The sequence below is a fragment of the Tsukamurella sp. II2bb genome (genome assembly GCF_057815145.1).
This window is the reverse complement of the sequence record NZ_JBYPZI010000001.1, coordinates 235,017-290,552: the sequence shown is the minus strand read 5'-3', so window position 1 is coordinate 290,552 and position 55,536 is coordinate 235,017. Positions and strand designations below refer to the sequence as shown.

At 64.2% G+C, this 55,536-nt stretch carries 58 protein-coding genes and 7 pseudogenes (2 of these 65 running past the window's edge); 32 read left to right on the top strand and 33 right to left on the bottom strand.

From position 1 onward, the window contains the following. Together AC21LY_RS01490 and AC21LY_RS01485 are read left to right on the top strand one after the other, a co-directional pair. Positions 1-754 carry the 3' portion of an MFS transporter gene (locus tag AC21LY_RS01490; protein WP_489044369.1) on the top strand. The gene continues 725 nt to the left of window position 1, outside the view, so 754 of the gene's 1,479 nt are visible here — the last part of the coding sequence; the start codon falls outside the window, past its left edge; the stop codon is at positions 752-754. Between the two features lie 16 nt (positions 755-770). Further along, positions 771-1,742: a hypothetical protein gene (locus tag AC21LY_RS01485; protein WP_489044368.1), complete on the top strand. Its 972-nt coding sequence runs from the start codon at positions 771-773 to the stop codon at positions 1,740-1,742. 361 nt (positions 1,743-2,103) lie between these two features. On the opposite strand, the gene AC21LY_RS01480 is transcribed toward AC21LY_RS01485, so the two are convergent. The 8 genes from AC21LY_RS01480 to AC21LY_RS01445 all read right to left on the bottom strand — a co-directional run bounded on the left by AC21LY_RS01480 (position 2,104) and on the right by AC21LY_RS01445 (position 10,786). Continuing rightward, the gene (locus AC21LY_RS01480; protein ID WP_489045401.1) at positions 2,104-2,946 is read right to left on the bottom strand and encodes an alpha/beta fold hydrolase; all 843 of its coding nucleotides are present in this window, start codon (positions 2,944-2,946) and stop codon (positions 2,104-2,106) included. A 97-nt stretch (positions 2,947-3,043) separates the two neighbouring features. Continuing rightward, a complete protein-coding gene (locus tag AC21LY_RS01475; protein ID WP_489044367.1) occupies positions 3,044-3,667 on the bottom strand; it encodes a histidine phosphatase family protein in 624 nt (207 codons plus the stop codon). 102 nt (positions 3,668-3,769) lie between these two features. Continuing rightward, a complete protein-coding gene (locus AC21LY_RS01470) occupies positions 3,770-5,230 on the bottom strand; it encodes a flavin-containing monooxygenase (protein WP_489044366.1) in 1,461 nt (486 codons plus the stop codon). Positions 5,231-5,340: 110 nt separating this feature from the next. Further along, positions 5,341-6,246, bottom strand: coding sequence for a phytanoyl-CoA dioxygenase family protein (locus AC21LY_RS01465; protein WP_489044365.1), 906 nt, complete (start codon positions 6,244-6,246; stop codon positions 5,341-5,343). A 97-nt stretch (positions 6,247-6,343) separates the two neighbouring features. Continuing rightward, positions 6,344-7,729 carry an MFS transporter gene (locus tag AC21LY_RS01460; protein WP_489044364.1) on the bottom strand — a complete coding sequence of 462 codons (1,386 nt, stop codon included), beginning with the start codon at positions 7,727-7,729 and terminating at the stop codon, positions 6,344-6,346. A gap of 201 nt (positions 7,730-7,930) precedes the next feature. After that, the gene (locus AC21LY_RS01455; protein ID WP_489044363.1) at positions 7,931-8,626 is read right to left on the bottom strand and encodes an MspA family porin; all 696 of its coding nucleotides are present in this window, start codon (positions 8,624-8,626) and stop codon (positions 7,931-7,933) included. 137 nt (positions 8,627-8,763) lie between these two features. Then, the gene (locus AC21LY_RS01450; protein ID WP_489044362.1) at positions 8,764-10,134 is read right to left on the bottom strand and encodes a glutamine synthetase family protein; all 1,371 of its coding nucleotides are present in this window, start codon (positions 10,132-10,134) and stop codon (positions 8,764-8,766) included. Next, positions 10,127-10,786, bottom strand: coding sequence for a hypothetical protein (locus AC21LY_RS01445; RefSeq protein WP_489044361.1), 660 nt, complete (start codon positions 10,784-10,786; stop codon positions 10,127-10,129). Before AC21LY_RS01445 ends, AC21LY_RS01450 begins: the two co-directional genes overlap by 8 nt. Before the next feature lie 672 nt (positions 10,787-11,458). On the opposite strand from AC21LY_RS01445, the gene AC21LY_RS01440 reads away from it, so the two are divergent. From AC21LY_RS01440 to AC21LY_RS01415, 6 genes and pseudogenes are all read left to right on the top strand, one after another. Further along, positions 11,459-12,145, top strand: a complete 687-nt coding sequence (locus AC21LY_RS01440; protein WP_489044360.1) for a transporter — start codon at positions 11,459-11,461, stop codon at positions 12,143-12,145. A 114-nt stretch (positions 12,146-12,259) separates the two neighbouring features. Then, positions 12,260-13,003 (top strand): gamma-glutamyl-gamma-aminobutyrate hydrolase family protein, encoded by a 744-nt coding sequence (locus tag AC21LY_RS01435; RefSeq protein WP_489044359.1) that lies wholly within the window; start codon positions 12,260-12,262, stop codon positions 13,001-13,003. A gap of 54 nt (positions 13,004-13,057) precedes the next feature. Continuing rightward, on the top strand, positions 13,058-13,663 hold the full coding sequence (locus AC21LY_RS01430; RefSeq protein ID WP_489044358.1) for an AMP-binding enzyme: 606 nt from the start codon (positions 13,058-13,060) through the stop codon (positions 13,661-13,663). After that, positions 13,660-14,451 carry an enoyl-CoA hydratase/isomerase family protein gene (locus AC21LY_RS01425; RefSeq protein ID WP_489044357.1) on the top strand — a complete coding sequence of 264 codons (792 nt, stop codon included), beginning with the start codon at positions 13,660-13,662 and terminating at the stop codon, positions 14,449-14,451. The genes AC21LY_RS01430 and AC21LY_RS01425 overlap by 4 nt, the downstream gene beginning before the upstream one ends. Further along, a pseudogene (locus tag AC21LY_RS01420) lies at positions 14,448-15,568 on the top strand (Zn-dependent alcohol dehydrogenase). The gene AC21LY_RS01425 and the pseudogene AC21LY_RS01420 overlap by 4 nt, the downstream one beginning before the upstream one ends. Before the next feature lie 159 nt (positions 15,569-15,727). Beyond that, a pseudogene (locus tag AC21LY_RS01415) lies at positions 15,728-16,905 on the top strand (aldehyde dehydrogenase family protein). Positions 16,906-17,056: 151 nt separating this feature from the next. On the opposite strand, the gene AC21LY_RS01410 reads toward AC21LY_RS01415, so the two are convergent. From AC21LY_RS01410 to AC21LY_RS01400, 3 genes and pseudogenes are all read right to left on the bottom strand, one after another. Beyond that, positions 17,057-18,415, bottom strand: a complete 1,359-nt coding sequence (locus tag AC21LY_RS01410; RefSeq protein WP_489044356.1) for a flavin monoamine oxidase family protein — start codon at positions 18,413-18,415, stop codon at positions 17,057-17,059. 1,364 nt (positions 18,416-19,779) lie between these two features. Beyond that, a pseudogene (locus tag AC21LY_RS01405) lies at positions 19,780-20,290 on the bottom strand (DDE-type integrase/transposase/recombinase); the annotation flags it as partial. A gap of 394 nt (positions 20,291-20,684) precedes the next feature. Next, positions 20,685-21,336, bottom strand: a pseudogene (locus AC21LY_RS01400) (IS3 family transposase); the annotation flags it as partial. Positions 21,337-21,494: 158 nt separating this feature from the next. On the opposite strand from AC21LY_RS01400, the gene AC21LY_RS01395 reads away from it, so the two are divergent. From AC21LY_RS01395 to AC21LY_RS01380, 4 genes are all read left to right on the top strand, one after another. Further along, on the top strand, positions 21,495-22,625 hold the full coding sequence (locus AC21LY_RS01395) for a PucR family transcriptional regulator (RefSeq protein ID WP_489044355.1): 1,131 nt from the start codon (positions 21,495-21,497) through the stop codon (positions 22,623-22,625). A gap of 79 nt (positions 22,626-22,704) precedes the next feature. After that, complete coding sequence (locus AC21LY_RS01390) at positions 22,705-24,087, top strand: MFS transporter (RefSeq protein WP_489044354.1); 1,383 nt, start codon at positions 22,705-22,707, stop codon at positions 24,085-24,087. Between the two features lie 50 nt (positions 24,088-24,137). Further along, positions 24,138-25,370, top strand: coding sequence for a thiolase family protein (locus tag AC21LY_RS01385; RefSeq protein ID WP_489044353.1), 1,233 nt, complete (start codon positions 24,138-24,140; stop codon positions 25,368-25,370). Between the two features lie 5 nt (positions 25,371-25,375). Further along, on the top strand, positions 25,376-26,932 hold the full coding sequence (locus AC21LY_RS01380; RefSeq protein WP_489044352.1) for a class I adenylate-forming enzyme family protein: 1,557 nt from the start codon (positions 25,376-25,378) through the stop codon (positions 26,930-26,932). A gap of 244 nt (positions 26,933-27,176) precedes the next feature. Here AC21LY_RS01380 and AC21LY_RS01375 read toward each other — a convergent pair. The 4 genes and pseudogenes from AC21LY_RS01375 to AC21LY_RS01360 form a co-directional block, all read right to left on the bottom strand. Beyond that, a pseudogene (locus tag AC21LY_RS01375) lies at positions 27,177-27,856 on the bottom strand (IS30 family transposase); the annotation flags it as partial. A gap of 408 nt (positions 27,857-28,264) precedes the next feature. Then, on the bottom strand, positions 28,265-28,543 hold the full coding sequence (locus AC21LY_RS01370) for a transposase (RefSeq protein ID WP_489044351.1): 279 nt from the start codon (positions 28,541-28,543) through the stop codon (positions 28,265-28,267). 471 nt (positions 28,544-29,014) lie between these two features. Beyond that, positions 29,015-29,665: a TetR/AcrR family transcriptional regulator gene (locus tag AC21LY_RS01365; RefSeq protein WP_489044350.1), complete on the bottom strand. Its 651-nt coding sequence runs from the start codon at positions 29,663-29,665 to the stop codon at positions 29,015-29,017. A gap of 616 nt (positions 29,666-30,281) precedes the next feature. Beyond that, a pseudogene (locus tag AC21LY_RS01360) lies at positions 30,282-30,562 on the bottom strand (hypothetical protein); the annotation flags it as partial. A 100-nt stretch (positions 30,563-30,662) separates the two neighbouring features. On the opposite strand from AC21LY_RS01360, the pseudogene AC21LY_RS01355 reads away from it, so the two are divergent. Then, positions 30,663-30,833, top strand: a pseudogene (locus AC21LY_RS01355) (transposase); the annotation flags it as partial. Positions 30,834-31,107: 274 nt separating this feature from the next. Here the strand turns inward: AC21LY_RS01355 and AC21LY_RS01350 are convergent. Next, positions 31,108-31,524: a hypothetical protein gene (locus AC21LY_RS01350; protein ID WP_489044349.1), complete on the bottom strand. Its 417-nt coding sequence runs from the start codon at positions 31,522-31,524 to the stop codon at positions 31,108-31,110. A 143-nt stretch (positions 31,525-31,667) separates the two neighbouring features. After that, positions 31,668-31,943 (bottom strand): hypothetical protein, encoded by a 276-nt coding sequence (locus AC21LY_RS01345; protein WP_489044348.1) that lies wholly within the window; start codon positions 31,941-31,943, stop codon positions 31,668-31,670. A gap of 464 nt (positions 31,944-32,407) precedes the next feature. On the opposite strand from AC21LY_RS01345, the gene AC21LY_RS01340 reads away from it, so the two are divergent. Beyond that, the gene (locus AC21LY_RS01340) at positions 32,408-32,611 is read left to right on the top strand and encodes a helix-turn-helix domain-containing protein (protein WP_489044347.1); all 204 of its coding nucleotides are present in this window, start codon (positions 32,408-32,410) and stop codon (positions 32,609-32,611) included. A 70-nt stretch (positions 32,612-32,681) separates the two neighbouring features. On the opposite strand, the gene AC21LY_RS01335 is transcribed toward AC21LY_RS01340, so the two are convergent. Genes AC21LY_RS01335 through AC21LY_RS01325 form a run of 3 tightly spaced genes read right to left on the bottom strand, consistent with a single transcriptional unit; the run spans position 32,682 to position 33,585 of the window. Beyond that, the gene (locus tag AC21LY_RS01335; RefSeq protein WP_489044346.1) at positions 32,682-32,993 is read right to left on the bottom strand and encodes a hypothetical protein; all 312 of its coding nucleotides are present in this window, start codon (positions 32,991-32,993) and stop codon (positions 32,682-32,684) included. Next, positions 32,990-33,328: a hypothetical protein gene (locus tag AC21LY_RS01330; protein WP_489044345.1), complete on the bottom strand. Its 339-nt coding sequence runs from the start codon at positions 33,326-33,328 to the stop codon at positions 32,990-32,992. Before AC21LY_RS01330 ends, AC21LY_RS01335 begins: the two co-directional genes overlap by 4 nt. Further along, positions 33,325-33,585 (bottom strand): hypothetical protein, encoded by a 261-nt coding sequence (locus AC21LY_RS01325; RefSeq protein ID WP_489044343.1) that lies wholly within the window; start codon positions 33,583-33,585, stop codon positions 33,325-33,327. Before AC21LY_RS01325 ends, AC21LY_RS01330 begins: the two co-directional genes overlap by 4 nt. A gap of 114 nt (positions 33,586-33,699) precedes the next feature. Between AC21LY_RS01325 and AC21LY_RS01320 the strand changes: the two genes are divergently transcribed. From AC21LY_RS01320 to AC21LY_RS01305, 4 genes are all read left to right on the top strand, one after another. Then, positions 33,700-33,996, top strand: a complete 297-nt coding sequence (locus AC21LY_RS01320; RefSeq protein ID WP_489044341.1) for a helix-turn-helix domain-containing protein — start codon at positions 33,700-33,702, stop codon at positions 33,994-33,996. A 111-nt stretch (positions 33,997-34,107) separates the two neighbouring features. Continuing rightward, a complete protein-coding gene (locus AC21LY_RS01315) occupies positions 34,108-34,296 on the top strand; it encodes a helix-turn-helix domain-containing protein (protein WP_489044339.1) in 189 nt (62 codons plus the stop codon). Positions 34,297-34,491: 195 nt separating this feature from the next. Continuing rightward, positions 34,492-34,725 carry a hypothetical protein gene (locus AC21LY_RS01310; protein WP_489044337.1) on the top strand — a complete coding sequence of 78 codons (234 nt, stop codon included), beginning with the start codon at positions 34,492-34,494 and terminating at the stop codon, positions 34,723-34,725. Beyond that, the gene (locus tag AC21LY_RS01305) at positions 34,722-37,886 is read left to right on the top strand and encodes a phage/plasmid primase, P4 family (RefSeq protein WP_489044335.1); all 3,165 of its coding nucleotides are present in this window, start codon (positions 34,722-34,724) and stop codon (positions 37,884-37,886) included. Before AC21LY_RS01310 ends, AC21LY_RS01305 begins: the two co-directional genes overlap by 4 nt. 812 nt (positions 37,887-38,698) lie before the next feature. Here the strand turns inward: AC21LY_RS01305 and AC21LY_RS01300 are convergent. From AC21LY_RS01300 to AC21LY_RS01290, 3 genes are all read right to left on the bottom strand, one after another. Beyond that, positions 38,699-39,103: a hypothetical protein gene (locus AC21LY_RS01300; protein WP_489044333.1), complete on the bottom strand. Its 405-nt coding sequence runs from the start codon at positions 39,101-39,103 to the stop codon at positions 38,699-38,701. Then, positions 39,093-39,359 carry a hypothetical protein gene (locus AC21LY_RS01295; protein WP_489044331.1) on the bottom strand — a complete coding sequence of 89 codons (267 nt, stop codon included), beginning with the start codon at positions 39,357-39,359 and terminating at the stop codon, positions 39,093-39,095. The genes AC21LY_RS01300 and AC21LY_RS01295 overlap by 11 nt, the downstream gene beginning before the upstream one ends. Positions 39,360-39,492: 133 nt before the next feature. Next, positions 39,493-39,993: a hypothetical protein gene (locus AC21LY_RS01290; RefSeq protein WP_489044329.1), complete on the bottom strand. Its 501-nt coding sequence runs from the start codon at positions 39,991-39,993 to the stop codon at positions 39,493-39,495. Positions 39,994-40,407: 414 nt separating this feature from the next. On the opposite strand from AC21LY_RS01290, the gene AC21LY_RS01285 reads away from it, so the two are divergent. The 3 genes from AC21LY_RS01285 (at position 40,408) to AC21LY_RS01275 (ending at position 44,066) form a co-directional block, all read left to right on the top strand. Beyond that, positions 40,408-42,108, top strand: a complete 1,701-nt coding sequence (locus tag AC21LY_RS01285) for an AIPR family protein (RefSeq protein ID WP_489044327.1) — start codon at positions 40,408-40,410, stop codon at positions 42,106-42,108. Positions 42,109-42,174: 66 nt separating this feature from the next. After that, positions 42,175-43,230: a DNA adenine methylase gene (locus AC21LY_RS01280; protein ID WP_489045400.1), complete on the top strand. Its 1,056-nt coding sequence runs from the start codon at positions 42,175-42,177 to the stop codon at positions 43,228-43,230. Next, a complete protein-coding gene (locus tag AC21LY_RS01275; protein ID WP_489044323.1) occupies positions 43,227-44,066 on the top strand; it encodes a hypothetical protein in 840 nt (279 codons plus the stop codon). The genes AC21LY_RS01280 and AC21LY_RS01275 overlap by 4 nt, the downstream gene beginning before the upstream one ends. Before the next feature lie 121 nt (positions 44,067-44,187). Here AC21LY_RS01275 and AC21LY_RS01270 read toward each other — a convergent pair whose 3' ends face one another. Next, on the bottom strand, positions 44,188-44,688 hold the full coding sequence (locus AC21LY_RS01270; RefSeq protein ID WP_489044321.1) for a hypothetical protein: 501 nt from the start codon (positions 44,686-44,688) through the stop codon (positions 44,188-44,190). Between the two features lie 104 nt (positions 44,689-44,792). Between AC21LY_RS01270 and AC21LY_RS01265 the strand changes: the two genes are divergently transcribed. The 6 genes from AC21LY_RS01265 to AC21LY_RS01240 all read left to right on the top strand — a co-directional run bounded on the left by AC21LY_RS01265 (position 44,793) and on the right by AC21LY_RS01240 (position 46,584). After that, positions 44,793-45,134: a hypothetical protein gene (locus AC21LY_RS01265; RefSeq protein ID WP_489044319.1), complete on the top strand. Its 342-nt coding sequence runs from the start codon at positions 44,793-44,795 to the stop codon at positions 45,132-45,134. After that, positions 45,131-45,289: a hypothetical protein gene (locus AC21LY_RS01260; RefSeq protein WP_489044317.1), complete on the top strand. Its 159-nt coding sequence runs from the start codon at positions 45,131-45,133 to the stop codon at positions 45,287-45,289. Before AC21LY_RS01265 ends, AC21LY_RS01260 begins: the two co-directional genes overlap by 4 nt. Beyond that, complete coding sequence (locus AC21LY_RS01255; RefSeq protein ID WP_489044315.1) at positions 45,286-45,438, top strand: hypothetical protein; 153 nt, start codon at positions 45,286-45,288, stop codon at positions 45,436-45,438. Before AC21LY_RS01260 ends, AC21LY_RS01255 begins: the two co-directional genes overlap by 4 nt. Before the next feature lie 226 nt (positions 45,439-45,664). Beyond that, complete coding sequence (locus tag AC21LY_RS01250) at positions 45,665-45,841, top strand: hypothetical protein (protein WP_489044313.1); 177 nt, start codon at positions 45,665-45,667, stop codon at positions 45,839-45,841. Positions 45,842-45,881: 40 nt separating this feature from the next. Continuing rightward, positions 45,882-46,163, top strand: coding sequence for a type II toxin-antitoxin system prevent-host-death family antitoxin (locus tag AC21LY_RS01245; RefSeq protein WP_489044311.1), 282 nt, complete (start codon positions 45,882-45,884; stop codon positions 46,161-46,163). Positions 46,164-46,278: 115 nt separating this feature from the next. Further along, positions 46,279-46,584: a hypothetical protein gene (locus tag AC21LY_RS01240; protein ID WP_489044310.1), complete on the top strand. Its 306-nt coding sequence runs from the start codon at positions 46,279-46,281 to the stop codon at positions 46,582-46,584. Positions 46,585-46,604: 20 nt separating this feature from the next. Here AC21LY_RS01240 and AC21LY_RS01235 read toward each other — a convergent pair whose 3' ends face one another. Beyond that, positions 46,605-47,075 (bottom strand): 5' nucleotidase, NT5C type, encoded by a 471-nt coding sequence (locus tag AC21LY_RS01235; protein ID WP_489044308.1) that lies wholly within the window; start codon positions 47,073-47,075, stop codon positions 46,605-46,607. A gap of 130 nt (positions 47,076-47,205) precedes the next feature. Between AC21LY_RS01235 and AC21LY_RS01230 the strand changes: the two genes are divergently transcribed. Both AC21LY_RS01230 and AC21LY_RS01225 read left to right on the top strand, forming a co-directional pair. Continuing rightward, positions 47,206-48,693, top strand: a complete 1,488-nt coding sequence (locus tag AC21LY_RS01230; protein WP_489044306.1) for a serine/threonine-protein kinase — start codon at positions 47,206-47,208, stop codon at positions 48,691-48,693. A gap of 282 nt (positions 48,694-48,975) precedes the next feature. Continuing rightward, positions 48,976-49,497: a MerR family transcriptional regulator gene (locus AC21LY_RS01225; RefSeq protein WP_489044304.1), complete on the top strand. Its 522-nt coding sequence runs from the start codon at positions 48,976-48,978 to the stop codon at positions 49,495-49,497. A 30-nt stretch (positions 49,498-49,527) separates the two neighbouring features. Here AC21LY_RS01225 and AC21LY_RS01220 read toward each other — a convergent pair whose 3' ends face one another. Beyond that, the gene (locus tag AC21LY_RS01220; protein ID WP_489044302.1) at positions 49,528-49,746 is read right to left on the bottom strand and encodes a hypothetical protein; all 219 of its coding nucleotides are present in this window, start codon (positions 49,744-49,746) and stop codon (positions 49,528-49,530) included. Between the two features lie 23 nt (positions 49,747-49,769). Then, positions 49,770-50,387, bottom strand: coding sequence for a recombinase family protein (locus tag AC21LY_RS01215; protein ID WP_489044300.1), 618 nt, complete (start codon positions 50,385-50,387; stop codon positions 49,770-49,772). A 552-nt stretch (positions 50,388-50,939) separates the two neighbouring features. On the opposite strand from AC21LY_RS01215, the gene AC21LY_RS01210 reads away from it, so the two are divergent. Then, positions 50,940-51,182, top strand: a complete 243-nt coding sequence (locus tag AC21LY_RS01210) for a hypothetical protein (RefSeq protein ID WP_489044298.1) — start codon at positions 50,940-50,942, stop codon at positions 51,180-51,182. A gap of 44 nt (positions 51,183-51,226) precedes the next feature. Here AC21LY_RS01210 and AC21LY_RS01205 read toward each other — a convergent pair whose 3' ends face one another. The 5 genes from AC21LY_RS01205 to AC21LY_RS01185 form a co-directional block, all read right to left on the bottom strand. Continuing rightward, the gene (locus AC21LY_RS01205) at positions 51,227-51,757 is read right to left on the bottom strand and encodes a protein kinase family protein (RefSeq protein ID WP_489044297.1); all 531 of its coding nucleotides are present in this window, start codon (positions 51,755-51,757) and stop codon (positions 51,227-51,229) included. Between the two features lie 8 nt (positions 51,758-51,765). After that, positions 51,766-52,461 (bottom strand): chymotrypsin family serine protease, encoded by a 696-nt coding sequence (locus AC21LY_RS01200; protein ID WP_489044296.1) that lies wholly within the window; start codon positions 52,459-52,461, stop codon positions 51,766-51,768. Between the two features lie 194 nt (positions 52,462-52,655). Further along, positions 52,656-52,931, bottom strand: a complete 276-nt coding sequence (locus tag AC21LY_RS01195) for a hypothetical protein (RefSeq protein ID WP_489044294.1) — start codon at positions 52,929-52,931, stop codon at positions 52,656-52,658. Between the two features lie 2 nt (positions 52,932-52,933). Next, positions 52,934-53,134, bottom strand: coding sequence for a hypothetical protein (locus tag AC21LY_RS01190; protein ID WP_489044292.1), 201 nt, complete (start codon positions 53,132-53,134; stop codon positions 52,934-52,936). 30 nt (positions 53,135-53,164) lie between these two features. After that, complete coding sequence (locus AC21LY_RS01185) at positions 53,165-53,314, bottom strand: hypothetical protein (RefSeq protein WP_489044291.1); 150 nt, start codon at positions 53,312-53,314, stop codon at positions 53,165-53,167. A 159-nt stretch (positions 53,315-53,473) separates the two neighbouring features. Between AC21LY_RS01185 and AC21LY_RS01180 the strand changes: the two genes are divergently transcribed. Next, positions 53,474-53,776, top strand: coding sequence for a helix-turn-helix domain-containing protein (locus tag AC21LY_RS01180; protein ID WP_489044289.1), 303 nt, complete (start codon positions 53,474-53,476; stop codon positions 53,774-53,776). 2 nt (positions 53,777-53,778) lie between these two features. Here AC21LY_RS01180 and mihF read toward each other — a convergent pair whose 3' ends face one another. Beyond that, a complete protein-coding gene (gene mihF / locus AC21LY_RS01175; RefSeq protein ID WP_489044287.1) occupies positions 53,779-54,090 on the bottom strand; it encodes an integration host factor, actinobacterial type in 312 nt (103 codons plus the stop codon). A gap of 539 nt (positions 54,091-54,629) precedes the next feature. On the opposite strand from mihF, the gene AC21LY_RS01170 reads away from it, so the two are divergent. Beyond that, on the top strand, positions 54,630-55,536 hold the 5' portion of the coding sequence (locus AC21LY_RS01170; RefSeq protein WP_489044285.1) for an LCP family protein. Its footprint extends 143 nt past the window's final position; 907 of the gene's 1,050 nt are visible here — the first part of the coding sequence; the start codon lies at positions 54,630-54,632; its stop codon lies off the right edge, out of view.

The following is a 55,536-nucleotide window of genomic DNA, read 5'->3' as shown; positions in this document are numbered from 1 at the left end:
GGGCCACGAACTCGCTCCCGTCCAGCCTGTCGCCGAGAGCGACGGTGACCGGCCCGGGGTCCGCGCCCTGCTCACCAACCCCGCACTGATCAGGGTGGTCGCGGTCGTGGGGTTCGGCTGGTTCGGTGCCACACTGGGGCTGTACTTGTACCAGAATTTCATGGTCGACGTGCTCTACGCGATGCACCTGCACGCGGGGAGTGCCGAGGGCGCCGCACTGACCAGTTCCTATCGCGCGTATCTGATCTGGTCGTCGATCTACGTGATCACCCCCGTTCTCACGTTCGTCCTGATCAGCGTGCTCGAACGCAAGACTCTGATCCTCGTCGCCTCGATCGCCTCCGCCGCGGCGATCGCGGTCATGGGCTTCGGCGGCATCCCCGCCTACAACGTCGCGGCGGCGATCGCGACCGTCCTCACGGGCGTGGTGTTCTCGGCGTACTACGCCTACATACCCGAGGTCGTGCCCACGGAGGCCCGCGGCATCGCCTCGGGGGTCGTATTCGGCATCGGACGGGCAGGAGCCATGGTGACGGGCGTGCTATTCACCGCTCTGTACTACCCGGCCCCGAAGGGCACGTTCGGATTCGACCGCGCCGGGGTCATGCTCTTCGCCGCCGGGGCTTACCTGGTGGCCGCGATCGTCGTGGCCGCGCTAGGGCCGAAGACCGCGAGCCGGTCGCTCGAAGAGGTCGCGAGCCGGGAATTCCGCAACAAGGACAGTGAGGATCACAATGCCAAACCCGCGCACTGACAAGGAAACCCCATCGGTGAACTCAAGACGGATCGGGCTCTACGGCACGGGCCGTGCAGCCGCGCGAGTACTCGACGAGGTCCGCGCGAGCCGCCACCGGCTGACCGCCGCCGTCGTGTACCTCGACGCCGAGGCCGGACAGGACATCGGAACGCTCGTGGGCGGATCGCCAACCGGGGTGCGCACCACGAGCGACCTCGAGGCCGCGATCGGATCGGACACGTTCGACGTCCTGGTGTACTGCGGTCTTTCCGGTGACGTCCTCGACCGCGCGATCGACGCGTGCGCCACCCGCGGAGTCGATCTCGTCCACGCCAACTTCGTTCACCCGCGTGTGGTCATGCCTGCTCACCTGTTCGACGAGCTGGACGACCGGGCCCGCCGCACCGGAGCACGGATCGTCGGCACCGGGATGCTGCCCGGGTTCTGGCTCGACGTACTGCCGGCGCTGCTCACCAGCGCCCTGCCCGGTCCCGTCTCTGTCGAGGGGATCTCGCGCGCGGACATCACGTCCTGGGGATCGCAGGTCCTCACCGAAGAATTGGGCATCGGCCGTTCCCCGGATTCGCAGCCCGACGCGATCAGCGGCATGCTCCGCCAGTCTGCGACCATGATCGCGGAGGTCCTCGGACTCGAATCGACCGAAGCCACGGCATCGGGAGGGCCGATCACGGCGTCGGAGCCTTTCGAGGTCGCAGGCATCGACGTTCCCCGCGGTGCGTGCATCGGCTTCGATCGGAGCGCGACCGTGTCCGACTCGGGCGGCGAGCGCGTCCGAGTCTCCTGGACCGGGCTTCCCGCCGGCTACGGCCAGTTCACGACCAGCCTCACGGTCACCGCCACGGGCGCGGACGGCAGTGTGATCCGTCTCGACACCAAGCGCCCCGCCGACCCCTACCCGGGCACCGCCGCCCGCCTCGTCCACGCGGCGCGGGCCGTGGCGGACCTTCCCGGAGGGCTGCACACCACGATCGCGCTCCCGATCTGAACATGCGCCGGCAATGCCCAACTGCAACCCCCGCGATTGGAGAGCCACGGTCCTACCCGACCTCGCGCAGCCACGATAGATCGGGTGCATCCTGGGCCATCGAGAGGGTTCCCGTTCCGGTGTTCCGAACCAAGAAACCTCTCTGAACTGCGGAAACGGGGCGTGCGAATTCGCTGCAACGTTGACAGTCCTGACCGGCTGATCGACCGGTAAACGACGGCTGATGAGCCGCGACATCGTTGACACCGAAGGGCCGGCGCCATCAGCTAACGTTCACCACGACTCGTTGATCACTGCGCGACGCTGATCCGAACTCCACCACCAGGCGGTGCGCTGTCAGGCCTTCCCGCCACCTTCGAGTTCAGGCTAACGAAATATGTCCGACAACCAGATCCGCGATTCTCGGAGCGATCGACCTCGGAAGATGATGACCCATCCCCGGAATAACTACGTGCCGCGATCCCGGAATGGCTTCCGCTGTTGCGGCTCCGCCCGAGGGCGCGACGATCAGGTCCCGATCACCGTTTATCACCAGCGTCGGAACCGCGATACGGGAAACTTCGCTCGTACGATCGCCCGAGAGCTGAATCGCCTGAACCTGCCTAGCGACCCCAGCGGCCCGATCACCCTGCGAATGACGCCAAGACAACACCGCGTGCTCTGCCTCCTCAATCTCGTCGATGGGATAGCCGGTACCAGCTAAGTGCTCAACCATCCGTAGATGACCACGTACCGCTTCAGTTCGAGTCCGAGGCGGACGCGTGGACATCATCGCAATCGTTGAGAACGCCGCCTGGCCAACACGCCTATTGCCCGTCGTAGAGTAGACCGAGGTCAACGACGCTGTAAGCCTCGCGTAACGCGCAGCGACAGTCTGCGCGATCATCCCTCCCATCGAACGCCCAACAATGTGCACTGGACCGACACCGAGAACATCCAACACCCCGGCGGCGTCACGTGCCATGTCGACAAGTCCGTACGCGTCCCCCCGAGGGCGCGCAGCCAATCGTCGTAGCAGATTCGGTGCGGGCGTCGACATGAACGACGAGCGACCCGAGTCACGGTTATCTACACGAATAACCGAAAACCCCTTTGATGTCAGAGATGACACAAACGCAGGGGACCAGGTTGTCATGTCCTCACCCAGACCAGCTATCAGAAAAATGCGTGGATCGCTGGGGTTACCATCTACGCGATAGCACATTCTCTGACCAGAGTCTAGCGTTACGAAATCGCAAGCAAAGGTCTCCGCCACAACACGCTCCCACTTCGTCGCACAAGTATCTTCAGTCAAGCATTCCCTACAAGCGCGGCTTCCATTGCAAAACCTTCCAGCCGTCGCGGACGCTACCCTTCAACACGACATATCCGCCGTTACTTAGCCATTCGGTGTCAATATCCTTCTGAGTTACTCCCCGCGCGTTAATACCCACCCAGAACATGATCGTCATAGAATGCGCGAACACGATGGGCCGACTCTTGCCCTCTTCCTCAATCGAGCGAATGGCCGCGTCTACACGTTGATCAAATTCCCGGCCATTCTCCGAACCGGGTATCCGAGCATCAAGATCACCGGTGAGCCATTTGTAGTACGGGACATCTGCGAATTTTGTGTCGTGCTCCGGGGTCCCCTCGTATATCCCGCCCGGAATCTCCCTTACACCCGGGAGAATCCGGACGGCAAGCCCATGTCGAACACCTGTCGGCTCAGCGGTAAGACGCGCGCGAAGCATGTCCGAGGCGTAAATGCCATCAAAATCTTTGGACGCGAATCGATCCGCTACCTGTCTCGCCTGCGAGTAGCCCAGCGCAGTCAGCGTTGGACCAGGAACAGAGGTGTCGATCAGCCCAGATGCGTTCCCCGCCGACTCACCGTGCCGAACGAGTGTCAGAGTAATCTGGCCCGGAGAATCGGCTATGGCCATGCCCGCACCCATACCATGCATCCCGAGAATCAGCACCGCACTACACAACAGTGCACCCGCACGAGACCTAGAACCCAAACGCATAACAATCCTATCTTCAGCTCATGAGAAGTGTAAAAACTCGTCTACGAGAGGACCCTTCAGGGCCTTCATGTCTTCGGTGAAAGAGTTAGACATCTTCCACCGCCCCGTGCCCTGTTTAGGGTTCGATTCCGCCGCGCGCAATGCGTATCCCGATTTTAGATCCATTCCGGGACTCCTCGGCATCCTCGGATCGGCATCAACCCTGACCGACGTGAATCCACGCTCGTCCATGTAAGCCATGAGATCACATACATACCTGCAAAGAATACCAATCTTCAGTGTCCAGGATGATGTCGTGTAGCCTAGCGCGTTCGCCAGATTCGGCACGCCAGACAACAATGTTCCTCGATAGAACGTAAGATCTGCGATATCCAACCGCTCGCCGTCGACGATAATTTCGATACCACCCAATACGCGGACATTGAGTCCCGTTGCGGTGATGATGATATCAGCGTCAAGGTGTGGGCCCGTCTCCAGCTCGATCCCCATCTCGGTAATCCGAGAAATGCGGTCAGTGACTACAGATGCCGCTCCTGAACTGAGAACTTTAAAGAAGTCTCCGTCAGGACACACGCACAAGCGCTGGTCCCACGGATCGTACGGGGGGCTGAAGTGCGTATCGATATCAAAGCCCTCGGGAAGATTCTTCTTAGTGGCACGGCGAATAAGAGAGCGGCTCAACCCGGGGAATCGCCGGAAGGCCTTGACGGTCAACTGCGTTTCCCAGATGTTCTTCCACCTAGCCATCCGGTATCCGCGGTCAGGTCCAAACAGCTTCATCAGCAGCAGTGAGATCGGATCACTCTTCGGGGAACTCATGATGTAGGTCGGCGTACGCTGCAACATCGTCACGTGCTTAGCGGCGCCGGCCCCGACCGCCATCGAAGGAATCAGGGTGATCGCGGTAGCGCCACTTCCGATGACAACAACCTTCTTGCCGGAGTAATCGTAGTCACGTGGCCAATGCTGCGGATGAATAAGATCGCCTTTAAAATCCTCCTGCCCCGGAAGGTGGGGAGCGTAACCCTCGTCGTAACGATAGTACCCAGTACCAGCGAAGATCCAGTTCGCGGCTACTCGCTTCACGCCCTGAGGGGTATCGATCTCAAGGCGCCAAAGAGATTCATCGCTCGACCATGAAATTCGGCGAACAGAGTGGGACAGCCGCACAAGCTTCTCGAGGTCGTTCTCGACCAACGTGTCTCGAAGATAGTCGACAATCAGAGAGCCGTCCGCGATCGACGCGCTGTCGGTCCACGGCCTGAACTCGTATCCGAATGTATACAGCGTCGAGTCGGAGCGAATACCAGGGTACCTGAAGAGGTCCCAGGTGCCTCCAATATCGTCGCGGCCCTCAAAGATCAGTACCCGTTTGCCAGGAAACCTGCGCGCAAAATACCAGGCTGCGCCGACACCGGAGATACCGGCACCGATTATTGCAATATCGATCTGTTCGTCAGCCTCGGGAACTTGACTCATAACTCGCCCTTTCAACGTGCGCCAATTTACTCACGGAACTTCTCGACATCGAGTCGCATCACGACAGAGCGGACGCACCCTCTCGCCTCGGGACACGAAACCTCGGCTCCTCAGAGCTTTCTGCCGTCCAACCCCTGGTCGATTGTCTTGAAGCTCTCGTCAGCCAACAGTTTCATAGGGTCGGTCATTTGACCATCAATCATTACCCAACCTACAATAGTCGCCGACCAGCCCAGGTCACGCTGAATTTCAACGGGCAGTTGCCGAATCTCGTCTACGGAGTACGTAATGAACGGATTCTCCTCCTGGCGCAGGGAGTTTACGTCGTATCCCATGGTCAAGCCCACTCGGTACGAATCTTCAGTTACATTCTGACCGCCGCCGTGGTACGTTGAACCGATCCAGATCAACGCCGAACCCGCCTTCATTTCGGTCGGCACCGTTTCGTCGAGGGTTGGGGCCCGGTAATCATCCCACTTATGCGACCCAGGGATTACGAGCGTGCCGCCATTCTCAGCAGTGAAGTCCGTGATCGCGACCATGATCTGTACCCGCGCTTCACGACCGTACTCCGGATGACGCCACAACCAGGTGCTATCATCCCGGTGAAGCGCTTGCGCACCCTGCCCTGGACCGATCTTGATCCCCATCGTAGCCCCGATATGCTTATCGACGGGCACGTCGTAACTCTGCTCGCCAGCGAATACATGAGCAGGCTTGTTGAGAATCGTTTCCGCTACGCCGCGGTAGAGCGGGTTCATGGCCACGGTAACCATGTGACGCGTCTTGGCAAAGAGTCCGCCCACCCGCTTCGTCGCGTTACCCGAGAAGTCGTCACGACCGGTGCTCACCTCGTCGAAGTAAGGGGCTAGATCGGAGTCGATCTCGTCGACAACTGACTTATCGAATAGATCTTCGACGATTACTCCACCGTCGCGCATGATGATCGACACCGCGTCGTCAATCGGTGTATCAGCGCCGATGCGAGCGAGCTGTGGCTTCTCTGTCGTGGTCATGGGGATTTCCTTTCGGGATTGCTGAAGTGTCGCTCTACAGATAATGACGAGGTTGCGTCCGCCGCAGGCAGTCCGCTATGTCCGTCCCGTGTTGAGGTTAGAAATTCTGAGGCCCCTCTTCCTGGATCGTCCGTTGCGGTTGACGATTCGACATGAACGCGACTGCTGCGATAGCCGCGGATAGTCCAACAGCAATCCAGTATCCGAATCCGTACAACTCCTTGTCAGGCACTGTGATGTCAGTCTCGAGGATAGGCACGACGGAGGCACTCAGTATCATCGTGACCAGTGCGCTTCCGGCAGCAAACCCAACCGCCATGAACGTTCCCGCGATTCCTGACGCCATGCCTGCCTGACTACCCGGCGCGTGCACTTGGACGACGGTAAACGCTGCTGCGTAACCAAAACTGCACCCCAGACCGACGATGGCAGCGCCGACCAAGTAATGCCAACGCTCTGCGTGCAGAATGGCAAGCCATGCGAACCCCACTACGCATGCCGCAGAGCCCAGCAGGAATACGAGTAGGAATCGGCCCTTCTCCAATGGTCGTTTGACCACTTCCCCGCCGAGGAAGAACGTTACCGCGAACGGAAGCATCAGGATACCAGCATCCAGTGCCGACAGCCCAAATCCGTACGAATTCTCTGGAGCGAGCGCCTCAGCAGGCACCTGTGTGTAGTTGCTAAACAGCAGGAGGAAACAAGAGTTCACAGCGGAAAACGCGAGCATGCAGATGCACGCCCCGATAACTGGCGGCTTCTTCATTAGTTTAAGGTCGAATACAGCGTTGTTCGATTTCCGCTCGGCGAGCACCCAACCAATTCCCGCGACGATACCTATTGCCAGCGGAATCAGTGCGGCGATCCCCCATATCGATCCCTGGCTCAGAGCGAGGAGAATCGCTGCCACCCAACCTACCATCCATATCGCGCTGAGAGCGCCGATTCCACTACCCGCGCCATTTTCGATTTGTCCCGGAAGCACGAAGTAGGCAGCGATTGCGATCACGAATCCAATTCCGGCCAATAAGAAAAGGAACGAGCGAACGGATAGATATTCGACGACAAGTCCGCCACCGATCATACCGGCGACGATGCCGACGCCGGTCGTGATCACGAGCACCGCGACGCCTGTGTTTAGCCCACTCTCGCCAAGATTTCTCCGCAGGAAACCCAACGGCAGTAGCTGAGTTGCACCGCTGAGCCCCATGATTAAGCAGCCGACCAGCAGCGCGATGTAGGTCGGGACAAGCGCGGGAAGAAGCGCGCCGAACGCTCCGAGCAAAAGACAAGCGATCACCGCTACCCTATCCCCGTACACATCCGCCGCTCGGGGAAGCACGATAAAGCTGGCCCCACCCGTAAGAGTAAGGGCGGTGAAGAGCGAAGTGGCCTGCGCTACAGACGCCACATGGTACTCAACCTGGATCACCGGGAGTAGTGGCGCGAAGACGAAGACTATCGCATTTGACAAAGTGACCATTGCAACGCCGAGAGCGATGAGGCTCAGCGTTCGCGAGGGTCGGCTTACGACGGCTCCGTCGCTCGAATCTAGTCGGCCAGGCATATCTCGATCGTCCCTCTCCTTAGACTTGCTAATAAGTGTCTTGGTGCACAGTCCCTTACGTCCCGCACCTCCGGACGTGTGCAGTCCCTGGGATGGTCCGGGTGCATTCGCCTGTCATCAGCCCAGAGAGAATCTGTCACCCCAGACGACGATCGTCGCCTCGCTATTTCCGATCTGCGCAACAGCGTTAACATACAACTTCGCTTGCGCGTACCCACCGCATTGGTCCACGCCAATAGTCTGCTCGTCGAATGTCAAGGAACCGTGGTTACCCGCGAACTCATAGTAGGTCTTGGGTTCGGCCCAGCTAGGCTTGACTTCATCACCCGGCTTAGGAAATGTCGCCCGGTCGAACGTCAGAGGCTGATAGCCAATCATGCCGGCGCCGAGTACCAGTGATGAACCAGCCGTAGCGGTGGCGCTCGGCGCGAGCGTTTGGCCCGCATCCGTAGACAGCACCGGCCCATTCGCTCCTGCAGACACTGTCAATGGCTCGGCTCCGATATAGACCTGGCAACCTACAATAAAGCCGGCTTCGATTGCGCCACCTTCGGTCTCACCATTGATCTGAACGTCGATATGCCCGGAAACCCAGGCGTTCCGAGTCGTTGGCAACGCCACCATCCCCGGAGACAATTTCGCCGCCTGACGCGTCACCGAGACCACGATCGAACCTGGGCCGACTTTCTGCGTGACGTGCTTGTCCTTGAGCCGAAAGTAAGTATCCGACTGAGCCGGTCCCGCCTGTCCACAGACCAGAACAGCGGCGGTGACGGCTCCTGCCATTCCGACACGGATATAGTTGGTTTTCACAGAGACTGCTTCCTAGCTATGGTGCGATGAATTGTCGTCCATATAGTATGTCTGTCATTTAGTCCGTCATCGCGCACTAAGTGGTCCTTTCTACGATCGAGCACCGAGCGATTCCCGTCACTTCATCGTTCACCGCGTTACGGCAATTCGAAGTACCGCGAAAGTTCCCAGTCCGACAGCTCGACGTTCGGATCCCCCCCTGCGGTATGGAACTGCATCCACTCCCAGCGGCGGGTAGCAACCCAGAAATCAATGAACTGACTACCAAGTATTTCCCTCAGAATCGAGTCGTTCTCCAGATGATCTGCCGCCTTCGATATCGTACTGGGAATACGATCCACCCCAAGTCCTGGTGGCATGCACCAAGCCATTGTCGCGGTCTGATTCGGAGGTTCGATCTGCCGCTCGATTCCTCCGGCAATACCAGCTAGAACTGCCGCAACCGCCAGATAGAGATTGGCGTCAGCCCCGGGCGTCCGATACTCAAGCCGAGAGTACGCAGGGTGTCCACACACCGCGCGGACAGACGTCGACTTATTGGCGATACCCCACGAGATCGTTGTGGGTGGACCGCTGAGGTCCACGAGGCGACGATAGGACGTTATCTGCGGCAGCACGATCGAAGTAGCACCCGGCATGGTGGCCAGGAGCCCTCCGATCGCATTCCTCATAACCGGGGACGGCCCATCCTCGGCATAAAAGGCGTTCACGCCGTCACGTTGTAGAGAGACGTTGATATGTGACGCCTGACCGTATCCTGCAGTGGGCTTCGCCATGAAGGTGATACTGAGACCATGCGCATATGCAACCTCACGAGCGATCTGCCGGGCACGTGCCCAAGCATCGCAGACAGATACAGGCGTGCTCGGAACCAGGTTGAGTTCGGCCTGCCCAGCTGAGCCCTCATCGCTCCACGCATCCCACTCGAGCCCCACTTCGCTCAACCTGCGCGCCAGGTCGGTCATATAGTCGCGCCAGCGCTGGGACTTAGCCAGATTGTACGCCGTTCCAGCTGGACCGCCCAGCGGCATGAGGTCACGGTAGCCCTTCGCCCGGGCCTCGTCGAATGACTCTTCGAACAGCGTCATCTCGATCTCCACGGCGACAACTACCGAGTAACCGTGCTCTTGAAGCCGTGCGGTCATCGTCTTGACCAGATTCCTCGGGCAGACGGGCAGCGGCTCGCCGTTTAAGCGCCAGAAGTCTCCGATGACCGCATTGAGACCCGGTTCCCATTCGACGAGCGTATCCATGTCCGGGCGGAGATAGATGTCTGCGAGTTGGCCTCGCCACTCCGGATAGGCCCGGCCCATGTGTGACTGATTCCCCAGATCAAGGCCGAAGAGAAGGTCCGCGAAAGCGAACCCATTGCTTATTCCTGACTGAAATTTATTGCTCGACAGAAACTTCCCATGGAGCGCACCATCGTGGTTGGTCGCTTCGATCCGGTACGTCTTGCCCACAGACGACTGTGAATCCTGATTATGCGTCACTTGAACGTCAGACACCGTATCTAACCTTCCATAAAGCCCCGGTCAATGCTGAGAGTTGCGACATGCTGCCGTTGAGGCCAAGATTGCCGCTCGCAAGTGCCGCAAGAAAGTCATCCGCGCCACTAAATACACCTGCGAGAAGATCGGCTGGTCCCGCTACGAGGTACTCGTGCGAACCGCCCCCTACTTGGAGCAGCTCCTCTCCTCCGTCAGGTGCCACGGCGACGACCGTCAGTTTGTCGGCAAACTCGTGGTGCGATCCGACTGCGGACCAGAAGCTCTCTACCGAGTCTCGCCACGGTGGGACCCTTGGATAAAGCCTGTCGAGGACCGCTTCAACCTTGTCAAGCGGTCCGTCTGAGTCGCCCACAGACTTGAACCGGTCGTAGATGTTCACCATGATCGACACTTCAGGGCAGGGCGCGATGCCGCTGGTGACAAGAGCGTCTCCGCTTGTGAACGCGATCGTTGCAACCTGAGGTGTGTCGTGCGCCCGCACCTGGGCAACCGTGTCCAGGCAGCCTGGCGGTGACGGGCTGTACCCCGCCATAGCAGAGTTCTGCAGTGCACGTCCGACCAGGCGGACGAACGGAGTCGCATCGTCTTCGACGTCTACCCGGTACAGCGAGGACGCCTTAGGCAAACCCGCTTCTGTCTGAGCATGCATTTAGGAGACCCTTCCGGCGTTCCGGGGTTCGAACAGACGCGACCCCTTGCTGGCTGCCACGGCCACGTAGAGCAACCACGGCCGTGTAGATCAGATGTTCATAACGAACAGTTGCTATACTGAGGCGTGGATCACATCTTGTCAACCGCTTCGGCAAAGGTCACGTGATGGAGGCCCTCCATGGCCAGGTCGGCATCGCGTTGCGGTCTGCCGACACCAGTCGGCCGAGGAGCGGATCGGAGCCCGGGGCCTCCGTGGTTCCGATCCGATGCCTCGGAACGTTCTGGCAGCGTCGACACGGCTTGCCGCCGCACGAAGTGCGACCCCTGCATGGCGCGAGACGGCACCTGCGCTGATCTCGGCGCCGCGCTGGTTCGGGACCGCGCGCGGTCGTCCGGTATGAGCACCTCGTGCTGCACGAGCGTGGGGTCGCTATTCAGCGTGCGCGCCGCGCGTGAGGACCCTGGGGACGAACACTCGCTTGACTGTGGCCCGCGCCACTGCTCTAATTCTTGAACATGTGATCAGGTTGTTAGTTCTGCCACCTAGCGCCGACGCCTCGATCGAAATCCACGACCACGCGAGGAGTCGCCACACGGCGCCGGCTGGTCAAGGCCGGCCGAGGAGGGGCCGAACACACTTCGCTCAATCTCGTGACCCGAGGAGGGACTTATGGCAATTCGAGATCTACTATTTCTCATCGCGGACGTCTGGATGATTGCTGTCGCCCTAGTGTGCGGCGTGCTCTTCATCCGCAAGTTCAGAAATTATCTACTAGGAATAGAGTGGCTTATCATGGCAACATCAGGGACGAACTTCTTAGTTGCGTCGATGCTGGCCGCTGCGGAGACGAGCCCCTTGTTCAAGGTGGCCTACTTCCTCGACGCCTTCTCCAGGTCAATCGGGTTCACGCTAATCCTGGTTCTCGGATTGATGATGGTGACACATAGCTACAAACCGTCCGTCACTGTTGAGGTTGCAGCATTCGCTCTCGCGGGCGTGTTCGGATACGTTCTGTACGCCTACGCCCAGGAGATCGGAACACCCGGAAAGGCGTTCTTTGTCATTGCGGCCTATCTGACGACCGCCTTTATGGCCTACTTTATAGTCCGGCTTATTCAGTTGGGGGAGCTCAAGCATGCCATAGCGGTCGGGGTCTCGTCGGTCCTTAATCTCTTCATTGCGACGATCTACGACTTCTGGACGATTCCTGGCGATGATGCCAACCACACCCTGTTCTACACCGCCGCCCTTACCGTTTGGGGGCTTGCCATGCTGACGATCTACTTGGCGTACGCCGCATTCCACACAAAGAAAAAGCACCTAAGTGAAATGGACACAGTTCCCGCGGGCGTCTGACGTGCCGCAAGGGCGAATTGGCTGTAGCATCGCCTGAATTTGACCTGAACTTCACTAGTGCAATCTGTTGATCGGATGTTCACGAGTTAGGATTTACACGCGACCCGTAAGCCGTTGATAGGGATCACCGGTCGCCGTTTCAGTCTGGAGCTGGTTCAGGGGATGGACGGGCGTTATGCGGCAGAGTGTATGGATTCGTTTATGTCGGCGTTCGCGACGCGTGTTGCGGCTGCCGGTGCGGTGCCGGTGCATTTGCCGTATGAGGCGGATCCCGTGGAGGTGTGTGAGTGGCTGTCCGGTGTGGTGATCACCGGAGGGCAGGACGTGCACCCCGCGCGCTGGGGTGGCGATACCTCCGTCGTTCGGGGTGTTGATCCGCGTGTGAATATGAACGCACACGATCAGGCACGTGACGAGTACGAGTTCGCGCTGACGCGGGCCGCGATCGACCGGGGGATCCCGCTGTTGGGCGTGTGTCGGGGGATGCAGGTGCTTAATACCGCCCTAGGTGGCACCTTGATCCCGGATCTCGCCCCCGGCCCGATCGCTCACTTGTCCTCGCTCTCGGCGCCCACCGACGGAGACCGTGCACATGTCGTCTCGTTCGTTCCCGGATCCACCGCCGCCTCGGCCTTCGGTACGAGCGTGACCACCAATTCCTGGCATCACCAAGCCGTCGACCGCTGTGGCACGGGACTCGTCGTGTCCGGGCAGACGCCGGATGGGGTGGTCGAGGCGATCGAGCTGCCTGGTGCACCGGTGCTTGGCGTCCAGTGCCACCCCGAGTGGATGGACCGCGACCACGCACTCGTGTGGCTCGTCGAACAGGCACGACAACGACAGGAGGCTTGGTCATGACGACCACAACGCCTGATGCCGCACCCCGCCGGGCCGTCGCCGCGGAGGACATCGGTGGCGTTCCCCGGACACGGACTGTCACCGCTCTCCTCGCCGACGGTTCCGGGTGAACTGACGGTCGCCGGGGTTCCGATGATGCTCGGCTACTGGAACCGCCCTGACGAGACTGCGCGGACGCTGCGTGATGGCCGCCTCCACACGGGAGATGTAGCAGTCGCCGATGAGGAAGGAGGGATCCGCCTCGTCGGCAGGGTCAAGGACATGGTCCGCCGCGGCGGCGAGAACGTGGCAGCGGCAGAGGTCGAGGCCGCGCTCGAGCATAACGACGCCGTCATCGCCTCGGCGGTGGTCGCCGAGCCCGACGACGTCCTCGGGGAGGAGGTCAAGGCCTTCGTACAGCTCGTCCCCGGCGCCGCCGCCGACCGGGCGACGGCCGAGGCGATCGTGAGCCGCGTCGCCGCGCTGCTCGCCCGGTTCAAGGTTCCGCGGTACATCGAATTCGTCGCGGATTTCCCCCGCACACCGTCGGAGCGAGTATCCAAACCCACGCTCAAGGCCCGCGCCGCCGAATGCCCGGGCACCGTCTTCGACCTCCGCCTGCCACGGGCGTCCGAAACAACCACAGCCACGGCCGAGACCCCTGACGAGGAGAAACCATGAACCCCACCGACGAAGCCGCCGGACAGGTGCTAGTGGAGGTGACCGGCGACGTCGCGGTGATCACCCTGCATCGACCGGACAAACTCAACGCGCTGACCATCGCGATGCGCCTGCGGCTGGCCGCCCTGATCCGCGAGTACGGGACGGGTGCGAAAGCCCGCGGCATCGTCCTGACCGGGACCGGTCGCGCCTTCAGCGCCGGCGAGGACCTGACCACACCGCCGACCACGTTCGACGAGATGCGGGAGACCTTCGAGACCTTCCACGACATCACCCGCGCGGTGATCGAGACCAGGGTGCCCGTGATCGCGGCGGTCAACGGGATCGCTGTCGGCGGCGCCTCGGAGATCACCCTGTGCTGTGACGCCCGCCTGGGAACACCCGAAGCCACCTACTTTCAGCCGGAGAACGCGCGCGGGCTGACCATCTCCAACGCCTCGAGCGTGCTCCTTCCCAGGATCGTAGGCAACCACGCCATGCGGATGGTCCTCGGCTCCGAGCGGATCCCAGCCGGCGAGGCACTGCGGATCGGCCTGCTCGACAGCGTCATCGAACCCGATGAGCTCGTTGAGCGCGCGATCGACACGGTGCGCGCCTGGACCCCCGAAGGTGGGAACAACACCGCGCTGCACCTGGCACTGCTGCGGCCTCCCGCCGAAGAGATCGAGCGCGCCTTCATCCGCGAGGACGCCGCCGCCGACGAATCCTGGAACACCGGCGCCTTCACCGCGGGGATCGCTGGATTCTGGGCGGCCAAGACACACACCACCACCGGAGGGAATCGATGATCACCACCCGCGCCGCGGTGCTGACCCGGGTCGGCGAGCCGCTGGAGTTGACCTCCATCACGGTCGACGACCCCGAGCCGCACGAGGTCCGGATCGCCGTGACCCACGTCGGCCTGTGCCACAGCGACCTGCACTATATGACCGGTACCGTCGAAACCCCACTGCCTGTGGTCGTCGGACACGAGGTGGCGGGGATTGTCGAAGCAGTGGGCTCGGCCGTCACCGGCCTGCGCATCGGCGATGCCGTCACCGGTGCGCTCACCCCGTCCTGCGGGCAGTGCGGCAATTGCAACACAGGCCGGTCGACCCAGTGCCAGCGGCAGGAAGAGGTCCGCCAGCGTCCCCGGCCCGCGTACACGTTGCCCGACGGCACCCGGTCGCCCGGCTCGGCGACATCGGGGCGTTCTCCGAGCGCATCCTGCTGCGCGCGAACGCTGCCGTCCCGCTCCCCGGCGACGTTCCCACCAGCGTCGGCTGCCTCTTGTCCTGCTGCGTGGTGACCGGCGTCGGCGCCGTGTTCCGCGGCGCGCAGGTACGGCCCGGCGCCACGGTCGCGGTTATCGGCTGCGGCGGCGTCGGCTCGGCCGTCATCCAGGGCGCCCGCCTCGCAGGTGCTTCGGCGATCGTGGCGATCGACCTCGACGACGCCCGGCTCGCCGCCGCACGCACTTACGGAGCCACTCACACCGTCAACGCCGCCGGAGATGTCCCCGCGGCCGTCCGCGAATTGCTCGGCGACGGAGCCGACTACGCCTTCGAAGCCGTCGGATCCGCCCATACAGCCGCCATCGCACTCGCCGTCGTCCGCCCAACCGGAACCGCGTGCCTCGTCGGGATAGCCCCCGACGGCACCCGCCTAGAGGTGCCGGCGTCCGACTTCTTCTTCAGCGAGAAGCGCCTCATCGGCTCCTACATGGGCTCGGGACAGGCGCGCGAAGACATCACCCAGTTCGCCCGGCTCTATCAGCACGGCCGACTACTCCTCGACGAAATGGTCACCGACATCATCGACTTCGACCAGATTAACGAAGGATTCGAGGCAATGCGCTCCGGTGAGGTCACCCGCATCGTCGTCGCCATGCCTGCTCGTCCCGACACCACGGAGGTACCCCGATGACATCGACTCCCATCACGATGGCCGAACCCCGCAGCTACATCGCCGGCGAGTGGGTCGATTGCGAACTCCTCGACGCCTGGAACGTCGACCCGAACACCCGCGAGCCTCTCCACCGCAGCGTCACCACCGCGGAGTCCGATCTCGAGCGCGCAGTGCAGCATGCAGAGCACGCCTACGAAACAGCCGATTTCATATCGGACACATTCCGAATCGAGCGCGCTGAAGCGCTCGACCGGGCGGCTTCGAAGGTCGGGGAACGACTCGAGGACATCGCCCGCGCCGACGCCATCACCAGCGGAACCGCCATCACCGCCACCCGCAAACTCGCCGCCCTCCTCCCCTCCCGGATCCGATCCGCCGCCGCCGACGCCCGCCCCCCTCCGCGTCACAGCCCTCCCCGCTGGCGGGCGCGATGTCCGATTGCACCGCGTGCCCTGGGGGCCCGCCGCCATCCTCACCCCCTGGAACGGCCCCAGCTTCATCCCCGCTGCCAAGATCTCCAGCGCCATCGCGGCCGGCTGCCCTGTCCTGCTCAAGCCCTCCGAACACGCCCCCACAAGCGCGCAAGTCATCGTCGAGTGCTTCATCGAAGCCGGCATGCCCGACGGTGCCCTCCAACTCATCCACGGACCGGGAAACATCGGAGCCGCACTCACCGGCGACCACCGCGTACAGGTTGTCTCCTTCACCGGGGGGCCCGGCGCCGGCCGCGCCATCGCCCGCGCCGCCGCCGAAGACTTCAAGTCCTCCAACTCGAACTCGGCGGCAACAACCCCGTCATCGTCCTCGACGACGCCGACGTCGACACCACCGCCGACGGCATCCTCGCGGGCATGACGACCCTCAACGGCCAGTGGTGTGAAGGTCCCGGCAAGGTCTTCGCACCGCACCGCCTCGTGCAGCCCCTGCGGGAGGCCCTCGCCACCAGGATCGCCGCGCTGCGGATCGGGCACTCCCTCGACGAAAACACCGACATCGGCCCAATCTCCAACGGACCTCACTACCAGACACTGCAACAACGGATCAGCGGTCTGCGCGACCTCGGCGCCGACATCGACCAACCCGCGCGCCTCCCCGAACTCGCGGGATTCTTCCTGTCTCCCACCGTTGCCACCGGCGCGGACCCCGACCGCGCCACAGCCGAGCTGTTCGGCCCGGTCGTCTCGCTGCACGGCATCGGATCCGACGACGAAGCGCTTCGTTCAGCCAACGCACACCCGTCCGGGTTAACGCGAGATAGCCCACGTGTCAGTCCGGCATCTCGCTCGCGTCGCCGAGATTTTCGACTCTTGTCTGAGTCAGGCACCAACCCTCGGCGCAGGTTCTTACCAACATAGCCAGAGGATTGGATTAGCTCCTGACGTGCTTTTCGAAGTGCCGGATAGATCCGACGGAAGAAGAGGCGAGTAACGTAGTCGAATCCGCGATCTACTCGGGCTACCTCGCCTCTCCGTGTCCGGCGCGCCGCGCACATGCCAACATATGGTCTCAGAGTTGCGCTGCGACTTCCGAGGCCGCACGTTCTGCCGCACGCACACCGCCCTCAAGGTACGACTCGAACTCGGCCGATGACTCGGCGCCCGCCCAGTGGACCCGTCCCACCTGCGCTTGTCCGGCGTCGGTGCACGTGGTGATGATTCCGGTGCTGCGGATCCCGGCGACGCCAGCGATCCACGGCTTGTCGATCCACGACACCTCATGGTACTGCGCAAGGTTGCGCGCCTGCGGCCCGAACAGCGTGACAAGGTCATCAATGTAAGCTTGTTTCCGGACGTGGACATTGTTCAGCGCTGCCTCAGAAGAGGTGAGTCCGGCGCCCGTACTTGCAGTTCCCTCGAAGGTGACGATGATCCCCATGCTCCCGTCGGGAGGGGAGTTGTCTGCTACAAAGTGCGCGAACGGCAGATCGGTGATAGCCATGCCGTTGAGGCCCTGTTCGCGCCAGAACGGGCGCTCGTACACGGCAAATATTTTCCGTTCGAGTCCGCTGCGCCATGATCGCTGTAATTTGACACGGCGTACCGGTAGTTCCGGTAGGAAAGAAATCCTCTGTGCGTCTCCGGGGGTCATGGCGACGACGACTCGGGCACATGTAATTTCGGTGTTCGGCGTGCGCACTACTGCTCCGTCGGCATCCTGTCGAATTTCCAGCGCCGGAGAGTTTAGTAAGATCCGCTCACCGAGCCGCGCCGCGAGCGCGTCAGAGATTTGTTGGGTGCCACCTACCACGCGCGTCTGCTGCGCACCGCCACCGACGCTGACCATGTACTCAAATCCACCGGAGCTTGTCAGCTGGTGCAGTGCTTTGAGCAGCGACACCTGGTACGGATCCTCAGCGAGGGGAAGAGTGAAGCCGACGTTGAACGCGTGCCGGGCCTCGGCGGCGAAGCTGTTCGAATCCAGCCAGTGCCCGAGGGATACCGAATCCCACTCGACCGCCTTGGGTGCGGTCCACGGCGCGTCAATGGGGACCGTCCTCGCCATCCATTCTAGTCTTATGCTCGCCTGAACAAAGTCCGCCAGCGCTAACACCCCCATCCGTGGGATCGTCTTGTCCGACCGTTTGATCTTTCCTCGGTACAAGTACAAGGCGTCGCCGTCGGTATAGGTTGGAAATGTTTGCAATCCGAGCTCTGCTATGAGGCTGCGCATGCGATTATGTTTCGGGCCGATCCATTGGCCGCCCCCCTCGGTGATCACCCCGCCACCGAGGTCGAGGTTGATCAGGCGTCCCCCGGTTCGATCGGAGGCCTCCACTATCGCGACGGAATGGCCGCGCTCTAGCAGCCTATGCGCCGTTGTCAGGCCGGAGATTCCGGCTCCTACGATGACTACGTCGACGTTCATCTGGCTTCCTATCTACTGTGAATGGATCAGAATCTCAGCGCGCAGGGGCGTCAATGCGCTCGAGTACGTTATAGAATGTGTGCGGGTCGGGCCACTGTTCGGGCGTGAATGCGCCAAGCTGGTGCGTGAACATACCGTCCCCCAGCTACACAACTTAAACAGATCTGATATTGGCAAGAGATATGGCGAGCGCCACAACTGACAGATATAGTTGCGCAGGCATACACGCCTACGAAAGTTGTGCCTGCGCCTGGCGGCGATGGCCACTTAGTCACAGCAGCGCATTGGTCGGAACAAATAGGCCAGACGTGGCGGAATGTACGCTGACGGAAATCGGCATACGCAGCGATTGCGGTTAGGTCGCACAGGTATCGCGACGCCGATTGCATGGAGGTGAGCGCGAACAACAGTAATACCCACCAGGCCCGATTCCCGCATTCTCGTAGGGAGTAGCCCATTCATTGGAGTTCTGTGTCATATTCATTCCATCTTTCAGGATCGCAGATCTGAGGGTCTACGACGAAGCGCTACTCGCCCGCAATTTTGGGATCACTCAGAGAGGGTCGAGGCAGTACCCCGATCTCACAAGAGATAGTAAGAGTACGTAAATAAAGCCATGAGGACTACCTATATTGCGCCACGAATCCCGCCGAGTCGAGCCATGGATCGCAGCGAAGCAACCCCAAAATGTAATTGCTGCTTCCGCGGCATCGAACAGAACGCGAATCCCCCACGTTCTCAAACGTAGTTAATAGATATCTCAAGGGTTGACGCGCGAGTCTTATCTTGAAACAAGAGGTTACTGTCGCAGCGACGACTTGCGTTGTTCCTGGTACGTAGATTCCATCGAGTTATCCGCAATAATGCTACCCTTCCGTTTTTGTGTTCGCATCTGCCACTTCGCTACCCCTCGTTCACGGGAATATCCGGCTATCACACATATCGGTGGTCGATGTCAGCGGCACCTACACCACTTGCAGTGGTGAGATCTACCTGTACAGCGGCGTGCTTCTCCGCCGGAACAGTCGCGCACCATAAAGGTTATACTGCAGCATGCCTTACGTGACCCCGACGACCCGGCCAGGATCATTTACTTAACATTAAGCGTTGGTGGTCTCACGCGCAATATCCGCCGCGGTTAAATAGATCACGGATGGTTGACGCAGATCACGATCTGCACGTACTGGAACGATCCGAGGCGGCAGGGATGGGGCGCAGTTCGCCAACGTCCAGGCGACGAAGGATCTGAGCGTGCCGTGTCGAATGCGATTGCAGTGCCGCACTTCTGAGGGAAAGTTTGGCGCTCTTCGGGCTTGAGCGGGCACGGCCTGGTCTGAACCGCCCCGGTGTGTCCGGAGACTGACTCAAACAGTCACCGGCACCTGATGATGGGGTGCCCTCGCAGCGTAGTACGCGGTCTCCAACTCTGCGGGTGGGATATCGCCGCAGTACTCGTAGGGCCGGCGGTGGTTGAACCAGTCGACCCATTCCGCGGTGCCGTACTCGACCTGCTCGACACTCTTCCACGGCTTGCGGGGTTTGATCAGCTCCGTCTTGTAGAGCCCGTTGATCGTCTCAGCGAGTGCATTGTCATACGAGTCGCCCACGCTGCCAATCGAACCCGTGATGCCGGCGCCGGCGAGCCCCTCGGCGAACCGGACAGAGGTGTATTGGGATCCGGCGTCGGTGTGGTGAATGCCCCCGGCCGGATCGTGCCCTTCGCGGCGACGCGACCAGACGGCGTGGGCGAACGCGGCCAGCACCAGATCGGTCGTCATGGTCGGTCCGACGGTCCAGCCGATGATCCGGCGAGCGTACGCGTCGGTGACGAACGCGACGTAGGCCACAGCCGGCCCAGGTGGACACATACGTGTAGGGGTCGGACCGGGGCGCCCTGTCAGCCTTGCAGCTGGTGGGTTTCCCGGCCCGCCCTCCGAACCGGACGTGCCCATTCCTGAGCATCACGAGGGCCCACCTTCGGGGCGGCGGGTGCGCGGTGCAACCCAGCCCAGATCCGCCAGATTCGAGCTGGTGGGTGCTCTTGAGGGCCGTTCAGACACTGGTTCCTCACGTATACCTCTCCGTCTCGCTAGCCGGGCCCACGCCGTCTGGCAGTGCCGACGCGTCCCGGCGTTGTCAGGGCCGTTTTCCACCCTTCACCCCCGTCCCGGGGATCGGGCTGCCCTCAGCTTCACCATGCTGCTGCGACAGCACAGTGGTGCAGATCTCTCACCTCCACTCGACCAAACAGCGCCTCGCGGCGCACCATGTCCGCGACCCACAGCTGGTCCGGTCGGGTCGGGGCGAACCGCGTTGGACCAATCCGGGTGCCGGCCAGCGCCGCGGTCGGCGATCGTGGTGCGTCTGACCTTGCCCCGCACCGCGCCCGCAGGCCGGCCTCACGCATGATCCGCTCAACGGTGCAGCGTGCGACCGTGATGCCCATCCAGTTGAGGACGATCCACATCTTCCGCGCCCCGAACACGCTGTAGTTCGCCGCACGCACCTGCCGGATCTGATTGGTCAGCACCGCCTCCCGATACTCCGCACCGGTGGCGGGACGAGCGACGTGCTCGTAATACATGGACGGGGCGATCGGCACACCATGCTCGCTCAGCACCGTGCAGATCGGTTCGACACCCCACCGCAGACCACCCGCCTCACCCGACAGACATGCATGCGGATGAAGTCCACGATCACCCGTGTGGCCGGTCGAACTCGGCCGCGAAGAAAGCCGACGCCGCCTTCAAGATCGCATTGGCGCGTTTGAGCTCGGCGTTCTCCCGCTTAAGCCGGCGGATCTCCTCCGACTCCACCGACGTCACCCCGGCCCGTTCACCAGCGTCGACCTGCGCCTTCCGGAACCACTTACGGACCGACTCCGCCGACGTCACCCCCAGCAGCGCAGCGACCCGCTGCATCGCCGCGTACTCCGTCTCATCCTCCGGCCGCTCCGCGACCATCCGCACCGCCCGCGCCTTCAACTCAGCCGGGTACCGATTCGATGTACTCCCTGCCATGACTCCAACCTTCCAACAATCAGAGTCTCCGGACTTCGAGCGGCAGGGATGATGTGTGCATGGATACGGACTCCAGCCCTCGGCTCGATCGAGTCGTCGAGGATTTTCTTCGGGATGACTCGGACCTCCAGACGATCGTGGACCTGGTCCGTCGGCGGTACCCGTCCTATCGGTCAGTTCCGGTGGAGCACATGTTCGCCAGCGGGCGCCGGTCGCGGGAGCTCATCGCCGGCGTCCTGCTGACTAGCACGGTGCCTCGGGCGGAGGAGATGTGGCAGGCGGAGCGGATCACCGTTGAACGGATCGCTGACGGTGTCGCCCGCGAGGACATGATCTCCGCCTATCTGCTCCTCCTATCGTGCATGCGTGAGGAACTGCTGGCGCTGGGGCGAAAGCACGGCCTGCGGAGCGACGAGGTCGTCGAGGTTCTGCATCTGCTGTCTCAAGTCGTGGATGAGTTCGCGACGAGGGGCCGTTCGGCGTATCGGCGGCATCTGACCGTGCTCACCGAGCGCGAGCGTCAGCAGAGAGCGGATTGGCTCCTCGACCTTTTGGAGAAGCGACTGACCGTCGGCGAGATCGACGAGGGTGCGGCCAAGTACCGAATGGACCGGGTTTCGCCGTGGCGCGCCTTCTACGCCGAGGTCCCGGCGGGCGACGAGGACCGTGTGCTCCGCGCGATCGTGGGGCAGCACACCGACGGCCGGCGAGTGCTCGCCGCGATGCGACCAGGTCGGGTCGTCGGTGTTGTCGCCGACGACATCGGCAGTCTGGAAGGGATCACCGTCACGCTCGGTCAGCCGCATCCGGTTGCGATGCTGCACGTCTCGTTCGAGCAGGCATGTGCGCTGTTTCCAGCCGCGCGGGCGTGCGGTGACGGCGTCCGCGTCCTGGCTGATCTCGGATGGCGTGCGTGTGTGCCGGTCGCCGGTCCCGCTCATGCGTTGTTTCATTCCCGTTACATCGCACCTTTGGACCGGGAGGGCGACTTCGGGGTGGAGATCCTCGATGTCCTCCGGGGGTACCTCGAGCATGAAAGGAGCATCCCGCGCACCGCCGAGGCCCTCCACCTGCACGTCAACACCGTGCGGTACCGCCTCAGGCGGTTCGAGTCGTTGACCGGCCGCTCGCTACAGGCGACCGAGACGATAGTCGAACTCTCCCTCGCCCTGTTTGCGTCCTCGATGTAGATGGCTACAACAATCTTCGTTCGATGACATGACCGCCTACATGTCCTGAAGCGGCTGGCCGTCGGATTCTTATTCCCATGTGCTCTGCATCACTGGCCATGAGGAACAGGAACTACGAATGACCATCCCAGACCATGCACCGGACGCAGTTCCGGGACGAGCCGCTTCGATGGCGGGGAGCGATGCCTCACCTACGCGCGTGGGCGCGTTCCATCGCAGGCAGTTGCTCGCCGTGACGATCGGCAACGCCGTCGAGTGGTTCGACTGGTACCTGTACGCGCTGTTGGCTGTCTATTTTGCGCCTCAGTTCTTTCCGAAGACCGACGCGAGCAGCCTCGTCCCGTTGTTGTCGACGCTGGCGATTTTCGCTGCCGGCTTCTTCGCCCGTCCACTCGGCGGGCTCTTGATCGGAGCGTTCGCCGACCGCGTCGGTCGCCGCGCGGCGTTAACCTACACGATCGTGGGGATGGGTATCGGTAGCCTTCTCATCGGTGCGGCCCCGACCTACGCGCAAGTCGGACTCGTCGCACCGATCATCCTGCTCCTTGCTCGGGTCCTGCAGGGAATCTCGACCGGGGGCGAGTACGCCGCGGGCTCGGCCTTCGCCATCGAATCCGCTCCCGAGCGCCGACGGGGCTTCTTCGCGAGCCTGATGTACGTCAGTTCCACGTCCGCGAACCTCGCGGCGATCGGGATCGTCTCGGTCCTCGTCGCAGTCCTCGACGCCCGGGAGATGGCCGAGTGGGGATGGCGGATCCCGTTCCTGATCGGATTCCTCATCGCCGCGACCGGACTGTGGGTGCGTCGTCACGCCGAAGAGACCCTCGACGAGGCCGCGGAGAAGAGCGGGTCCACCGAGCGACCGGGGATGTTCGACTTCTTCCGCCGCTACCCGAAGCAGGCGATTCAGGTGGTTGGACTGACCGCTCTGCCCGCGATCGTGTTCTACATCTGGACTGCGTATCTGCCGACGTACGCCAAGATCACCGTCGGTTTCGACGTGAAGAAGGGAACGATGTCGGGTCTGATCGCGTTGACGGTGTTCCTCGTGATCCTCCCGTTATTCGGGATGCTCTCCGACAAGATCGGACGCAAGCCGCTGATGATCACGTTCGGCCTGTTCTTCACTCTTGGCACTGTGCCGCTGCTCGCGCTCGTGCGTGCTGACTTCACGAGCGTCCTCATCGTTCAGATCGTGGGCTTGGTGTTTCTCGCGATGTTCTCGTCCGTAGCCGTCGCCGTCGTGGCAGAGCTGTTCCCGAGCGATGTCCGCAGCGCGGGGTCCGGCTTCCCCTATGCACTTGCCGTGGCTGTCTTCGGCGGAACGGGACCGTACATCGCGACCGCCCTCGTCGAGGCGGGCTCCACTCATCTGTTCGGCTGGTACATCGCCGCGATCGGGTTGATCAGCACCATCTTCTACGTCCGCGTCCCCGAGACAGCCCACCGGCCTCTGCTCTGACCATGTCATGCCCCTCACCCCCTCGTTCCCCCGACAGGAGAAGTACCAACATGTCTACCCGTGTCTGGATCGCCGGCGTCGGTATGACGCCGTTCGGCAAACACCCCGATCTGAGTAACCACGACCTCGCGCGGCACGCCATCCGAGACGCCGTCGCCGACGCGGGCAGCGCGGCGTCGCTGGAAGGGATCGAAGCGGCGTTCTACGGAACGAACACGCACAGCCCGTTGGAGGGGCAGACCTCGGTGTCCGGACAGATCGCGCTGCGCGGCATCGGCCTTCAACGCATCCCTATGTACAACGTCGAGAACGCATGCGCCACGGGGTCGTCCGCGTTCAACCTGGCTGTCAACTTCATCCGCGCCGGTGAGGCCGACATCGTACTCGCAGTCGGTTCGGAGAAGATGCACGTCGGTGATCGAGCGCGCACGATGGAACTGTTCAACGGAGGCTACGACGTCTCGGACCCCGCCGGCCTGGACCGCACTCTGACCGAGCTCGGCGGAACGATCGACGACAGTGATCTCGGTCCTCGCTCGGTGTTCATGGACATCTACGCGGCGATGACCCGCAATCACATGCGCGCTTTCGGCACCACTCAAGAGCAAATCGCCACGATCGCAGCGAAGAACCACACGCACGCCGTCGACAATCCCCGTGCGTACTTCCGGCGCGCGATGTCCGTCGAGGAGATCCTGGCCGCCCGCCCACTGTCATTCCCGCTGACGGTGCCGATGTGCGCGCCGGTCACCGACGGTGCTGCCGCAGTCGTCGTCTGCAGTGACGAAGGCCTGCGACGCCTCCTAGCAGAAGCGCCGGTCGAGGTCCTGGCAACAGTCATCGGCACAGGAACGGACCGCGACATCACGACGTTCGATGGTCACGTGTGCCAGATCGCAGCCGACCGCGCCTACGAGCGCGCCGGGATCTCTCCAGGGGACATCGACGTCGCCGAGGTCCACGACGCCACCGCCTTCGGAGAACTGCTGCAGACCGAGTTGCTCGGTCTCGTTCCGCTCGGGGGAGGAGGCCCGGCCGCCGAACGGGGCGAGACCAGCCTGGGCGGACGGATCCCGGTAAACCCATCCGGAGGGCTGGCGTCCAAGGGCCACCCCATCGGTGCAACCGGTCTCGGCCAGATCTTCGAGCTGACCGAGCAGCTGCGCGGCCGCGCCGCCAGCAGGCAGGTCGATGGTGCGCGCTTCGCAATCGCCGAGAACGGTGGCGGCTTCCACCGAGGCGAAGAAGCCGTCGCCTCAGTCACCATCCTCGGAAGGCGGTGACCCCGATGGCGACCATCGACTTCTTCGATCGCGGCTGGAGCATGGACCCGCACGCGGTCGCCTACCGCACCCCCGCGCGCAGCTGGACGTACGATGAGGCCCACCAGATGTCTTGTCGCATCGCGAATACGCTCATCGACGCAGGTTACGGTCGCGATACCAAGGTCGGCGTGCTTGCCCCGAACGGCGCGCTCGCATGGATCTGCGTCCTCGGAGTCTGGCGCGCTGGCGCGGTCTTCGTGCCGCTCAATCATGCCAGCCCGGCCGCCGACACGGCCGACCTGGTCGACAGATTCGACGTCGACGTGCTGCTGTTCCATCCGGATCTTCAGTCTCAGGTGCAGCAGATGGCAGAAGCCCGCGCGTCGCTGCTCACGATCGCCCTCGAACCGCTGCCATCCGGTGGTCTCGACCTCTCCACATGGACCGCCAGCGCCCGCGACGAGCCACCGAGCGTCGAGTACGACCCCGATGACACGGTCATGATCTCGCCGACCGGTGGCACGACGGGCCGGCCGAAGGGCGTCGTGAACACGCACCGCAGTATGGCGGTCATGGTCGCGCACCAGATGATGGCGCTGCACTACCCCGACCACGAGCGGTCGGTGAACCTCGCTGCCGCGCCGATGACGCACTCGGCCGGAGCGCTCACGCTGCAGGCGACCGCCCGCGGCGGCACGGTGGTTATCATCGAACGGGCCACCGCCGAGGCCGTTCTCGCGGCGATCGAGGAATTCGGTGTCACAGAGCTGTTCCTCCCACCAACCGTGATCTACCGCATTCTCACCGAGCTTGAGCACCGCAGCACCGACACCTCATCGCTGCGGTACCTGCTCTACGGTGCCGCGCCAATGTCCGTCGAGAAGCTGCGCTACGGCATCGAGCGCCTCGGCCCCGTGTTCATCGAATGCTACGGCCAGACCGAAGCGCCGGCCGGGATCGCGTTCATGCGCCCCGACGAGCACCTCGTCGACGGAGCGCCTGCCCCACCCGACCGATTGGGAGCCTGCGGGCGGCCATACCCCCTCGTCACGGTGAGCATCCGCGATGTCGACACTGCGGAGCCGCTGGCGACGGGGCAGACCGGGGAAATCTGTGTGGCGGGCGATCTCGTCATGAAGGGCTACTACAACAACCCGCAAGCCACCGCAGAGGCCATCCGCGGCCGATGGCTGCACACCGGAGACATCGGCCATCTCGACGACACCGGCTACCTCCATGTCACCGACCGCAAAAAGGACCTCATCATCTCCGGTGGTCTCAACGTCTACCCCAGCGAAGTCGAACAGGCACTCTGGAGCCACCCTGCAGTTGAAGAATGCGCAGTCGTGGGCGCGCCCGATGAAGACTGGGGGGAACGAGTGACCGCCTACGTCGAACTGAAACCATCCGGCGAGGTCACGACCGAAGCCCTCCGCGCCTACTGCCGCGACCTCCTCGGCCCGGTCCGTGCGCCCAAGGATGTCTTCCTCGCCGACCGGCTCCCCAGAAGCGCCAACGGGAAGGTCCTCAAACGTGAACTGCGCCAGCAGCTCTGGAACCACGCAGAACGGACGATATGACCGGTGGAGACCAATGTCGCAGGCTTGCGCCCTAGGGGACCGACGACGAGAAATCTTCCGGAAAGCGTCGATATCAGTCGTACTGAGCCACTGGAGCCGTGACAGGTCAGTCACCACTCGAGCGCCGCGGTTCGGCGCAGCAGTCCCATCTCCGTGCCTTGGTCCTAGGTCAGGCCCTGTTTCATGAACGAGGGCAGTCCCTGGAGACGGTCGATGAGCACATCAGCGACGCCGGTGGCGTGCTTGCCGTCGGGCAACCCGAGCAGCAGCATGTACCGGGTGGTCCGCTCGACCAGGGTGACCATCGCGGACTTGCCGCCCTTGCCAACGACGAGTCACCTTCCCATCATCCCGGCACCCGCCGATCGGTGACGCATTCAGGGCGGTCGTCGGTGGAGACCATCCCGACGATACGCGCTGAGCGTTCCCCGACCTGCTTCCTCGGCTTCCGGCGGGTTCGTTTGCTGTGCAACATGATCCCTTGGCGGCCGAGCTCACCTCTCGGGAGCACGTAGATCCATCGGTAGAACGCCTCATGTTGGACGAGGCGGCCTGTGCATCCGGGGAACGATCCATGACCTCCACCGTGCTGTCCTGCGCTTCCAGACGCAACCGGCCAGCGATCTGCCGTGGTGTCCGGGAGGCTTTCAAGTCCGCCACTACCCGCGCCTTCAACACCGGATCGGATTCCACCGCAGACTGTTTCGGGCGTTGCCGCTTCGTCGCGGCCTGCTTGTCGGCGCGCACCGCCCGGTACTTCCCGCCGGCATCGCTGTTACGGCGGATCTCCCGCGACACCACCGAGGCGCACCGCCCGATATGCGCCTCGATCTGCCTGACACCTCCGTTGGCCTTCACACCCGCCGCGATCTCCGACCGCTCCTCCAACGTCAATGTCCGCCGCACCACCGCGCCCACCCTCATTCCCGGATTCCCGACCTGACCTGTTGCTACCCCCCATGACACCGCCGGTTGTGAAAGAGGCGGCGATCGGGGAGTCGATGAGCGAGAGTGCCTGATTGAGGTGGTTGCGCACGCTGACGGTCGTTACGTTCACCACGAAGCCCGGGATCTTGACCGGGTTTCCCGGACAGCTTGTATGACGGTTTCAGGCCGCCGATGATGTGGCCTGGGCGTGGTGGTGATTATTCTTGTACTCGACGAGCGCGAGGTAATCGATTCCGGAGTGACGAAAATGCGGATTGTACCATTTCCAGCCGGTCCGGTACCCCGGCCGCGCGCCGCATGAACTCGAGGCGGCCCGTAAGACGCCCGACACTTGGCATGAATGTCACGGATCTTGTTGGCTAGATATGTATCCGACTGGTCCCTTTAGAGGAGGCGCGGCTCCGCCGCTCGTAGAACCCCGATCTTGAGATCGTTCAGGCCTCGGTAGGCCACCGCGACGGAGTACCCGTCGGTGGTGAGTTGACAGACCAGCCCGAACCCACTCGAGAGGATATTGTCTCGAGCGAAGTGCGCACTCGCGCGTTTGAGTATCTCGACCTCCTGCTCCAAGCGCTTCTTGTCGCGGCGCAGCTGGGAAAGCTCCGCTCGCCAAGAGGTGCTTAAGCCTTCTTTACGGCGGGCATCGACATCGTCGAGGTTCATCCACTTGCGCAAAATACCACGAGGAGATACCGAGCCCCTTCGCGATCTGCGCGACAGAAGCACCGTCCTCGCGGGTCAAGTTTACCGCGGGGCGGCGGTACTCCTTAGGATGGGCAGCGGGCGTGGCGCGGACTCCTCTCCTGCAGCATCAACGCTACAGATCAGGTGTCCGGAGAACCCGGGTCAAGCTCCGCTCAATCGTTTCGGCGTACTCTGGGATCTTTCCAGCTCACAAGGAAGCGGCTGGAAACCCGGGACAGTTCAATCCTTACAGTCCCCCGCCCCATCGCCTACATCGGATATGAGCACAACATCCTTGACCATTCAACTACGAAGACCCCACGGGACAGAAGAACCCGACGCCATACGTCAGACCACTGGGACGCCCACTCTCCCCGCGGGACCGAACCGGCCCTAAATTTTCAGTTCGAAACCGGCAAGCCAGGACAGCCCCCTCATGAAAGACTGAGGTTAAGGGTGCACGGAAAGCCAACTCATGAGTGATGTGGAGGGCTCGCGATAAGTGACGGAAGGAGCGGGAGGAGCGGGAGGAGCGGAAGTATCAGCGCCTTGTTCGTTCGTAATATTATCCCGTAGCCACATTTCGAGCACGTCAAGCGCAAGGTCCATTTGACGTGAGGCTGTCACTTGCCCAGTCGGCAAGAACCAATTGAGTGAGAATCCGTCTGCAATCGCGGCGATGACTTCGGCAAGCTCACGGAGCTTCTCTTCGGGGACCCCGTTATGATTTGCCGCTTTGAGATTAGAGCGAATCGAGCCGAACGCGGAGTCATATATGACCTGGGCCGCCTGGCCGCTTCGTCGGTGTGACCAGAGCACCACTTCCACGATCGCAGACCCCATAGTTCGGTTGCTTCGATACCAGTTCATCAAGCTTTTGACCATTGCGCGCGCGGCTGTTTCTACGTCAGCACGGGATATTTTGCTTAGAGCTCGGCGATAGCCGCTGGCAATTTCTTCGGCAACGGCATTGAAGAGTTCCTCTTTGGAGGAATAGCAGTAGTACAAGGAAGCCAGAGGCGCCTGCGCCTCCGTGGCGATGCGCCTAGTAGTGGCTCCGTCTACTCCTTGCTGAGCAATAACACGGACGGCCGCTTCCACGAAATCCGCTCTCCGATCATCCGCTGATCTGCGCACCATCGAGTACCTTTCTTCAAAATTCTAGGCTCTGCATCAAGCCGACCAGAAGCTCGATCACTATTCTAGACTACCATCGGTCGATCAAACGGCGTCGGCTAAGGTATTTCAGCGCGTCAGTAATGCGGGGTCTGCCATGTTCTCTGCAGTGAAATATCGTGCTATCCTAGTAGGCCCGCGACTGAAGTCGTCTTGCGGTCGATCTTCGCGAGTTATCCTCCGCGGTCCTGATCCTGACGAAGGGATGCGAGCGGGGTTCCAGCCGTTGACGAACGCGCGGATCGCGGCCTTGAGCTCACAGACCGAACCGAAGGCCGCGGTAGATCGCCAGGCGTTCGATGATGCCGAACCAGATCTCGACCATGTTCAACTACGACACTGAGGTGGGGTGAAATGCGAAAATGTACGGTGATCTGGGGATTCTCGGCCAGCCAAGCGCGGGCCTCTTGCACCACGACGTCGCAGTAGGCCGCGAGACCAACAACCGCTCCGCGATCTCCGCCATCGCCACACCCTCCGAAGCCCACAGCACGATCCGGGCTCGCGTCACCAGACCCGCAGGGCCCCGGCGTTCTCGGTATCAGTTGCTTGACCTGGGGAGTTGAAGCAGTCGGTCGCTGGTGGCGATGGTGAGGCAGGTGGTGCGGCAGGCCTCGGCAATGTTGGTGGCGCCGTGCAGTCGGTGCAGGTTCATCGCGGTGTTCCGCAGGGTCGCCAGGATCTGCGGGGTGGCGTCGGTGCGGATCTGGGAGCGGTCCTCGTCGAATATCCAGTCCCGGACGTATTCTCTATGCCCCAGTGCTGGCGGAGCCAGGCGGCGATCTGGTGTGGTTTGGCGAGTTCGAACGGTGCGGGGCAGACGCAGGGCTCCGGCGTTCTTGGTTGAGGTGTCCTGATATTCCGATGGATGGACGGATACGACAACATCAACAACGGCCTCGCGGAGAGGGTGCATCGGCGCGAGATCCTGGCCTACTTCGACACTGGCGTGAGCAACGGCCCGGTCGAAGCGATCAACGGACGCCTTGAGCACCTGCGTGGCATCGCCCTCGGCTTCCGGAACCTCAAGCACTACATCTTGCGGTCACTGCTGCACTCCGGTCAGCCCGCTGACCGGGTCAACGCACTCTGAATCAGGAAGAGCCGGTTCTGGCGCCTCGCCAGTTCAAACACATCGTCACGGCTCCCAGTCCAGAGAGTCTCATATCTAAAGCGACGAGACGTTGTCCATGTCCGATTCGCCCAACGCGCTGATGCAGGTCGCACGATCTCAGATCCCGGTCTCACCGCGCCGGTCGCGGATCCCTGTCAGACCTACGTGTGAGACTGCCTTCATGGCCGAAACCTCAAGCCCTGCAGTCGGAGCCATCGCAGACTACCTTCGAGTCTCTACGGAGCACCAGAGCCTAGATCAGCAGCACAACGCCCTCGCCGCCGCACGCATCGAACCCCGAGCTCACTGTCTTCGCGTCATCCTGCTCGATCACCTTTCCCGTGACAGCCACACGGGTGGAGGCAACCGTGATGGTGGGTTCGTCCGCATCGAGGTCGACTGCGCTCCAGCGCAACCCCGCCAGCTCTCCACGCCGGAGACCGAGGAGGGCAAGGTGGGCGAACGACTCACGCCGTCGCGCGTAGCTGTCCGTGCCCTCGCCGTGAGCCTCCCCCAGCAGCTCCACCTCCGCCTCGGAGAGGCTGTCGTCGATCTTCATCGCGGGCTCACCCAACGGCTTCCGCAGCGGCTCGGCGAGGGCGACGACCTTCCGGGCGACGATGCCCTGGGCATGCAGGTCAGCCCAGACCTTCCGCCACCGAGCGAGCATCGGATTGATGAGGTGCGCTTCCAGACCCCGCGATCGCCCGCGCCGGTACGGAGGTCGGTGACAAGCCGCTCGACGTCCGCCTTGCTGATGTTCTGCACCTTCGTGTCGCCGTACGCGGCGACCACAGGCGCCAAGGAGAACTTCTACGCGGCAGCCGTGCTCGGCTTCGTTCGCGCAGCCTTCGCAGTGAGCCAAGCTTCTACCGCCTCGTGCACCGTCAGATCGCTGGGCGCGGTGTGGGTAGCGGATTCGAGTTCGGTGAGGGTCTTCGCGTGCCACGCCTTCGCCTCGTCGAGCGACCGGAACCGCTTCCGATGCTGCAGCCGCTTGCCGCCAGGAAGGGTCGCGTTGATCCGCGCCTCGTAGCGCGGTCCACGGGCGCCTTCGACGCGCGTGATGTAGCTGGGGAGTCGAGCCATGAGTTCATCCCATCGGTGATTTCTGCGATCACCAGTCAGCTGGGACGACACGCCGACACAGGGCCCAGAACTCATTCCCGGGCGAAAGTGGCAAACTGTGGCAGGTTCGGGGGTCCCGACGCCGTCTCCGGCACCGAAACCCCCTCTGAACTGCGGAAGCGGAGGGATTTGAACCCCCGGTCCGGTTAAGGACGCTCGCTTTCAAGTCACCGCTAACTGGGTAAACGCCATCGTAGCTGAGCCCACCGACGTGTCCTGACGTGCACTTCAGAGCACATGGCCACGTTCCCACAGGACCGGATAGTGGCAGAACTGTGGCAGCTTTCGCTGGCGATCCCAGGCCGACCGGAGGTTGTCCTGTGGCTGGAGGTGGCCCCAATCCTCGCACGGTGCACCGCGACACGCCGAAGGCGCTGCAACCGTCTCAGTGGAACATGTCCGACTCTCAAGAGACGATCTCCTGCATGACCGAGAACACGGCGGCGTTCCAGCCGCAGAAGCTGTACACGATGGAGGAGACCGCAGAAATCCTGCGCGTGTCGAGGGAGTATGTCTACCGGATGCGCCAGCGCGGCGAACTCGTTGCAGTGAAGTTCGGGCGCAGGACCTTGGTTGAGGCCGCCGAGATCGACAGGGTCATCGCTGCCGCACGGACTACAGCGGCCTGACCGCGACCGTATCCGCAAGCCTGGTCGGCCCAAGTCGCATGGCCGCTGCTGATCCCGCACGCGGACGCCCCTATCCGCCCTGCACCAGCACGGTATGCGCCGGAGTCCAGCCCGAACAGGTTCCTGGGCAACGACCGCGACTGTGTTCCCAGAGGCCGTCGGGCGCGAGGTCGACGACGCTGCCGTCCGACAGCAGCCACGCGACGGTGCCGTCCAACACCCACGTCTCGTGGATCATCTCCGCCGTGAGCGCAGTGAACGCGCCGCCGCGGCCGAGCAGGTAGCTGAAGTCGTGGTCGGCGACGGTGCCGTCCAAGTGCGTGATCCGCACGACGGTGCCGCCACGGGACTCGACGCGGACGATTGGCCACGGGACGCTCATCGCTCGCGCTCCACGGCCGCCTCGGCCATCTCCGCGTGAAGATCGCAGAGCGCCGCGAGCCTCTTCTCCTCGCCGAGCAGCCGCGCCTTCCCGGGCCCACCGCACATCTGGCAAGAGCGCATCGATGCGCCCTCAGCATCGAAACAGAGATCCTTAACCTGTTGCAACACAGCAGCATGCGCCTGGACAACGTGGAGGTGAAGCATGCCCGTACCGACCCGCGACGTGATCTGCGCGCGCGGATCCAGGCTGGCGATGTCGCGGCGCAGCTGCCGGTAGATGGGCTGCCAGCCCGGCGCCGCGGCGATCCGAGTCCAGATGCTCGACTCAGTCACGGGTCCTCCCTGTCGATCTCCGCCGCCCGCGCGATCACCCGCTCCGCGTCGTCGCCCCTGCCCGACTGGTGCAGATCCGCGGTGCTGGCCCACAGAGCCCTACTGGTCAGCAAGCCGATGCGGTCGAGGTCCCCGGCGGTCAGCCCGATCCGCGCGGCCGCGTCCGGGGTGAGCGCGTCGAGGGTGCGGTGCAGATCGGCGGTTTTCTGCATCACGAGTTGCAGCCTGGCGCGGGTGTCCAGCTCGTCCGAGTCCATGCCACAGAGAATGCCACGACCGTCCGACTCACTCCATCGGATTCTCTTGAGCGTCAAGCCGTTCTGTACGCGCCGTACCTCAGATTGTTACCCGGTGGGGTGCATGTTCCAGATATGACGAACCGACTCTTCAGGTACTCAGTTCCCGACCGCGCCCTCCGCGCCGAGATCGCCTTCGCCCTAAGTGCTGGCGAGGCCACAGCCACCGAGCTCGCCGCGATGCACGGCGTCAGCGAGGCGACGGTGCGCAAGTACGTCAAGGAGGCTGACGTTGACCGCGCACTCCGCACGCTTCCTGACCACGTCCGCGGCGCGATGATCGCCAGCTGCCGGGCTGGTGGCCGGCGCCGGTGGGAGCTGCGTTACGGGCCTGAAGTGGTGGCGGCGGTGTTGGCCGAGCGCGGAGAGTGACCCTGCCTCCGCGCCGCGACACGCCGAAGGCATCCGTGCGGGATCCGGGGGCCCATTTCGAACCTAGAGGTCTAATCGGACAGCACGAACTGAAACAACGGGAGGTGAGAAATGTCGAAAACGACTAATCGGATCGTCAAGGCTGCTGCCGCGCGAAAGGTAGGCGTGGCGCCACCTACGATCCAGCGCTGGATCGACCGCGGATTGCTGGCTGGCTGGAGGGTTGGCGGTCGCGTCTACGTGGACGCCGACGAGGTAGACCGCGTGGCCGCCGGTGAGCGGATGCCGATCACCTCCTGATCAACCCTCAAACGGCGAAAGGGCCCGTGCGCCAACACGGGACCCATCCAACTCGCCGCCCCAACACCCTGCTCAAGACAGAAGGACATCACCATTATGGCACGCAAACCTCACTACACTCCTGCCGAAAGGCATGACACGCCGCAGGGGCGGGCGCATCGCCTCGACGATCCTCTGCCCACCGTTCCGGTCCCGGTGCCGGGCGTCCCGATCACCTGCGTGCGGATCGACTGGGCCTACCACGAGGGTCGTGGCACCCTGCGGCCGGCAACTCCGATGACCCGCGCCGACTTCGACGAGGCGATCACGGCGTACGGCGCCACGGTGGACTGGACCGCGACGACCGCCGACGCGCAGGCACACGCCGCGGAGTTCGGCCTCGTGCTCGAGGTCGCGGCTACGCGCCCACGACTGGGCGTGGCCCGATGAGCGCCGCCGAGCATCATGACCCCCTCGCCTCCGCTCGCGAGATGAAGGCGATGATGGGCGGATGGAAGGCCGAGGCCGTCGCCAACGCGAACGCCGACACCGAGGAGCTCGCTGCCCCCACTGTGTCCGCGGGGATGATGACCGCCGCCGACGCCGAGCTGGCCGCCGGACTCGCCGGCTCCGCGTACACCGTGAAGGTGCACACGGGCGCGAAGAAGCCGATCGGGTACGGGTGGAACCACCAGCCGGGGCTCACCCCGGAGGCCGCGCGGGCGCATGTCGCTGGCGGTGGGAACATCGGCATCGACCCCGGCGGGTCGCGCATGGTCGTGATGGACGCCGAGAACGGTGCAGCCGTCGAGTGGCTGGAGTCGATGGGCTTTCAGATCACGACAATCCCGGCCAAGTCCGGCGCTGGCTCGGTGCTGGCGACCGGCGAACCCAACGGCAAGGAGGGCGGCGGCCACGTCTGGTTGCGGCTGCCCGACGGCGCGCCGGAGGAACTCGGCGACACACGTTCGATGATCCACCTCAAGGATGGCGGGAAGCTCGAGATCTTCGCTAGCCGGGGGGAGCGCCAGATCGTCGCGCCGCCCAGCCGCCTCGACGAGGCGTACGGCCGGAGCTACGCATTCACCGGCTCTGACATCGCGGAGGCCCCCGCCTGGCTCTGGGATCGCACCGTCCCGGTGCCCGAGGCGATGGACCCGTACGACGCCGCGCAGGTCCACGGCGCCGTCGCGCCGCCGACGCCGCGGGAGAAGGCGGAGGTGTCGGCGGCTTCGCAGGAGCTGTCCGATGCCATCGGAGCGATCCCGTGGGCGGAATGGATCGCGGGCGACCCCCGGATCGAGATGCTCGACACGACCGGGTCGTGTGGCTGCAACCACTTCCACTACACGGAGCAGAGCAGCGAGACCGCCGGTTTCCTGCACGAGTGTGAGGAGCACAGCGGCAAGGCGCACGTGTTCAGCACCACGACGATGGCGCAGCTGGGCTTGGAATGGGCGCACGTCTCGCGTTTGGACTTCGCGCTCGGACTGCGGAACAGCGCGAAGGACCGGGTCGGCGAGCCCATCACCCGCGGGCAGCTCATGCGTGAGTTCGGCTTGATCACGGTCGTGGAGCGCGACCTGCCGCAGGGCACGCGACCTGCTGACTTCGTGGCGATCGCCGAGTATCTCGATCGGACCGGGAAGACGGACCGGGCTGCGCGGTTCAGGTCGGCGGCGGAGGTGATGCAGACCGAGCGTGAGGCTCGGGCGACAGCGCGCGAGGCTGGAAGCGAGACTTACTTGTCCGAGCCGATGATCGGCGCTGAGACCACGGGGGCGAACGCGTTGGCGCCCGACAACGTCGTGCCCCTGCGGTCGGCGCCCGCCGCGGTGATCAGCGGCCTGCCTGCCGTGGATCCGCGCTTGGCGGAGTACAAGCAGCGGGCAGCTGAGGAGGTGGCCGGCACATCGCCCACGATCGACACCAACGCGGGGCGTGCGCACGGTCTCCTCCCCGCTGATACTCGCAGCCTCGACGAGGCGATCGCCGGTCCGCGCGCAACGCCGAAGCCCGTCGACGTGGAGGCCACGGACGGTCAGCTCGCGCAGGCCGTCGCCGCCGCGATCGGCGGTACCAAGCTTCGGTACGCGTACGACAGTGAGACCTGGTACGGCTGGGACGGGAACCGCTGGGCGATCGACGCCGAAGCAGCCCGCGGCGCGGTGCAGGGCCTGCTGCAGCGGCAGGGACAGGCGACCGACGCCGCTACTCGGCAGCGGAAGATCCGTGCGTGGACCTGGAAGAAGCTGACCGCCGAACAGAAGCTGCGGGCCGCCAAGGAGTGGGACGGCTACTCGATCGAGATGGGCACCGGCGATCTGGTCGGGCCCGAAGGTGTGCGGATCGAGCAGGTGGCGGTCGAGGCCTCCGCGAAGGCGGAGGAGACGCGCACCCGCAACGCTGTCGTCGCGCAGCTCGCCTCGAGCCCGCGGGTGAAGATCCGTACCGAGGCGTTGGACTCCCGCCCCGAGGTGATCGGCACGCCAGGCGCTTACCTGCACCTGACGAAGAACGTGGAGGCGCCCGTCACGGTCACCACTCCGGACCCTTCGGCGGGAGTCACGAAGTTGTTGGGTGCGGCCTACGACCCGGCGGCCAAGTGCCCACGGTGGACCAAGCTCCTCGCGGATGCGCTGCCGAGCGAGGGAGTGCGCCGCTGGGTGCAGAAGGCGTACGGCCAGGCGCTCTTCGGGATCCAGGAAGAGCACCTCGTCCTCGTGCTTGAGGGCCAGGGCGGAAACGGCAAGGGCGGCGTCGTCGACGTGCTCACGGCCGTCTTCGGTGACTACGCGGCGACGCTGCAGACCAGCGTGTTCACCCTCGCCGGCATGAACAACCACTCGACGGACCTCATGCCGCTGCGGGGCGCTCGCTTCGCCACGGCGGACGAGATCCCGCCGCAGCAGCTCAACATCGACAGGGTGAAGAAGTTCAGCGGCGGCGGCCGCGGAAGCGCCCGTCTCTGCGGACAGGACCAGACCGAGTGGGACCTCAGCCACACCCTCTGCCTGATGACCAACAACAAGCTCCAGTGGCCTCCGAGCGCCATGCAGGCGATGCGTCGGCGTCTCCGCGTCGTGAGGTTCGAGGTGGCGTTCGGTGAGGCCGGCTTCCCGCCGATCATCCCCGGGCTGGCGGCCGCGATCGTCGCCGAGGAAGCAGCGGGGGTGCTGAACTGGCTGCTTGAGGGCTGGGCGATGTACGTCGCCGAAGGGCTGTCTGATGTCCCCGCCGAGATCGAGGAGTGGACGCAGGCCACGCTCGCCGCGTCGAGTTCCTGGAGCGGCTTCTGCGACCTCGCGTTCGAGGTGACCAAAGACGAGAACGACGTCCTCCTGAGCGCCGACATCTTCCCGCTGTGGGACTTCTTCCGCGGGCAGGACACCGACCAGAAGCACGCGAGTCCCGGCAGCACCCGGACGGTCGGCGCCATGCTCGCCGAGCAACTCCGCGGCGTCACCCGGATCGAGGCCAAGGGCAAGGTGAAGGCCGGCGTCCGCGGCGTGCGGTGGAGCGAGGACGGACTCGCACTCCTGGAGGAGATGGAGAAAGACAAGTTCGCCACCCCCGCCTTCGGAAGCGTCACCCCTCCTACGTTCTCGTAGAGCACAGCGTGGGAACCGCCCCGTCACCTCCTCGGTGACGGGGCGGTTCCGTTTCCGGGCTGGGTGAGCAAGCGGGTGAACAAAAGTTGAGAAGGCCTCGGAGTTTCCGCAGGTCAGAGACTTGTCGGGTGAACAAGTTTGAGCAAAGGGTGAACAAGATCCCTGAGGTCCTGGCTGGAGAAGCCGCAGGTAGAGGAGGGTTTCAAGGCTTCTGGAACCCTGAATCGGGTGAACAACTTCATCTGAAGTCGTTCAGCAAACAGAGACTGGTCCAGTTTGTCTGTTTCTGGATCAGAACCGGACATAAATCGAACAACGCATACATATCCGGTGGACCCGGAGGGGTTTGTACACCCCACCCCGCCAGGAGGGTGCCGAACCGTCGTGAGCTGGGAGTATAGGTCGCCAACGCCCGGATTCTTGTTCACCCGTTGCTCACCACTTGCTCACCCGGCACTCCACCGCTGAGCAGGACGCGGTGACCCCCTTCCTTCCCGCGTCCTCTGATCTAGAGAATGCCCCCATGCCGCCGCGCGCCACCGAAGTCTGGATCTCGTTCCGCCTCGACGACCTCGCTGAGGCTGACTCCTCGCCGCTCACGACGTCGATGCGTTCATCCCGTACCTCACCGCGCGCTGGCTCTCGGGCGGCCGCCCGCACCGTACGGAGATGAATAGGGAACGCCACCCGAACCCGCGGGGCGATAGATGAGGTCCTTGTGTTCCGCGTCCCGCCGCCCGCGCCGGGCCAGCGCGCCGGACGAGAGCGGGGTACGGGCCCCGCGTCCGGGACCAGCAGGTCGAGGTGCGCACTTACTCCTCGAACCGCTCCAGGTCGTAGTAGTCGATCACCGGTGCGCCGAGTTCCTCGGTGAGGACGCTGCAGAGTGCGAGGATGATGCCCTTCAACTCCGCGACCGTCGACGGGTGCGGGTCGACGAGGTCGAGCAACATGTGGATCTCGAACCCGTTGCCGTAGCCATGGTTCGCGTCCCCGTTGACGGTGTACTCCGTACGCCAGGTCCACGGCGACGCGGCGGCCACGCGATCGAGGACGGCCTGAACGCGCTGCTCCTCGGACTCAGGTAGCTGCGCCAGCAGCGTCACTTCCACGTCGTACCTGGTGTCCATGACGGTCACCGCGCCCGCCCGCTGCTCGCGTACTCGGCGGGCGAACTCATCAGCCAGTGCGAAGAGCTCGAACTGATCACTGGTCATGAGACGAACGCCTGGATGGGGCCTCGCGTAGGAGGGACTGCACACGGTCGAGGTACTGGCGAACCAGGTCTTCGGCCCCGTAGGCGTAGACCTTCACGGGGTACTCCTCGAGCCCCAGCACGGACTGGTACACCTCGCCAGCAGCCCAGGCAGCGTCTCCGTCGAAATGCGGATTAGCCTCCAGGATGGCCACGACTGCGGCGACCTGACTCTCCGTCACGCCGCCGACGTATAGCCGCTCCTGGTACGAACCCATGCTGGCCATCATGTCGACTTGCGGGTGACGCCACCAGTGAATTCGGACCGGCGCTGGTCACGCGGCCCGTCGAGAACCCGGTCGCGACCATCGACGCGAAGTACAAGCCACTGGCTGAACCGCGGGTGCCCGGCTACTGCCCGATCTGGAACTGATTCGCACCGTTCTCGCAGATGAACGGTGACGTCGCGCGCGGACGACCGTCGGTGGGGTTCACTGCGCAGAACCAGCTGCCGACCTGCAGGCCCCGCTGCTGCCCCTGTGCCTTGTCGCTGCCGGCGAAGTAGTCACGGGCCACCTTCACCGCTTCCTTGCAGTCGACGGCGCCGGCACGGACGATGACGGGCAGCGTTGCGCCGATGGCGCTCTGGACAGTTCCGCACTGCTCCCCGGGGCCAGAGGCCGTCGCTGTGGTGGGGGCTGTGGACGCCGTCGTTGTTGCCGGCGGGGCGGATTCTGGCACCGACGGTGTGGCTGAGACTGTCGAGGTGGGGGAGGTCGCGCTGGCCGCCACCGATGCGGCGTCGGTCCGCGTTGACGGTGCGGGCGTCGTCGTTGTTCCACTGGTCCCGCAGGCCGCGAGCGTCGCCGCGACAGAGGCGATCGCAAGCGCCGCCTGGGTCTTCTTCACCATGCCGGGAAACCTAGCAAGGCTTCGTTGCTTTCGCAGAACACGCGAACTCGCACTGCTGTCACGTGGGCGTGCCGCTACCAGCGTCAGGATAGAGCCCCGCCCCAGCCGCGGCGGGCCCGGCCCGACTCTGGTCGCCGTAGCCGCATGTCGTCACCACACGGGCAGCGCGACCTTCCACGGGTGCGCCGGCGGTAGCCCGACTCGCTCCTCGAGGGCGTAGTCCCGATACCGCGCCGGGAGCAGGACGAGGGGCAGCTCCGCGTCCAATGCGGCAGCTCCTAGCGGTTCTCGTGCGGCGCGAACGCCGCTATCGAGAACCATGCCTGGTCGCTGTTGGCATTGCGCTTCCCGAGCGTTCTAGGACTCCCGTTCCAGGTAGTCTGCTGGAACCAGTTTGGGTATCGAGGGGGATCGATGGGCGACCTGCACGTGGCGCAAATCAAGCGTCGGTTGAAGGACACGACGTACCCGCACATCGACGTGTCGGACCTCAGCAAGCAGAGCGCCGAGTTCATCGAACAAGCACGGCTTACGCGTGCGTTAGCCGCATTTGTGTTGACGAAAGTGGCAGGACTCACCGCTGAGGACGCAGCCGCGTGCGTGGTCGACGGCCCGGATGACAACGGCCTTGACGCTATCGCGTTCGTTGACTCAGAGCCGCCACGGCTTTACCTGATCCAGTCGAAATGGACGGATGCAGGCAACGGCGGTGGGGCGACCCTCGACGAGATGATGAAGTTCCAGAAGGGGCTCGCGGATCTCGTCACGATGAACTGGGAGCGATTCAACGACAAGGTGAAGTCCCGGATCTCCGAGCTGGACGATGCCCTCCTTAAGACGGACCTGCGCATCGAGGTCATCTTCGTGACGATGGGCACGCCCCAGGTAGCCGCTGCTGTCGCCGCTCACATGGACGACTACATCACGACTCTCAATGATCCAACTGAGGTAGCGCTCTTCACCTATCTCAACCAAGGTGCTGTCTACAAGTTGCTGGTCGACGATACCTTGTCGACCCAGATCGACCTCACCGTCGAACTGTCGGACTGGGGGCGACTGGAGGGGCCACCGGACGCCGTGTACGGGCACGTCAGCGGCACGGAGGTAGCCAGCTGGCTGAGAGATTATGGGCCGCAGCTATTCGACCGAAACGTGCGGCTGGTGCTCTCCAACTCGGAGGTTAACGCGTCTGTCCTTGAGACCGTCGAGGAGTCGCCTGGCCGATTCTGGTACTTCAACAACGGCGTTACGGCTCTGTGTGAATCGATCGACAAGGCCCCAGCCGGTGGCACCGAACGCAGGCAGGGGACGTTCGGACTCAAAGGGGTCAGCATCGTCAACGGCGCCCAGACAGTCGGGACCCTTGCTCGCGCCCTTCGTCTGGGTCGAAACGAGGAGCTTGACCAGGTTCGAGTGATGGTTCGCTTCATCTCTCTCGAGTCAGCCCCTGACGATTTCGGGAAGCGCGTCACCCGGGCCACGAACACCCAGAACGTTATCGGTGGGCGAGACTTCGTCGGGCTCGACCCTGAGCAGGCGCGCCTGCGGGACGACTTCTCGGTCGACGGGCTCACCTATGCTGTTCGTAACGGTGAACAGCGTCCGGAGCCGGACAAGGGCTGCGACTTCACGGAAGCAGCGGTGGCGCTCGCCTGCGCGCATTCTTCGGCATTGGCGACGCAGGCCAAGCGCGAGGTGAGTCGTCTGTGGGACGACACGTCCCGAGCTCCCTACAAGGCTCTGTTCAATCCCACCACCAGTCACCTGAAGCTCTGGCGGTCCGTCCAGGTCCTTCGGGTTGTCGAGGAGGAATTGGGGCGGCTTCGTCCCGGGCTGGACAACAACCGCGCGCGAGGGTATGCCGTCCATGGGAACCGACTGGTTGCTCACCTCGTCTTCGAGCTGCTCGACATGTCGGCGGTCGATGACCCGGGAGCCGACTGGCGCCCCGCAGTGGATCGCGCGCGACAGTTGGTCCCCGTGGTGCTGCATAGTGTGACTGAAATTGGCGAAGACGAGTTCGCTGGCTACACCGCGAGCCTGTGTAAGAACGCGACGAAGACCGAGCAGCTCACGGCCATGGTGCTCAAGAGGCTGCGCGACATCGACGAGTAGACGCTTCCACGCCCGACACTGCCTATACACGTGGTGGGCGTCGGGGGCCTGTGCGAAGGTAGACGCATGCCGGGAACAGCTTCTACCGCCGATGTCCTTCACCGCACCCAGAAATTCCCCCGGCTGCGGTACATGGGTTCCAAGTACCAGCTGCTTCCGCATCTGGAGGGGCTGTTCGCCGACCTCGGCGGGGAGACCGCCGTCGACGCATTCTCCGGCTCCGGCGTCGTGTCGTACCTGCTGAAGGCGCAGGGCTTCGCCGTGACGAGCAACGACTTCCTGTCGTTCCCCGGGATGATTGCCCGCGCGACCGTCGCGAACTCCTCGGTGAAGCTCACGCGCGTGGATATCGACACCATCTGCGGCCCCGCCGCCGACGAACGCGACTTCATCCAGAAGAAGTTCGACGGCCTCTACTACACGCCGGAGGACCGGAAGTTCCTCGACTCCGCGTGGTCGCACATCGACCAGCTCACCGGGTTCAAGAGGGACCTCGCGATCTCTGCACTGGTGCTGTCCGCCGCTCGCCGCCAGCCGCGCGGGGTGTTCACCTTCACCGACTCCACCCGCTACGCCGACGGTCGCCGGGACTTGCGGATGTCCCTGCGCGATCACTTCCGCCGTGCTGCCGCAGAGTACAACTCGGTGGTGTTCAGCAATGGTCTAAAGAGCAGCGCGGTGACCGGTGATGTTTTCGATCTCGAGCACCGCAAGGCGGACCTCGTTTATCTGGACCCGCCGTACGCCCCACCCCGTGACGACGCCGACTACATGAAGCGATACCACTTCCTGGAGGGGCTCAGCGTCTACTGGCGCGGCGTCACCATCATGGAGGAGACGAAGACGAAGAAGCTCGAGAAGAAGTTCACCCCGTTTGCGTACAAGCGCACGATCGAGGACGCGTTGCTGCGCACGTTCGAGCACTTCGAGGAATCCGGAGCGATCGTCCTGTCGTACTCGTCGAACGCGTTGCCCGACGCGGATCGCATCGTGGACCTGCTGGGGAAGGTCAAGCCGGTGGTCCGGAAGATCGCCGTGGACCACAAGTACAGCTTCGGCACGCATTCCGCGGCCACCCGTCGCGATGTGGCCGAGTACCTGTTCGTGGGGACTGACGATTGAGCGCGGCGGTACCGTTCGCCGACTACCTCGGGACGCTCGGCCGACTCAGCGGCCACATCGATCCGCTCGCGCCGACGCAGGAGACCGATGACATTCGCGCAGCGGCGGCGTCTCTGGGCGCACTGCCATCGGTTACCCGGCAGTCGCTCGCCAAATGGGTCGCGGCGAACCCGCACGACGTGCCCGTGCTGGCTCTGATCGTCGGTCTGGGCCAGGAGAAGCTGAAGAACTCGCTCAAGCACGAGTTCGATACGTCCGGGTGGGTGCTCCTTGGCCGCAACCACCCCACCGAGTTGATCGACTGGCTCGATGACACATACAACCTGGTGGCGCAGGCTAACGCACAACTGCACCAGACCTACGGCATTGCAGATGTACTGGTCGCGCGGGCTGGTACACGCGCTGCCGCTACGGCCGCGGGCAAGCAAGGTCGGCGAGTCGAGGACGAGATCGAGGACATCGTGGTTGGCCTCGGCCTTCCATACAAGACTCGCACCCGATTCGTCGGCCGCAAGGGCCGCGATGCGCCTTGCGATCTGGTGATCCCCGACGGTGATGGCGCGGAGATCGTCGTTGCTGCGAAGGGCTTCGACTCCACGGGGAGCAAGCTCACCGATGCGGTGCGCGAGATCGAGGAGATGGCCGACGTGCGCGTCCCGCGGCAGTTCGTCATCGCTGTGATCGACGGTATCGGGTGGAAGAATCGCGCCTCAGATCTGCGAAAGATCCACAACTTGTGGGTGAACCGAGACATCGACGGCATGTACACCCTCGCGACGCTCGACCAGTTCCGCGACGACGTCGAAGAGGCGGCGAGGCTGCGGAATCTGCTCTGAGTCCGCCCGGTCACCGCTCCGTTGGCGACTTCTCATCTCAGTCCACGCACCGCGCCTTCGACTCGCGTCCGATCCCGACCGTGACGACCGTGGCAGCCAGCTCCACGGCGATGCACCTCAGCTAGCAGTACTTCACGACGCGCAGGCCCCCGCCCAGCTGCTTCGCGAGCCCGTCGAGGTCCTGACCGTCGTTGCCGGCGTAGATGACCAGGGTGCCGTTCGTGACCACCTCGGTGCCCTTCTCGATCGCTCCGGAGTCGCAGCCGGCGGTGGTCCAGGCGCGGTCGCCGTCGCCCTTCGGCGATGTCTTGAGTTGCCAGTTCACGACGCCCTTGCTGCACATGACGTACTGGGACTCGGCGCTGCAGTCGAAGCCGGCCGCCTCGAGCTTCGCCTGCGCCTGGGCGACGGCGAGCGTGCCCGCAGCGCTGGTCGTGGTCTTGGTGGTCGCAGCCGTGGTGCGCGTCGACGAGACAGCGGCGGCACTGGTCACTGGGGCCGCGCTCTGCCCCTGGAGCGCCACGGTGGTTGAGCTCGGGACTGCTTGCGGGGTCTCGTTGCTCGAGCAGCCGGCGAGGGTGGCTGCGACGGACAGGGCGGCGGCGACAGCGATCTTCTTCACCGGTAGATCTTGGCATCGGCGACATCTCGGACCGGCATCAGGCGCGCACGTTGCCGCACCGAAATCGCATGTCCGATTCGCAGAACTCGTGCCATGATCGACCCATGCCCACCGACGACGAGCGCATCGACAACACGCTGTTCCTCGCGAGCTTCTGCGACCGCACCCTGACGCGCGACGACATCACCCTGCGCGACGGGGCGACGTACGTCTGTGACCAGACGGCGACCGAGTTCCTCAAGGCGCACAGCATGGTCGTGCCCAACGAGCCGATCCCAGCCGAGCTCGAGCCCGAGGTTCAGCGCATTATCGAACTCGGCCGGCAGCACGACGTCGAGGTGGACCGCGACTTCTTCTACGCGCTGAGCGACGGTCGGCTGCTGTACGAGGGAACGGACCCCGAGGAGCGCATTGAGGAGCTAGTGGCCGAAGCTTCGAGCTCGTGACAGACCCCACCGAACCCGAACCCCGCGCCCTCCCCGCTTGGGTCGAAGCCGAGTTGGCGAACCGGCGCGCGTTCTGGTCCACACTCCGCGACGGCGGCGCACTCACCCCGCAGGCGGAGGCCAAGGCGATCCGGTGGGAGGCCGAGGAGCGGTGACGGGCGAAGCACTGCTTGCCGGTGCGCTCGCGCTCGTGGTCTTCTTCGGGATCCGGTGGCTCCGCGGCTTCTCGCAGCGGATGAACGAGCGCCCCGTCGACGATGAGCTGGGCGACCGCCAGGAGCCCTCCGAAAACCCGCAGCCGTAGCCGACTCCCGCGTGCCACGATCACTCGATGCCCAACCTCTGCGACTGCGACCGCCGCGACCATGTGGACTCGCCCGACGGCAGCTGCCTGAACTTGTCCACCGCCGGTGAGGAGCCCGAGGATCCGTCGCTCGCTCACTGGACCCGCTGCGGGTGCTGCATGGCGGACTGCCCGGACGTCCACCCGACACCGACCCCGGGCTCTCTTCGACGCGGCGCCGGGCAGCGTGACGTTCGCCGCCGAGTACGTTGCGACGCTGCCGGCCGACGACCTGGCGCAGCTGCGGGCGCGGGAAGCCGCGGGGGAGATTCGGATCCGCCCGCGCGCCGAGTCGATCCCGGAGGCGATGCGCGAGATCAGGATCCTCCGCACCGCCCGCAAGCACATGCGGGACGACGAGTAGCGGCCGGGATTAAGTCAGCCCCTCGCGCTACCGTCCACCCATGACCATCGCACGGACCGTCCACATCGACGCCGCCGACCTCGCGGCCGGCCTCGACGCCGCGATTGACCGCGTCGCTGCGACCTGCGACCGGCTGATCATCACCCGAGGCGGGAAGCCCGTCGCGGCGCTGGTCGCGGCGGCCGATCTGGAGCAGCTCGAGCTCGCGGAGGACCAGGCCGACGCTGCTGACCTCGAAGCGGCGATCGCCGAGGATGACGGCACCCGAATCCCGGCGGACGAGGTGCGGAAACAGCTGGGCCTCAGCCTTGTCGACGAGTAATCTCGCCGGCATGACATCGGCGACATCGGCTGGCGGGCTTCGAGAGCCGCTGTAGCCCCTCCCACCGCGACAGGCGCGGACTCGGGCGGGGCTGCCCGACTTCCGAGGACTGTCGATGTCTCGAACCGATTCCCACGCCCCGTTCCACGTCCGGATGGCGCGCGGTGAGGTCTCCGCGTACCCCGTCCACCGCTGTGGCGGCCGCGAGTGCGATCTGCCTGAACGCACCCACGGCTGGACCGACCGCGGCGGCGATCTCTGTCGCTGGGAACCGTTCCAGGAGGATCAGAACTGGTGCCCGTGCTGGATGTGCCACTGGCACCGTCGCCCCGAGTACCGTCGCGCCGCCGACCGTGCGTGGCTTCGGGATGTCGCGCGGGCCTGGAACGGCGGCGACGACGAGGCGGCGGAGGGGGTGTAAGCGCTGGTCGACGCGGGGAGCTACGCCCGGTCCAGGAGGTACGCCGTGACGGCGGGCCAGTCTTCGAAGCCGGGCTGGCCGAAGTGGATGTGCTCGCCTCGGAAGCGGCCTGCGCCGTTCTTCGTGCGGTCGTCGACGAGGAAGTCTCCGTCGTTGAGGTTCTTGTGGTGGCTCAGGATCAGGCGCTTGTACAGGGGTGAGGCCGGCCCGTCCCCGAGGTGTTCGCGGACCCAGCGGACCTTGTCCGACCAGGCGCTGGGGTTGTCCCATGGCGCGGTCGACAGGATGTACGTGTCGAAGGCACCGGCCAGGGCTCGGACCGCGTCCAGTGCGCCCGGCATCGGGTCCATGAGGGCGAAGATCCCCGGGGCGTCGTCGAAGTGGTCTTCGTACTCGCGCCGGACCTGTTCTTCAAGCCGCGCGATTCCGGACGGGAAGTCGACGAGCACGTTGTCCATGTCGAGGTACAGCACCTTCTGCGGCTCTGGCATGGCGCGAATGTACCTTGACTGCCGGCGCCCCGTGCACACTCCGTTGCACATCCTGTTCCCTAGCCGAAACACCTTCTGACCTGGCAACCCTCCGCGCCGCGGCCCACTAGCGACCTGCCACAATTCCGACATGTCCAATGCCGAGATCGCCGGGTACCGCGTCGTCCGCCAGCTGGGTGCCGGCGGGATGGGGCAGGTGTTCCTTGTCCAACACCCCCGGCTCCCCCGTCAGGACGCGCTCAAGCTGCTCGATGCCGGCGTGTCCCGCAACGACGACTTCAAGGCGCGGTTCCTGCGGGAGGCGGACCTGCTCGCACAGCTATCCCATCCGAACGTCGTCACGCTGTACGACCGGGGTGAGTTCGAGAGCCGCCTGTGGATCACGATGGAGTACGTCGACGGTACCGACGCCGCCGAGCTTCTCAAGGCCGGTGCGCCGCTCGACCCCACCCTCGCGCTGGAGCTGATCGTGGGCGCTGGCGCGGCGTTGGACTACGCGTGGCGCAAGCAGCGGATTACGCATCGGGATGTCAAGCCTGCCAACATCCTGCTCGGTGTCGACGGCACGGAGCTTGAGGCGGTGAAGCTCGCGGACTTCGGCATCGCCAAGGCGGCTGGTGAGTCGACGTCGCTCACCAGCACTGGGATCACGGTCGGGACGATGCAGTACATCAGCCCGGAGGCGATCGAGGGTGAGGACGTCGACAATCGCGCGGACGTGTACTCGCTGGGCTGCACCGCGTTCCACCTGCTCACGGGCCAGCCGCCGTACAGTGGGAAGTCGATCACGGCGTTGATGAACGCGCACCTGACGCAGGCACCGCCGTCGGTGAGCGAGGTGGCGCCACAGCTGCCCGAGCAGCTGGACGCGGTCTTCGCGAAAGTCCTGGCGAAGAACCCGGATGACCGGTATCAGAGCTGCGCCGAGTTCGCCGACGCGCTCCGGGCCGCGCTCGAGGAGCACCTCGGTGACACCCGCGCGATCGTGGTGCCGGCAGTGCCGAAGAAGGTGATCGCACCGGACGCGGTCACGGAACTGCGGGCCGCGGAGTCGAACTCCGACGCGGAGGCTACGCAGCTACGTGGAGATGCGGAACCCGCCACGCCCGTGAGGAAGTCGCGGGCGGTACCGATCCTCGCTGCGGTCGTCGCGGTGTTCGCGGTCGCGGCAACGGTGCTCGGCGTGTACGTGAGCAGGTCCGATCATGGCGAGGCACCCGCTGCTGTGACGAGCTCGACGACGGTGCCCGCGGCGCCCACCGTACCGGTAAGCGTTACGCCCACTTCGATTACCACGACGGTGCCGGTGACGACGTCAGCTCCCGAGATGACTTCGGCCATGACTACGGTGCGGACCACCACCGCGGCGCCGACGATCTACACAGGGATGCCATGCGACGAACCCGGAGCCACTTCTCCCGACGGAAGGTACGGCTGCAGCGGCGAACTCGGAGTCTGGAAGGAACGGAACGCCAAGCCTCTGCCAACGATAGGTTGGGATGCGATAGGCAAGGCGTGTACTCAGCCAGGCGCTAAGGCGCGACTCACCGGCTCAGACGGTGTTCTAACGTGCACGCCCAAGTCAGGGAGCTACGTCTGGGTGTCGGGCCCCTACTGACAGACACATCGAGGTGCAAGAACACCGCTGGTCACGCTGGCACGCTCACGGGCGGAACACGTCGCGATAGTGAGCATCACCAACGACGCCCCGCTCGGCGTGCATACTGGCTGCATGGCCGAGGCCGGACATTCCGACGCAGCTACCGCCAGCACGACGAGCTGCCCAACATGCGGTCGCCCGTGGCCACTATCAGTTCCGCCGAATCCATCCGCGCCAGTCGCACTCGCACCCGCAGCGCCGCCACCCGCACCGGTGCCAGATCACCCAGCGCCCCGTATCGTGGCGCACAACAAGCGTGAGGTCGCTGAGATCGCCGGCGTCGCAACGATCACAGTCCGCGAGTGGATCAAATCAGGAAAGCTACCGGCCGCCGGCCCCTGGAGCGATCTGCAGATCGCACATGCGAGCGGCATCGCGCGGAGCGGTGCGCCGCGCGGCGCTCTCTCCGCGCACGGCACCATCAGCCGCTGGAGATTCGGGTGCCGGTGCGATGAGTGTCGTAGAGCGCACAATGTCGAGACCGCCCGATCGCGAGGACGGAACGTCGACTGGACGATGGTCACCCCTGTCCTCGTCAAGGCGCTGACCGGAGGCACCTCGTATCGCGCTGCCGCCGAAGAGGCGGGCGTCACCATGCAGGCGATCGCCCGGCACCGCCCGCGCGATCCAGAGTTCGCTGCGGCGATCGATTCCGCCCTCCTTGCCGGCCGCGATCCCAGCTTGCCTCACGGGTCCCAGGGCGGGTGGAGAGCAGGGTGCCGTTGCCCTGAGTGCCGTACCTATCACGAAGCGACGCGCTAGGCCACCTGCCCGCTTAGTCGTCCACGGCGCTCAGCGTCCGAGGCTCGGAGGTTCCGACGCGCCGCCGTTGAGGTAGTTGCACAACCTCTTCGCAAGCGCGAGATCCTCTGTTTCCCAGGCCTTTCGGTTGCAGAAATCCTCGGAGTGGAGCACCCAGTCACCGTCTTGACCGTCCCAGTACGCGACGCCCCAGAACTCGGTGTTGCCCCAACCTCTGCGCTTACCGAGCGGTCGAATCACGTAGCTCATGGATACGATCCTGGATCGACGGTCTAATCGCTGGCTTCGATTCCGCTTGTCGCGCCGAGCGCCCGGTACAGGGTGCTGCGCCCAACCCCGATCCGCTCAGCAGCGACAGTGACACTCTTCCCGCTCGCGATAATCAGCTGGGCGGTCTCGAGCTGGTCCGGCGTCACCACCGGCTTCCGACCCCACCGGTTGTGCCGTTCCCTGTAGCTGGCCACGCCGGCGGCCACTCGTTCGGCGGTGAGCTCCCGCTCGAACGCGGCCAGAGAGGCCATGACGTGGAAGATCAGTCGGCCCGTCGCAGTCGAGGTGTCGATGGTTTCGTGCAGCGACCGCAGGTGTACCCCGCGGTCGGAGAGCTCACCGACGACATCGAGCAGGTGCGGCAGACTCCGGCCCAGCCGATCCAGCCGCCAGATGACCAGGGTGTCTCCCTCACGAACTTCGGCGAGGCAGCGGTCGAGGTCCGGCCGCGAGGTCTTCGCACCGGAGCAGTGGTCCTCGTACAAGACGGAGACTCCCGCTCGGCGGAGGGCGTCACGCTGGAGGTCGGTCTTCTGTCGTCCGTCGGTGGTCGACACGCGGCAGTACCCGATGACACGTCCGCTCTCGGTGGTGGCCTCGGTCGGCATCTTCTCGCTCATGCACGGATCGTCCCACTCACCCCTGACAACTCGGCAGTGGGACGCACTGCGCTGCTTGAGCATTCGGGACGGGCACTCGGGACGAGACGAGCTGGGACAACGCCGCCCCGCAGCGGTGTCCCCATCAGAGGTGTAGCCGGGACGGGCGACGACACCTGCATGGCCCCAACTGGTGTGTATCATAGAAACTGTCTCCTAAGAACGGCCTCTCAAGAAATTGGAGTGATCATGAACGTGATGCCTCAGCTACAGGCAGGTCGACTTCTCGGGGTCGGCCGCAAGTCGATCCAGTACCTCATCTCTGCAGGAGTGCTTCGCACAGATCCCCGGGGGCGAGTGTCCTCCGCTGACGTGGCGCGCCTCCAATCGATGCAGGGACAGGTGCTGCCCGCCGGCCACCCTCCACTGCTCCAGGTGGTCAAGAATCCCGACGAACTCGGCCCATCCATGTATCTGTCTAACACTTCGCACCTCTCAGGCACTGACCTCACTCGGCGGAACCAGGATCTACGAGCCTGGCGGAAGAAGTTCGGACTGCCTGCTAGCTCGAGCATGGACTTCACCGGATTCTGGGAGATCAGTGCGAGCAACCTCTCCCAGCTGATTCCGGGCGGACTGGTTGTGGCCACCATCGCCCGTTTCGGTACAGAAGTTGCGCGGATCGTCGATGTCGCGGACGTTGTTCCGTACCGCGGCCGACGAGTACTGCTGGTCGACCCGCTGTCGGGCGCTGCCGCCAACCCGTATCTGATCTATTACCCCGACCTGGTGCGCCACACCAAGACCCATCCCTAAGTAAGTCGTGGCGTGGTCATGCCGGTGCCGCTCCAGCGGTGCATCTAACGCGAAAGCGCCGCCCGCCTCAGCGCCGCCGCGAACTCCGCAGCCGTCTCGTACCTGTCCCTCGGGTCCGGCGCCAGCGCCGTGGCCAGCACGACGTCCACATCGCCCGGCAGCCCCGCAGCCGGCACCGCTCCCCCACACGCCTGCGCCATAATCTCCGCCGCTGTCCCGCCCGTGAACGGCGCTGTGCCGGTGAGCAGCTCGTTCGCCGTGCAAGCGAGGGCGTAAGCATCCGCGCTCGCCGCGAACACGTTGCCATGCAACAGCTCCGGCGCAAGGTAGCGCGTGTTCGACATCAGAACCGCCGGACTCAGGACCTCAGGTGGACTCGGGAAGCCGGTGACCGCCGCGATCACGAGCACGTCGCCGTCGAGCAGCACGTCGATCTCGCTCGACTGCACGGTGCCGTACACGAGTCCCTCCGCAGCCCAGCTGTCGAGCTGGTCCGCGATCGCACCGACGATGTCGACGACGAGGTCGCCGGGCAGCGGACCGCGATCTCGCAGCAATGCCTCTGCGGTGGTCACGGCGGCGTTCACCCCAGCACCAACTCGAGCCCGAGCGCCTTCAACGCCGGCTCCAGGTAAGTGCCAATCGATGATGCGCCGTCGCTACCCAGGGCGCTGGTGATACCGATTCCGAGCGCCTCACCGGCGGCGTTGACCACGAATACCGGGCCGCCCGAGTCGCCCTTGATCGACCGTGCGCCCCAGGTAAAGTCACGCTCGTTGGCCTGGATCAGCGGCCCGCAGGTGACGCCCGTGCGGGCACCGTGTCGACAGATGGTGGTGCCGGCCGGCAGCGCCCGCGCTGCGCTCAGCGGCATCGTTCCCCGCAACCGGATCCCCGGCACTATCGCGGTCTGGTAGCGACGGTAGAGCTGCGGACCCATCGTCAAGACGGTGTAGTCGCGAGATGTCGCGCCGGGGATCGGCGCATCCGGGGCGCCGATCTCCACGTCGTTGCGGCCCTGCTGATAGTCGCCGAGCTCCAGGGTCTCGGTGTTGTCGCGCGTGGTGTACATGAACAGCCGCTCACCGTTGCGGCTATCGCAGTGACCGGCGGTGACGAAGGCCACGGTGCCCTTGCTGTCGCGAACCGGGAACGAAATCGTGCAGCCGCCGATCTCGCCGTTCGACTTCTTCTGGAACGCCGCGATGCCGGGAGCAGGCTCGGTACCGTACGCCCAGCCGTCCTTGTCCCGCGGGTAGTCGCCGGAGGTGACCGACACCCACGGACCGGAGACTGGTAGTGCAGCCGCCCGTCTAGTCGAGGTCGTCGTACCGATTGGCGGAATCGCGGCCATCGATGTGGTCGCATTGAAGATGCTGCTCGTCTTCGGCCATGGTTTTTGCTCGGGCCCGCCGAGACCGCAGCCCGCCACCGCCGTTGCCGCCGCGAGTGAGAAAGCGACGGCACCGCGCCTCACCGCCACCGAGGTCCTGTCCGACTCGCAGGCGCCTCAGAAACGACTGTGCGCCAGTCATAGTCGCGCACAACCGCACCGTCGCCGTCGCAGACCGTCAGTCGCCCCTGCTCCGGCGTACCCGTGATCCCGATCGATCCGCCGAAGGTGTCGCGCCAGCAGCACAGGCTGTCTTCGATAAAGGCGAAGTAGTCTCCGAGCCACGTCATCGGGTCGTAGTTCGTCCACTCGCCGGACTGGAGATTCCGGAGCCCCACCGTTGCAGTGACGTCCACGGCTACTCCTCGGCCTTCTTCGCCAGCTCGGCCTTGGCTTCGCGCTGGCCCGCCGCGTTGCCCTTGCTGTAGATCCAGCAGCCGATCACGACCAGCACGATGACGACCGTGATGCCGACGCTGACGTAGTTCGTGAGAAATTCCCAGTTGAAGCGCACCCACGCCTTCACCAGCGCGCCGTACGTCTCATCCTTGCCGCCCATCCGAATCCCCCTCTGTCCCTTTCGATACGGCTACTCGCCACGGATGAACTCGATGAGAACCTTCGAGTCGTCGGCCGGATCGTCATGGAACTTGTGGAGCCGCCAGCCGTCGGCGCCGTAGTACTGGGTCTGGTGTTCGATCTCATGCTTGTAGCTCGAGACGGACTTGAACTCGGCCATGGGCGCTCCTTGATCGCATGTCAGCAGTAGGCGTGGTCGTTCTCTGTTTTAGAGAACCAGACACGTACGACAACCTAGCCGATTCCGCCCTAGAGTGTTCGTACCTATCGTGATCGTCTCTGGTTTGACCAGTTCAGAGACGATGTAGTTGGTGCCGTCATGAGTCCGACACCAACGAAGCCGCCGCTCGACGAGACACACGCGGAGTTCGGCGCCCGCCTCAAGGCTCGCCGAGGAGAACTGGGCTGGTCCCAGGAGCAGGCCGCGCACGAGAGCGGCCTGCACTGGAGCGGTTACGCCCGCGTCGAGCGGGGCCAGCAGAGCGTGCGGATCGCGACCTTGCTCCAGCTGGCACACGGACTCCGCACCACGCCCGGAGCGCTCCTTAACGACCTACCGCTACCGGTCAACGACGAAGGCCCGGCACCTCACGGTGACGGGCCTCGGTCTGGGCGGCGGTGAACCTACGCCGCGAACTTCTCCAGCAGCGCGGCGCGCTGCCGCTCCCCCAGGCCCGCTACGCGGCGCGTGGGAGCGATCTCGACTCCAGCCATGATCTCTGCGGCCTTGATCTTGCCGACACCGGGCAGCGCCTGGAGGAGCGTCTGCACCTTCATCTTGCCGACGACCGGCTCGTCGCTGCGGTCGAACACGGCGGCAAGCGTGGTCGTGCCGGCCTTCAGCTCGGCCTTGATCGTGGCGCGGCCAGTGCGGACCTCGGCGGCTTTGGCGAGGACGTTCGCGCGCTGCTCGGGGGTCAGAGTGGGGAGGGTCATCGGTTCTGCTCCTGGTAGACGGGTGTTGCTTTCAACCTGGACGGTAGCGGGCGGGACTGACAGGAAGACGCTGCGGCGCTCCGGTCCCAGCGCTGGATCTGAGTGTCGGTATCGATGTCGGAGCGGGCGAGGAACGGGGCGATATTGGCACGATCGTCCACTGTTGGCGCGTGGTTGGTCACAGATCTCCGTGACCTGGGGTATCGATCCGTATTCTGGGCGGTCATGAATGGAAGCTCGGCCGCCCGCCGCGGTGCGGCGACACTCCGGGGGCAGTGATGCCGGAACCTGGGCCGACCGTCGATCATCGCGGACGTGCCACGCGGAACGCCGGGACGCCAGCACGCCGGCGCGGCACCCCTTCGAGGGTGCCGGCACCCGATGCAAGCACCTTCCAAGCTCGTGCTCGCGCCGCGCGGCAGGCAGATCCGTACTCCACCCCGCCGTCGTCGCCTCCCGCCCCGCAGGTGCCGAGCCCGCCGGAGAGTCGGCCGTCGCACCGTTTCGGCCGCGGGCGGGCCGCGGTAGCCGCCCTGGCGGTGACGGTGCTGGTGATCACCGGCAGCGCCTGGTGGATGGTGGGCCGCGTCGTCGGCGGCTTCTCGTTGTCGTCCGCCCTCGCCCGCGCCGGTGGCGGACGTTCGATCGACGGGAGCCAGAACATCCTGTTGATCGGCCTTGATTCTCGCAAGGACCGCAACGGCAACCAGCTGCCCGACGATGTGCTCTCTCAGCTGCACGCGGGCGACGGGAACGAGGGCGGCTACAACACCAACACGCTGATCCTGCTGCACATCCCCGCCGACCGCAGCTCGGTGTCGGCGGTGTCGATCCCCCGCGATGACTACGTCCCGGTGACCGGTATCGACGACAACGACCACGTCAAGATCAAAGAGGCCTACGGCCTGGCGAAGTACCAGGCCGAAGCGAAACTGAAGGCGCAGGGCGTGACCGATCAGGTCGAGCTCGAGCAGCAGGGACGCGAAGCCGGCCGCACCGAGACGATCACGACCGTCAGGCAGTTCTTGGACGTGCCGATCGACCGGTTCGCCGAGGTCAGCCTGGTCGGGTTCTACGACATCGCCAAGGCCCTCGGCGGTGTGACCGTCTGCCTCAACCACCGGGTCCACGACAGCTACTCCGGCGCGAACTTCCCCGCCGGTGTGCAGCACCTCAACGCCGCGCAGTCGCTGGCGTTCGTCCGCCAACGCCACGGGCTGGCCAACGGCGACCTCGACCGCACCCACCGGCAGCAAGCGTTCGTCGCCACGGTTCTGCACGCGCTGCAGACCAACGGGGCGCTGTCGAGTGTCGGCACGATCGACAAGATGATCACCGCGACACACAACGACGTGGTGCTCTCCTCCGGCTGGGACCTGCAACGTTTCGCCCAAGACATGAGCGGCCTGAGCCTGAGCAAGCTGCGTTTCACGACCTTGCCCCGTC

Excerpts from the sequence above, each read along its gene's own strand:
- AC21LY_RS01480 (WP_489045401.1), bottom strand. The coding sequence starts at position 2,946 with ATGTGCTATCGCGTAGATGGTAACCCCAGCGATCCACGCATTTTTCTG.
- AC21LY_RS01475 (WP_489044367.1), bottom strand. The coding sequence starts at position 3,667 with ATGGCCATAGCCGATTCTCCGGGCCAGATTACTCTGACACTCGTTCGG.
- AC21LY_RS01470 (WP_489044366.1), bottom strand. The coding sequence starts at position 5,230 with ATGAGTCAAGTTCCCGAGGCTGACGAACAGATCGATATTGCAATAATC.
- AC21LY_RS01465 (WP_489044365.1), bottom strand. The coding sequence starts at position 6,246 with ATGACCACGACAGAGAAGCCACAGCTCGCTCGCATCGGCGCTGATACA.
- AC21LY_RS01460 (WP_489044364.1), bottom strand. The coding sequence starts at position 7,729 with ATGGTCACTTTGTCAAATGCGATAGTCTTCGTCTTCGCGCCACTACTC.
- AC21LY_RS01445 (WP_489044361.1), bottom strand. The coding sequence starts at position 10,786 with ATGCATGCTCAGACAGAAGCGGGTTTGCCTAAGGCGTCCTCGCTGTAC.
- AC21LY_RS01440 (WP_489044360.1), top strand. The coding sequence starts at position 11,459 with ATGGCAATTCGAGATCTACTATTTCTCATCGCGGACGTCTGGATGATT.
- AC21LY_RS01425 (WP_489044357.1), top strand. The coding sequence starts at position 13,660 with ATGAACCCCACCGACGAAGCCGCCGGACAGGTGCTAGTGGAGGTGACC.
- AC21LY_RS01410 (WP_489044356.1), bottom strand. The coding sequence starts at position 18,415 with ATGAACGTCGACGTAGTCATCGTAGGAGCCGGAATCTCCGGCCTGACA.
- AC21LY_RS01395 (WP_489044355.1), top strand. The coding sequence starts at position 21,495 with ATGGATACGGACTCCAGCCCTCGGCTCGATCGAGTCGTCGAGGATTTT.
- AC21LY_RS01385 (WP_489044353.1), top strand. The coding sequence starts at position 24,138 with ATGTCTACCCGTGTCTGGATCGCCGGCGTCGGTATGACGCCGTTCGGC.
- AC21LY_RS01380 (WP_489044352.1), top strand. The coding sequence starts at position 25,376 with ATGGCGACCATCGACTTCTTCGATCGCGGCTGGAGCATGGACCCGCAC.
- AC21LY_RS01370 (WP_489044351.1), bottom strand. The coding sequence starts at position 28,543 with ATGAACCTCGACGATGTCGATGCCCGCCGTAAAGAAGGCTTAAGCACC.
- AC21LY_RS01350 (WP_489044349.1), bottom strand. The coding sequence starts at position 31,524 with ATGCTCGCTCGGTGGCGGAAGGTCTGGGCTGACCTGCATGCCCAGGGC.
- AC21LY_RS01345 (WP_489044348.1), bottom strand. The coding sequence starts at position 31,943 with ATGGCTCGACTCCCCAGCTACATCACGCGCGTCGAAGGCGCCCGTGGA.
- AC21LY_RS01340 (WP_489044347.1), top strand. The coding sequence starts at position 32,408 with ATGACCGAGAACACGGCGGCGTTCCAGCCGCAGAAGCTGTACACGATG.
- AC21LY_RS01335 (WP_489044346.1), bottom strand. The coding sequence starts at position 32,993 with ATGAGCGTCCCGTGGCCAATCGTCCGCGTCGAGTCCCGTGGCGGCACC.
- AC21LY_RS01325 (WP_489044343.1), bottom strand. The coding sequence starts at position 33,585 with ATGGACTCGGACGAGCTGGACACCCGCGCCAGGCTGCAACTCGTGATG.
- AC21LY_RS01320 (WP_489044341.1), top strand. The coding sequence starts at position 33,700 with ATGACGAACCGACTCTTCAGGTACTCAGTTCCCGACCGCGCCCTCCGC.
- AC21LY_RS01315 (WP_489044339.1), top strand. The coding sequence starts at position 34,108 with ATGTCGAAAACGACTAATCGGATCGTCAAGGCTGCTGCCGCGCGAAAG.
- AC21LY_RS01305 (WP_489044335.1), top strand. The coding sequence starts at position 34,722 with ATGAGCGCCGCCGAGCATCATGACCCCCTCGCCTCCGCTCGCGAGATG.
- AC21LY_RS01300 (WP_489044333.1), bottom strand. The coding sequence starts at position 39,103 with ATGACCAGTGATCAGTTCGAGCTCTTCGCACTGGCTGATGAGTTCGCC.
- AC21LY_RS01295 (WP_489044331.1), bottom strand. The coding sequence starts at position 39,359 with ATGGGTTCGTACCAGGAGCGGCTATACGTCGGCGGCGTGACGGAGAGT.
- AC21LY_RS01290 (WP_489044329.1), bottom strand. The coding sequence starts at position 39,993 with ATGGTGAAGAAGACCCAGGCGGCGCTTGCGATCGCCTCTGTCGCGGCG.
- AC21LY_RS01285 (WP_489044327.1), top strand. The coding sequence starts at position 40,408 with ATGGGCGACCTGCACGTGGCGCAAATCAAGCGTCGGTTGAAGGACACG.
- AC21LY_RS01280 (WP_489045400.1), top strand. The coding sequence starts at position 42,175 with ATGCCGGGAACAGCTTCTACCGCCGATGTCCTTCACCGCACCCAGAAA.
- AC21LY_RS01265 (WP_489044319.1), top strand. The coding sequence starts at position 44,793 with ATGCCCACCGACGACGAGCGCATCGACAACACGCTGTTCCTCGCGAGC.
- AC21LY_RS01245 (WP_489044311.1), top strand. The coding sequence starts at position 45,882 with ATGACCATCGCACGGACCGTCCACATCGACGCCGCCGACCTCGCGGCC.
- AC21LY_RS01240 (WP_489044310.1), top strand. The coding sequence starts at position 46,279 with ATGTCTCGAACCGATTCCCACGCCCCGTTCCACGTCCGGATGGCGCGC.
- AC21LY_RS01235 (WP_489044308.1), bottom strand. The coding sequence starts at position 47,075 with ATGCCAGAGCCGCAGAAGGTGCTGTACCTCGACATGGACAACGTGCTC.
- AC21LY_RS01230 (WP_489044306.1), top strand. The coding sequence starts at position 47,206 with ATGTCCAATGCCGAGATCGCCGGGTACCGCGTCGTCCGCCAGCTGGGT.
- AC21LY_RS01220 (WP_489044302.1), bottom strand. The coding sequence starts at position 49,746 with ATGAGCTACGTGATTCGACCGCTCGGTAAGCGCAGAGGTTGGGGCAAC.
- AC21LY_RS01215 (WP_489044300.1), bottom strand. The coding sequence starts at position 50,387 with ATGAGCGAGAAGATGCCGACCGAGGCCACCACCGAGAGCGGACGTGTC.
- AC21LY_RS01210 (WP_489044298.1), top strand. The coding sequence starts at position 50,940 with ATGGACTTCACCGGATTCTGGGAGATCAGTGCGAGCAACCTCTCCCAG.
- AC21LY_RS01190 (WP_489044292.1), bottom strand. The coding sequence starts at position 53,134 with ATGGGCGGCAAGGATGAGACGTACGGCGCGCTGGTGAAGGCGTGGGTG.
- AC21LY_RS01185 (WP_489044291.1), bottom strand. The coding sequence starts at position 53,314 with ATGGCCGAGTTCAAGTCCGTCTCGAGCTACAAGCATGAGATCGAACAC.
- AC21LY_RS01180 (WP_489044289.1), top strand. The coding sequence starts at position 53,474 with ATGAGTCCGACACCAACGAAGCCGCCGCTCGACGAGACACACGCGGAG.
- mihF (WP_489044287.1), bottom strand. The coding sequence starts at position 54,090 with ATGACCCTCCCCACTCTGACCCCCGAGCAGCGCGCGAACGTCCTCGCC.